Source organism: Arthrobacter sp. N1 (assembly GCF_048288285.1).
Classification (GTDB): Bacteria; Actinomycetota; Actinomycetes; order Actinomycetales; family Micrococcaceae; genus Arthrobacter_D.
On the sequence record NZ_CP102608.1, the window covers coordinates 2,334,426 to 2,386,144 of the forward strand.

Here is a 51,719-nt window from a genome sequence, read left to right on the forward strand (position 1 = left end):
CGAAATCCACGACGGCGGCACCGCGTTCCGGGTCCTCGCGGTCCCTGCCGACCTGCAGCCGACGGAGGATGGCCCTCATCTAGGGCGAGACCTGATCGATCGCCTGGTTGAAGAGGCCCTCGAGTGCCGGGCCCGCGATGGCGAGCAGTGCCGCGACCAGGACGGCGGACATGAGCGTGATCATGACCCACCCGGGCACGTCACCACGTTCACGTTCCTCGGTCGGATGCAGCAGGGCGGCTCCCGTCGCCAACAGGAGCAGGGTGAGGCGCTGTGCAGTTGTCATGATTCTCATGGGATTGCCCCTTGCAGTGGTGATTCGCGGAGTGATGGCCCGTGCAGTGATGGATGCGGCATGCGGATCGTGAAGCCCACGGTAGACGGCGGAGGCGTGTCCGGACCTGGAGCGCTCGTCGTCATCACAGGCCGATGTTGATCAGCGCGATGCCGGGATAGACGGCGAAGAGGACTGTCAGCGGCAGCACACCGAATACCAGCGGAACCATCATGGCAATTTCCTTCTTGCCGGCTGATTCCATGAGTCCACGCTTCGCGAGGTCGCGTACGTCCTGCGCCTGAGCCCTCAGCACATCGGCGAGAGGTGTACCCCGCTGCACGGCCACGGTGATCCCGTCGACGAAGCGGGCGAGTGGAGCCAGCCGCGTCCGGTTCGAGAAGTCCTGGAGTGCCTCCACCAGGGGCTTTCCCGCTCTGGTCGCCGCGAGCACGAGGGCGAACTCGCGGGCGAGCTCGCCCTGTGCCGTGCGGCAGATGCGCTCCAGGGCGCCGGTGGTGCTCTCCCCCGCCGATACGGCGAGAGCCATCAGCTCGGCGAGGCTCGGGAACTCGGCGAGCATGCGGGCCTCGCGCCGCTTGATGTCGGAGGAAAGGACGTAGTCCCTGCCGACGAACCCCATGACGGCACAGCCGAGGACGATCAGCACGGCCAGCGGCAGGTTGGCGGATCCCGAGGCGGCGAGCAGAGCGATCACCATCGTGGAGCCGGCGAGTCCGCCCGCCGACCAGAGAAGTTGCTGTGCACGGAAGTCCGCCGGTGTCTGGCCCCTGCCGGCCTGATCGAGCCGCCGCGACAACGTCGCCGTCGCCGGGTTGAAGCGGTGCGACCAGCGGACGGCGTCCGCGAGAAGGGGACGCACGATCCTTTCCAGCGGGCCGAAGGGGGTGACGTTCGATGTCCCGTCGAGAAGAAGTCGTGACTGGACGTCGACGGCCCGCAGCTGAGGGGCGATACGTTCGGTGAGGGTGGCGGGACGCATCCAGGGAAGGCGGACGAGTGTCAGCCACAGTCCCGCTCCGAGAACCAGGCCGCACAGCGCAGCGAGGGCCAGTGGTGACGTCATCGCAGAACCCTCTCGTCCTCGGGCAGCGCTCCGACGCGCAGCATCACGCGATAGCAGACGACGGACACCACCAGGCCACCGAGCAGGACCGCGGCACCGGCTGTCGAGTTGTAGGCGCGCACGGCTTCAGGTCGGGTCGAGAGGAGCAGGAGCACCAGCCACGGTGCGGCAACCGCCAGCCGCGCGGCATTCACGGTCCAGGACTGCCGTGCCTCGAGTTCACTGCGTGTCCTTGCTGCGTCGCGCAGGAATTCCGACAGCGTGCCGAGCAGCCGGCCGAGATCGGATCCGCCTACTTCTCGTGTCATCCGGAGGGCTTCGACGATGCGGTCCGCCACGGGATCCGCCAACCGCTCCTTAAGTCGATCGAGGGCGTCCTCGAAGCGGCCACCTGCGCGGTAGTCGTCAGCGAAAGCTCGGAAAGCGGGGCGTAGTTCGACGGGCCCCTTCTCGCCGAGTTGCACCAGAGCCTCCGGCAGCGAAAGCCCGGCGCGGATGGCGGACCGCAGGTGGTCGACCGCGTCCGGCCAGAGTTCGCGCAGCGACGCCGTGCGCTTCGCCGCGCGCCATCGAACGACCGCGAAGGGAAGGGAACCCCCGAACAGGGCGAAACAGACCGCAATGGGCCAAGATCCGGTCAGCACGAAGCCGAGGAGAAGCACGAAGAAGCCGACCGCGGCACACGAGGCCAGGAGCCCGTTCGTGGAAACACGCTCCACCCCTGCCCTCAGGAGCAGATCGTCGAGCGACCTCCGACGGGTACGCCTGGCACGCGGCGCGACCGGGCGCTCCCAGAAGGACCACCAGACAAGGAAGAGCCCGGCGCCCAGGCCGACTCCGAGGGTCGTGTTCACGATCGAACCCCGAGCACGGATGCGATGTCGACGCCTGCCGCCCTGAACTTGTCCTCCGCCGGCATGCCGGTGGCCGTGAGCTCCAGGGTTCCGTCAACGCGGTGGAAGATCGACGAGGATTCGATGACCCCGTTCTCGACCCTCCGCCCGAGTGCCATGATCTCCATGACGCGGCGCTGCCCGCCGGGAAGCCGCGCGCAGTGGACGACGAGATCGATGCAGGAGGCGACGGTCGGAACCACGAAGCTGCTCGAGATGTTCTCTCCGGCGAGCAACGGCAGGGTGCAGATCTTCGTGATGGCGTCGGGAACGCTTTCCCAAAGACGTGTACCGCCAAGCGGTGCGATGTCAGCTTGCAGTCCACTTGTTCTCTATCGTGTACCCATGCAGAAACAGGCAGTCATCTACACACGGATCTCGAAGGATCTGGAGGGTCTGGGCCTCGGGGTAGCCCGCCAGCTCAACGACTGCCGCGACTACGCGAGCAAGAACGGCTACCAGGTAGTGGAAGAGCTCGAGGATAACGACATCTCGGCCTCTGGTCTAGCGAAGCGACCTTCCTACCTCAAGCTCCGCGAGCTGTTGGCGACCAGAGCGATAGATGTCGTCCTCGTGTACGCGTTGGACCGCCTGCATCGTAATGTGCGGGAGCTCGTTGAGTACATGGAGCTCTCGCAAGAGACGAATACTGCTATCGAATCGGTCGTCGCGGGGAAGGTCGATCTCGCCTCAGCTGATGGCCGCATGGTCGCAACGATTCTTGGAGCCTTTGGTGCGGCCGAGCGAGAGAAGACCTCGGAGCGGCTGCTCAGGAAGGCAAGGGCCAATGCGGAAGAGGGGCGCTGGCCCGGCCGCCGAGTGTACGGCTATAGAGCGGACGCAACCATCGTCCCTGAGGAAGCTGGGGTGATCAGAGAGATAGCTCAACGAATACTTGGAGGAGAGGGACTTAACGCGGTTGCCAGCTCGCTCAACGCTCGTGGAGTTCCTACATTGAATGGCGCCGCCTGGAGGGCGGCGACGATCGTGGGCATCGCTCGCTCCGCCCGAATTGCAGGTCACCGCGAGCATCACGGCGTAATCACCAAGCGGGACGCCTGGGACAGGATAGTTGATGACGAGGACTCCATCCTGCTACGCGACATGCTCGCAAAGGGCCGTTCCAAAGGTCGTCCGGTAGGCGGGCCTCGGAAACACCTCCTCACCGGCTTGCTCGTTTGCGGGAACTGCGGTGCTCCGATGCAGCGAGGGCTTGCCGGGGCGCAACGCGTCCCGAACTATCGATGCGCGAAGAATGAAGGAAGCCAAAGCTGCGGCAGAATCTCCATCAGCCTGAGGTCGACGGAAGAGTTCGTTGCTGCGGCCCTATTCGCGGCATTCGATCGTCCAAGTCAGGATGAGGACGATCCGGGCGAAGCTGAGCGCACCCATTACGTTGCGGAAAGCAAGCGCCTAGAGGAGCGGAAGATTAAGTTAGCAATCATGTACGGGGAGGGGACGATCGACGTTGAGGAATGGATGGCGGCGTCGAAGTCAATCAAGGAACAGCTTCAAGCACTCCCGTCACCGAGAGCTAAAGCTAAGAGACGGCGAGCGACCGGATCAGAGCTTGCTGCCGCCTGGCCGACAATGGAGACATCCACCCGGCGAGCTCTGCTCGATCAAGTTTTCGTCAAAATCACTGTGATGCCCCGACGTATCGTGACAGGCGCGAAGGTGTGGGATTCAGGACGGCTTGTACCTGAATGGAGAGTCTAGGCAGCTGCGTCTGCTGAATCCCTATTTGATCGATCTATCGCAGCAAGGGTGCTCAAGTGTGATTGTGCGTTGGTGATCACAGGCGGAAGTCCCTGCGAGACCCTGCTCGAGAGGACCCAAGCGGAAGTGGCATCAGTAGTCATACGGACCTCTATGCGGCTCGACGCTCGAGAGCGGTCGATTCTGCTGAAGGCGGCAAGACACTTGGGCAGCAGCGACATGCCGCCACTTCGGGCTGGGTGATGGTTTAGCCCGCCGATTGGCCAATATAGGTAGAACCATCGCGGTCGATCCGGGGCGCGAGGCGGCGTACTCGTCGTAGGCCTGCATGTCGAGGGACACGGCCGTGGACTTGGCGCGGACCTTCGCAGTGAGCTGGGTGGCCCACTGAAGGGTGCACGTCTCGGAGGCGAGCTCAAGGACGCGGGCGTGCTCTCGGGCCAGGGTCGTCGGACTCAGGAAGTCGTAGACCTCGACGGACCGGGTTTGCGGGCGCGCGGAATCAGGAGCAGGCGCTGTTTGGGGCATAGTCATTTAGTCGACGATCGGGCACGCACGGTAAGGGCGGAGACACATGATCCTCATGTGTGCGGCGTGAACGGGAAGCCTATCCGCGGCACGGGAAGGCCCCGCACCGAAGTCGATGCGGGGCCCGGGATGTTGCTACCCCTCCGTGGTGTCCACGTCGTGCAGGGAACCGTTGATCTGCCACTCCCCTGACTCGGCAGATTTCACGACGGCGAAGGCCATCGTGCCCTTTGAGGTCTGCATGCCCCGTAGCCCTTGCCATCGGTGCGCACGACTGGCATGGCCCAATTCACGTCGGCTTTGACCCCCAATCGACACTGGAGCAGACAGCCATACATCCGTAACGGTCAGCGTCCGCGAAGACACTTGCTGAGGGTCCGGGCTGTAAACGTAGGCGTAGCCCCCGCGGTATTTGTGCTGCCACGTCTCCGGTGCGAGGAAGTTGGCGGTGTCGTCTTTTAGCATGCTGCCAGAGAACTCCTCACGGTACTCAGGCAGCACGATTGAAGCGTGCTCCGTCATCCATTTCTCGGGAGTCTGGCCGCCTCCGTTCACGCCGGAATCGATGCCCTCCTCCGCCATGAGCTTTACGATGAACTGCTGGGCTGACGCAATGTCCTCAGGGGTGAACGCAACGTAGAGCTCCTGTTCGACGAGAACAGGGTCGACCTCAAGAGCAGGGTCATCATCAGCGACAGTGGTCTGGAGGTATTAACCCTTATCCCTGGTGATGACCTCGCCGGCGGGCAGAGAGTTCACCGGGGCGGCCGTGGTCGTCTCTGGGCTTGCTGTCGAACTCGGCGCTTCGGAGGCGACCGCGGAGTTGCTGGGCGGGGACGATTCGGCCGCAGCTGCGGTATCAGGAGTGTTGCCTGCTGCGCAGCCGGTCATTTAGAGTCCCGCGAGGACGGCGGTTGTGAGCAGCGTCCGGCGCAGGCCGGATCGGGCGGTGACGTTCTGGTTCACGGGCGTCCTTATAAAAGGGGCAGGGCGGCACACTTCGCGCGTTGATTCGGGCAGGGATTATGTGTATGGTGATGCTGCTTCCGCTCCTCACCCTAATTTCGCGCCCCCTTACTTCCCGTGGTCCGTTTCAGCGTGCCCCTCCGGCTAGGATCGTGAAATTGCCGGCGCCAAGAGGTTCCGGATGTCACGACCTCGGGGGACTCATGAATCGGCCGCACTCAGCTCTGCTCCTTTCTGCTCTGCTGATGACTGGTTGCAGTGCCGGGGGCACTGCCCCGGCGAGCCAAGCGGATCCGAGCCAGCCGGAAGCGACTCCAGTGGTTGAGGTCGATTCGACAGAGGAGACCTGCGCCGCCCTCTTCAATCAGGACGGATCAGGCCTGTACAACAACGTGACAGGGTGGCTCGTAGATGTTGAGAGCCTAGATCAGACGACCGCGGCGGAAGCAGAGAGACTGTCGAACCGGCTTCAGTACGTCGAGGAGCGAGCGGATACTGGCTTCGCATCTTCGATCGCAGGCTTGCGCGGGCCCCTGAAGAGATTCGTTGAGGCTTGGAATACGAGAGGAAGTTTCAAGCAAGGCTCGGACTACCAGCAGCACGCCCCGCAGGTGATCGAGCGCTGCTCAACGTACCTGCCCAATCCGACCGTGCAGGCCCTGCAGCAGTTGAACAAGCCGAGCATTACGGGGGATTTCACAGCTGACCTTGCCGCAACCGGCTTTGTCACCGAGGACCCTGAGTTCTTTAGGGAGGCTATGGTGGACTCGATCTGTGTGCCCAAGGAGACCTTGCCGCAATACCAACTCGAGAGCAATGTGGGAATGTCCACCAATGCCCCCTATTCGGTGGAGGCGCTACGGCTCGTCGTCGCGTACGACTGCCCGGAGCGGAGCGCAGCCTTCGAGGAGGCTCTGGCGGCCGTTGAACTGGAGAAGGCGGGCGGCTAGTGACCGGCCTCGGCCACGGTCCTGGCTTCAGGCTTCGACTCCTCGGCGTACTCGGCTGAGACTTCGGGGATGAGGCCTTTACTGCGTCACACTCGTCGAACTGCACCAAGACGTTAACGCGCCGGTTGGCCTTCATGTCCTCGGGCGGTGCTGTCGATGACGAGCCGGTTGCCGGCGTAGTCTCGGGCTGAGATGAGCTTGCCGTCGTTGCCGCCCTTCTCAGTCATCTGGCGTACCACGTTCACGGCGCGGTCGGCGGACAGCTCCCAGTCCCGGAGTTGCTGGGTACCGACCTGCTTGGCGGTGCGGCCGTCGACGTCGACCGGGCGGCCGCTGCGTCGAATAGGTGATGCAACGGCGTCGAGCTACCTTGCGACGTAGAAGTGCAGGTCGTCACATCGATCCTCGTCGCGACTTAGGCATTTAGAGCCTAGTAAGCGGTAATCGAGGCCGCGCCAGCCGCTGACTTTTGAATGGAGCTAGACACCCACGCGCTTCCTCTTATATCGACCGCTGCGGTCGAAGACCCGGTAGCTCGTCCACCTCCTGTGACGAGGAGGCCTGCTCCTCGGAGCTACGGTGCGATGACCTCGACGGTCGCCCAGCGGCGTGATTCGTAGTACTTGGTGGTGGCCATCGGTGCTTCATCCGGGGTGTTGGTCACCACGGCGTACGTGCCGGGCTCGAGGTCACCAGCGAGGGTAATCGTGTGCGAGTAGTTGCCCACCTCGTCGGCGTACACGGCCTCACACTCGATCACGAAGACGTCGGTCTGGGCGACCCCGAGGCCGATGTTGATCCGCTGCCCGGGTTCGTATCCGCTACCCGTGATCGTGATGGATGAGCCGGGCTTCGTGATCGTGCTCGCGACGCCCCACTCCGCGTCAGGGATTACGATGTTCGCGACCGGTCCAGTCACTCCCGACTCGGCAGTTGGCGTCGCTGCCGCAAGCTCTGGCTGCGATGTCGGCTCCAGCGTCGGATCGATCACAGTTGGCTCAGGAACGGCGGTCGGTGCAGGCTCCGGGGTCGCGGAGGGGCCCGCGAACGCCGGAGGCGCAGTTGCAGTCGTACTGGGAGTCGGATCCGGAGTTGGGGTGACCGACTCGACTGCCGGACCAGGCTGGGCTTCTGGTATACCGGCAGGCAGCGCGCACCCTGCGAGGAGCGCAGCTGTCGCAGCGAGAGTGGCCAAAGTGAGCGTCTTGTTCACGGGGGACGTCCTGTAGGAGAAGGCGAGTGCAACGAGGGGTTCGGTGGCAGAAGTCACTTCCAGCTACATCTCCTATTGGCGACGCTACAGGCAAACACGGGCCCCCGATGGCGGTGTGCGAAGCTGCCGTCCGCCACTTCCAAAGCCAACTTGCGACCAATGCGGTGCGTGTCGCTGACCGCTATATAACCACCTCACCGGAGACCTGAGGCATGGCTCTCATGGGGATCGCAGAGCGTTGGCCGCCTTCCACAGATTTGCTCGAGCTGCCGTTGGCAGAGGTGGTGGTCCTCAGTAGGATCAAGGGTCACCTAGTCTTTCACTTGTGGATCGAGCGCAGGGTTGCCGAGCACGAGGTCCTAGTTCATTGAACTCTCTAACTCACCCTATGCGGGCGAGCACGCCACGGGTGCTGACTGACGGCTTTAAGGAGCCGACGTGCCCTTCGCCAATACAGCGGGGACCGCCTCGACGCTCTGCATACTCACCTAGGGCCCCCCTGAACGCCTGACCGCTCTGACCCGCGCCGGAACTCCCGTCACCGAGGCAGCGAAGTTTGCCAAGGAGGACGACCTCTCGGCCCCCGGTGCGCCCTTGCCCGAGGCCGTCAGGCCCACCGTGAACGACAGCTGAAGCTCGGCTTCACGCGACGCACTGAGGTCGAACCCTTGTCCTTCACGGAGACCGACTACGCCAGCTGATCGAGGCTCTGAGGGGTGGTTGGGCGCCAACTGCTACTGCTGCCCCTCACGACGCGCTCGGGCTGCTCGGACGACCTCCTCGGCCACGATGAGGTAGTCCGCTCGATCGCCATTCAGGGGTATCGACTCCTCGCCGTACTTCTCGTAGGCGATCTCCAGCAGTCTCTCCGGTTCGTCGATGTTGAGCGCCAGCGCCAGAGGCACCAGATCCTCTACATCTTTCTCGCGCTGGGCCGCAAGCTTCATCGCCGCCATGGATTCCAGGTCCGCGAGTCGGATCGCGGACGACATCCCAGGCGGGGCCATCCACTGTGCGTCGTTCGGGAGGAAGGCGGCGGCCCTTGAGTTCAGCCACTGCTTGGGCAGGCCATAGTCGAGTGCCATTTCGTCGACGACGGCGTCGACTACCTCCGCACTCTGGTACCGAGCATCGATGTCCTCGGTAGCTCTGTCCAGGAGATTGTGCAGCAGCAGTGCGGCGCCGCCGACGATCTGAATGTCCATCTGGACACCGCGGTCGTTCAGCCGGGCCTCAAGCTCTTCGAGGAGCAGCACGACGTCCTCCCGCCGAAAGCCCCTGTCGCTAAATCGTGGTGAGATCGCGCTCACGGATCCAGACGTTGAGTTCGGCGAGCTCCGCTGGAGTATCCCTTCGGATCAGAGCCTTCATGCTGTCACCGACCGGCCGCACCCCTTCGGCCGGGAAGAACGGCTCTGCCGATGGCGTGGCTTGAAGGGCCCAACTGGGCGGAGCCGTTGATGTCCTCTTCGAGATCCACCTGCTGATACCCGCCAAAGCCGTCAGATAGCCAGGGTCGTCGATTGCCGGCGCCTGCTCCATTTCCGCGTGGCCTGCATCGATGGACGAGGAGGCGTACTCACCGAGGAGCCGGATCGCGAACGGATAGTCGCGGGCGGCGAGGGTGGCGGCGAACTTCTCGCCGATGTCCGACTTTCGCCGATCCTCGGTCCGGGTACCCAGGTCGATGTCGAGATGGTTTACGGCTCTCAGCGCCAGCCCGAGGGATGCGCTCTCCTTGCCGCCCTCCAGGTCCCCGACGAATTTCCGCGACACCTTGAGTTCGCGCGCGAGGTCCTGCTGGGAAAGCCCCCGGCCCTTCCGGGCCTTGCGAATGCGTTCGCCCAGGTTCGCGGAAGTCAGCTGGGAAGTAGCCATGCTTCGATTATGCCACCGATCGGTTACATTCGGGCATGGATATGTGTGCCTCCGCACACATGGGGTTCCATGAGCACCGACACCCTCGCCGACATCCACATGAACCGCCAGACCGATGCCATCTCGGCCGCAATCGAGCAGGTGGGCATCCTCGTGTCCGCCCTCGAGCACTGGCAGGACGTGTACCGCGCCTCGCTGAAAACGGCCGGACAGCCCGGAGGCTACGAGCAGTTCCGTGCCGTGTCCGCCATCCGCGCCGCCGTCGAACGTGCCGCGGGCCGCGCCATGGACGCCGCCTACATGCCGCACGAGGCGTTCGACATCCAGCCCTCCGAATCGATGACCGTGCACCACCCCGTCCTCAAGGACGCCCTCGCCTTGGTCAGCGGCGACTACCAGGCCGCACTGCCCGAGGTGAAGAACGGCGGCCTCTTCCAGGCGATGGGCCTGGACGCGACCCGCACCGCCCTTCAGTACGAGATCAGGGAAGCAGGACTGTAGACGCCGCGGCGGAGATGGCGTTGCGGCGCTTGATGGCCGCCTTGCCCTCGGCCCAGAGGACGATGTCCATGATGCGCAGGATCGACGGCTTGTAGTCGAGCTCGAGGATGCCGGAGTCCTGACGGATCTTCTCGAGGCGCTGCGGCAGACCGGAGCCGTCGTTCAGGGCTCGATGCCAGTCGTGCCAGTAGTGCCCGTAGCCGATCAGATCCTCGATGACCGAGTCGACGATGGGGATGAGGTTCGGGCGCTTCCGCGCCATGATCTTGCTCCCCTTCGTCCGGCCCACTTTCCATTTCTCGCCGTTCCGACGGGTGATGACGTCCCACAGCTCCTGCGCGGGGCTCTGCAAGCCCAGGTGCTTCTCGTAGCCGGCCTCGTCGAGCTCCCACATGTTGATGTCGGTCGGGATGAGCGACAGGAGACGATCGACGTTCGCCTTCTCGCGATCCATGAGGCCGATCGCCGCGGCTCGCGGCACCTCGACGGCCAGGAACGACACCGCGACGCAGTCGTCCCCGGTGATCTCGTTCGCGATGTCTGGCCGGTCCCCGCCGCCCTTCCACTGATCGAAGCTCGCGCCGGTCCTGGGCATCCCCCGGTCGATGTCCTGCCGGTAGTACTCGCGGACGTGCTCCGTTGCCGTCTCGACGTCGTTCAGGATCTCGTGCAGCATGACTCCCCCATCGTTCACCGGCGCCCGGTGCGCCATCCGCCACCATAGCGGGCCGCCCGAATTGCGCCACAGCCTGTGGCGCGATTGATCAGCCGTCTGCGCATGTTCCTCCTCGGGGCCGCCGCCCCCGCTGATTCGAAGGACACATGCCGCTCCGTCTGCCCCACCCCGCACCGTCGCTCGATTCCGTCGACGGGCTCTTCGCGCTGCAGCCGCTCGTGCACCGGAACCGCGAGCAACGGGCGTTGGCGTCCGTTCCGTCGGCCCCCTACCGGGTCGAGTTCGAGGTTATCTACCTGGCGCCGGCGGGACGGCGATTCCCCGCCGGCACCGTAGCCGTGAGTGTGCCGGCAGACGAACTGGTTCCGACGGTTGAGTCTGCGGCGCTGATTACCGAGGTCTGGGGCTCGAAAGCCCGCCGGTCGCTCGACACGACCCTGCTGAGCTGGCTCTTCTGCCACGGCGCCGAGGCGGCCACCGCCGACGGGCACGAGAGGTGGTCGGAGGACTGGATGTGGGAGCTGGAGAGCGAGCTCGCAGCCCTCCGGTCGGTCGCCTGGGCGGTGAAGGACAAGCCCCGCTCCGCACACATCAGGACCATGGAACCCCGGTCTCTCACCCTCGCCCCCAGCCCTGCCTTCCCGACTCATCCCGTCGTCGCTGAAGCCCTCTCCGAGGAAGCCCGAGCGCTGCGCCGGGCGGACGTGACCTGGCGGGCGATCGCGCAGAAGTTCGGCATCACCCGGCTCGAGGCGCTGCGTCTGGCCCACGACCTCGACGGCGTGCTCGACGGCATGGGTGCCGCCCGCGCGGCCTGAGCGACCGGCCGCACACAGAGGGGTAGACCACCCCGATCGAAGGAACCCCTCATGATGACCAACCGCAGCCGTGTAGCCCCCGGCATCCCGACCGGCGGCCAGTTCGCCCACGAGACACGCTCCGAGTCGGGCATCAGCCTGAGCTCACCGGCCCCGACGAAGAACTGGGGCGAGACCACCGTCTCCGAGGGCTCCCGGACGCCGTGGGGTCCTGCGGACCAGGTTGAGCACGTGGCTGACGGCATCGCCTTCGTCCACACCAGCAGCCACGGCGGCGTGAAGCTGTCCGCAGAGCGCAACCGCGAGATCCCCGCCGCCCTCCGCCAGCGCTCGGGTTGGTACGAAGAGGACGCAGAGCAATCCGTCGTCGGCATGTACTTCCCGGAGGAGATGCGGCCCCAGGTCTCCCGCGGGTTCGGCGCCGACCGCGGAGTCGACGAGTGGCGGGAACTCAGCACGGTCAGCGTCAGGGACAACTTCCCGGACGCCTACGAGAAGGCCACCGGCCTCGAGGTCCAGCCCGGCGAATCAACCGTCCGCGACGCGGCACTCTGGCGGAAGGCCCACGAGGACGACTGGGTGCTGCGCAGCGCCATGGGCAAGGGCGACGAGGTCGAGGTGACGGCTCACCGCCGCGGCGAGACGAAGAACTTCATGATCACCAGGGCCGAGTACGAGGCCCGCCTGTCAGCGTCCGACAAGGGGCCCTACGGCATCTTCGCCCTCGACCTGGCCAACGCCCGCGAGCTGCCCAAGGAGCCCGAGGCGCCGAAGACGCCGGCGACCCAGTACAAGGGCGTCGACACGTCCGGCCTCACCGAGCTGCAGCGTGCGCGCACCACCGAGGAGCTGGCCAAGCGCTGGAGGGACGAGGACAACCGCGTCCGCACGATGGCCCAGATCATCGCTGAGGACGGCATCACCGAGAAGAAGGTCTACGTCACGAACGGCAAGCGGGAGTACTTCCTGACCCGCCGCGACAACGTCGAGGACCGCGCAAGCTCCGCCTTCCCGGTGAGCAAGGCCCTCTGGGAAGCCGTGGAGGCTCCCGACACCCGCACCCCTGTCCAGCTCGCCAGCGAGAAGACCTCCGTCGCGTACCACCGCTTCGAGCACGCGTACGGGTCCGAGCGCCGCGCGGCCCAGACGGCGTACAACGCAGCCCGTACCGAGGAGAACCAGCTCCGCGACGCCGAGAAGTCCGTACAGGCCTGACGAACACCACCAGAAGGATCACCATGAAGACCAACCCAGCCCGCGTCGCCCCCGGCATCCCGACCGGCGGCCAGTTCGCCCACCAGCAGCGCTCAGAGGCCGGTGTGGCCCTCGCAAACCGCAAGGGCGCCTCCCTGGACGCGCTGATCGAGCGCGCATCCAATCTGCGAAGCGAGGAGCATGCGCAGTCCCTGCGCGACGAGCTGGCGGCCATCCAGACCGACGGCGGCGTCGAGCTCTTCCGCCGGAACCTCGACGCCGAGCACAACCCTCACAGCCCGTGGACGTGGTCCGAGCACGCCAGCTTCGACAACGACGAGTGGGACCGACTCGCTGAGCTGTCGGTCGAGGACGCAGGCCAGTACGCGGACGACTCGGTCAAGATGTTCCGCTCCGGCCGCAGCGCTTTCCTCGAGAACATCCCCGCCGAGCGACTCCGTCTGCTGGCGGAGCTGCATGTTCCGAAGTCGGATCAGTGGAGCCCGGTCGAGCGTCTCGCCTACCTCTCGGCTGACCTCGATGCCCTGCGCGAGCTGGCGAACATCCCTGCGAAGAGCACCGGGAGGTACCGCGCCGCCGTCGCCCTCGTCCGCCCGGCGCTGGCTGAGCGGTACGACCAGTCCGTCAAAGAGCAGGTCTTCTCGAAGGCATTCATCGAGAGCGGGCGGCCCATCGGAGTGCTGGCCGACCTGAAGAAGCACCTGCGGAATGCGACCGACGAGGAGATCATCGACTTCGCCGCCCGCAGCATCCGGCCAGCCCAGATCGACCTCTACGGACAGCAGGCGTGCTCGAACCACAGCCGCAGGGACCTCGAAGCCAGCGGCCTCGACCCCGCCTCCGTGAAGCAGCTGACGATGGCGAAGCAGGACGCCTCCATTCAGGAGATGAAGGCGCTGTCCGGCAGCGGCATCACGACGTTCAAGCACTACCAGAACGTGCGCCACGCGATGCAGTCCAGCGACGCCGGCGCCTATGCGGCCGCCGCACGGCACGCTGCCCCGCCCACCCTGCACGCCTACCGGGTGGTGAACGGCGCGAAGCTGTCGGCGCGCGAGGCCGAGATGGTCGGCGCCCTGGTCAAGCACGGCCACGACGATCCTGCCTCCATCGCCGGGTTCTCCCGCGCGGAGCCTCTGGCGGACCGCGGCGTGCGTGTCTCCATCATCCAGCGGGCCCACGATGCCGTGCAGGCGAAGGTCCCCATGAAGGAAGCCGTCGCCTTCAGCCGCGCCGGGGTTCCCTCCGAAGCGATCGCCCGCTGCGCGGGCCTGGACCCATGGGTGGCAGGCGAGATGTACCGGCGCGAGTACGAGCGGGAGCAGCAGGACGCCTTCAAGCGCGGCTGGGTCACCAAGCCGGCGAAGTGGCCGCACACCGCGGAGTCCGTCCGAGGAGAGTCGATTCGACCTGTGGGTCGCACACCACAGGTAGCGCCGCCCCGGTAGGTCCCAGACAACTGAACCAAAGGGCCCCGGTGGAATCGTCCCACCGGGGCCCTATGGGCGATCGAGCTAACTCATTCCCGCTCAGGTGAATGGTCGGACACCAGGCGATGTCGTCAGGTCAAATCGGAATCGACACCCCGACTCCACCGCTGCCTCCACCCACTGGCAGTGCCAGCAGCAAGGAAACGATATTTGCCACGAGTACCGCCACGACGAGCCATCGAAGACCGGAATATCTCCTATCTCGAAGGCGCGGCCCCCAAGCCCATACTGCGGCTATCGCGGAAATGAATATTCCGGCGATCGGCAGAAGAAAGATTGCGACGACGGAGAGCAGAATTGCGATTGATATGACCAGCGGGCCCAGCCTGGATGTCGACGGAGCGGCTTGCCGAGGAGACAACATTTGCGTCATGGCGTCCGCTTTCTAGTAGAGACTGCAGGCAAAGTCCTGATAGGCCCTTGCATCGAAGTAGCCTCGCAGTCGCAGGCAAATGTCAGAGGTCTGCACGACCCAACCATTGGATCCGTACACGAAGCGATGCTGCACCCACATGCGAGCCTGGTTCGTGACGATACCAGTCTGCGAGTTGATGAGCCCCTGATGGCTCCAACCGACCCAGCTCGTGTCGCCGACAGAGTTGGTGCGCTTCGCACTCGTCACGGTCAGTCCATTCGAGCACCAAGTGCCGTCCACCCGCATACCGTAGAGACGGCCACCGAAGGCATTCGTCACCTCTCGGTAGGCGTAGTTGCCCCAGCACCCAACCGCCATGGTCGAGAACTCCCCGTCCGGAACGACGCCAGCCTTCTTCGAAGCTAGAGCGTCGGCGTCAAGGGGAGCGATTTCCACCTCGGTCTTGGTGTCTGCAGGCATCGAGTACGCGGTGAACAGTGCCTTATCCGTCTCCTTGAGACCGGCGAAGTATGCTCCCGGGTCCACTGACCCGAGTAGGCCCTCCGAGATCTGAATTGCTTTCTTCTTGTTGGCCGGCGTGTCCTTCACCCCGGCGATGTCGACGGACTTCACCTGTGCTTGAAGGTTCTCCGCTGGAGCTGCTTGAGCTGCATTCGGCGCCGAAGCAACACAAATCGCAACGGCCATAGCAGCAAAGAGACGCCTTGTTGAATGTTTCACAAATCCCCCGATTCGATAATCTGGGCGACTACTTTGTCTGCCCGAACCTGAGGCTATACGGTAGCTCGGGGGGAATCTATAGTTTCTTTGGCCCAAATTCCGCAGCTGAATATCGCCGCTGGTCACAGCGGGGTCCGGGCCGATTTCCTGACGAAGCCGGACAGCTCGATTGACGTTCCCGCAGCTTCAGCTTCGATGCTCACGGCGCCTAGAAGAGGGCCAGCTGACCCTCGGCGACCTCGCCCCAGTGCGCCGGCCGGTTTCTGGCAATCCAGGCGCACTCGATGCTGCAGAACTTCCGGTGCCGGGAGCCCTTGTGGTCGGGCAGTGTGAAGACGCGGTTGCAGCGCATGTTCAGGCACGTCAGATCGATCGTCGTTCCGGCGCGCGCGGCCGTCCGGCACTCGACGGAGCAGTACTTCTTCACTTCGGCGTCGCACGCCCGCACTTTCGACGTCTTGTGGCAGTGCTGGCAGGTCCAGTCGACGCGGGGCCGGCGGGGCGTGACGAGCTCGATCGCGCTTCCGAAGCGCGGCCTCGGGTGCCTGAAGCGCGCCTGCAGTGCCTCGCGAGGCAGCGGCCACCGCCCGCCCTTGCTGGCGTTGCAGGGCGAGCAAATGGGCCGTAGGTTTGCCAGGCAGTGCGCCCCACCCTTGGACACGGGCTTCACATGGTCCGTCTGGTCTGCGTCGGCGATGCCGCACATCCAGCAGCGGCCGCCCCACAGGGCGAATCGGGCGTCGCGTTGGTCCGGGGTGAAGGGCACCACCAGATGCGGGCCGACCGCCTGGTAGCGGTAGCGCCGAAGCTGGTACTGGTCCTTGTTCCCCTGGTAGTAATCGCTTGCGCACTGCTTGCACCGGTTCGAAAGCCCGTTCCGGCTGGTCTTGTCCCGGGTGAAGCAGTGTCCCGGAAGCACCCGCCTGCACCGGCCGCAGGGCGCATGGAGCTCACCGGTGATGGCAAATTCCGCTTCGAGGGCCAAGATGAGGTCGCAGCGGTCGGAACAGACGAGCGTGCCCTGGGCACGGCGTTCCTCGGGCCCGAGGCGGCCACACACCGGGCAGCGCAAGGCGGCGAACATGCACTTCCGGCTGCAGTACCTCTGGTTTGCCGCGCGGTTGGCCTTCAAACTGACGGTCCTGCCGCAGTGCTCGCAGGTGACATCGCGGCGGCCGGCGGCGGACCTGCACTCCACGGAGCAGAAGCGGGACTTCAGCTGCGCAGCAAGGGACTGGCTGCCCTTGAGGGTGAAGGACGTGCCGCAGTGCTCACACGGCTTGTAGATGAGTGTGCGCGGCATGTCGTCCCCCTGACGTCAGGGGAAAGCTACCACCGCCCGAGGACAGCCAGCGGGATTGGCCTACGAGTCGCGGACACCCCGCTCGACGGAGCCGGTGTAGATCCTCGCGATCCCGTTCATCGCGGCCAGCGCATCCTCGAGCGCTTCGGCGTGGATGCGAGTCTCTGCCAACTCGGCGAGGTCGGGGTCCGCGGACTGGGGTGTGAGCATGCTGGCTGTCTGGACCGCCTTGCCAGCCGCGATCTCCTCGGCCAGGTCGCCCAGCCGATGCAGCAGCGTGAGGGCGCTGCGCAGGTGGTCCCGGGTGCCGGCGTGGAACCCGGAGAGCATCTCGGTCATCTCAGGGTCCGCATGCGCCGCCTGCGTGCGGCCGCCGGCGGACAACCAGAGCACCGGCTCGTCGCCCTCCCCGTCCTGCCAGTAGGCCTGCAGCTTCACGGCCTTCCCGGTTGCCGTGTCGAGTGTCGAGGCGCGCACGTTGAGGTCCTGGCCGTACAAGCTCTCCTCCAGGACGACGCCGACGAAGACCCGTTGCCAACAGACGTGGATGAAGTGCTCGAGCTCGCCGTGCCATTCCTCGCCGAAGCCCTCCGATGGCTCCTTGGCCCCGAGGATGTCATCGAGCGGGATCCTGCCGAGACCGCGGATTGATGCGGTGGCCATCGTCGACAGCGAGATCAGGAGGTCCTCGCGTAGTTCGATGCTCCTGGTGAGGAGCCTCGTGGCGTGCAGAGCTTCAGCGTGCAGATGCAGCAGGTTCAGAATTTCGAGGACGTTCTGGACCTGCGTTCGTGCGCGCCCCGAGCAGACGGCGGGGATCGAACCCCCTGCCTCCTGGTTGGAAGCCAGGCGCCCTACCCTCAGGGCTTCGTCTGCAGATGCCCTCTCGGGCGGATCGCCTACTCCGCCGGCACGAGCACCGGCGAGTAGGCGGCGCGGCCGCACGTCAGGCACCGGTAGATGTTCCGGGGAGGCGACACGCAGTTCATGGCGCCGTGCTCGACGCAGTCCGGCTTGTTCCACACCGGATTCACGACGACCGTTCGGGCGCTGACGTCCCTGGTGGACCAATCCGCCCGGTCCTTCTGGGTGTCCCAGTTGAAGTCGGGCATGTCGGCGAGATCGAAGATCGGGCGCGGTTCCATCGGGTCCTGCTTCCTGCTCGGGATCCTCGCCGCCCTGGCTGGGCGGTGGTCCTCGATGCGTGCCACCTCCCGGGTTCGAACCGGGGACCTCACGATTTTCAGTCGTGCGCTCTACCAACTGAGCTAAAGCGGCGCGGTGCCCATCACAGCCGGGCACTCGTCGGGGTGACAGGAGTTGAACCTGCGACTTCCTGCTCCCAAAGCAGGCGCTCTACCAAGCTGAGCTACACCCCGTGGTCGATGACGCCGAGTTCCACGGCTCCCGCTGGTCTTACGGGCATTCCACCTCTACCGCTCCGTACGGTCGAGCCGCACCAGTCATCGTGGCTCACCGGACCGCAACCGATCCGGTGCCCGAGCCCCCTGCTGGATTCGAACCAGCGACCCCCTCACTACGACTGAGGTGCTCTAGCCAGCTGAGCTAAAGGGGCAGTGGAGGGTCCGGGCGACTGCAGTCCCCTGGACCCTCCCGCCGTCACGTGGCGTTACTCGTCCGCGCTGTCTGTAGCGGGTTTGCGGAATCCCGTGCCTGTCAGAGGTTCGACCCTCTCCTGCCGGAGCAGGTGCCCACCCGGGTGGGCCCACAGGCTCGCTGCAGCTTCATCGAAGCCCCAGCACCCTGATCTCTTCGAGGAGCTCTTCCCGCTCCTCAAGCAACGCCTTGAGGTCGGAGTCGCCCGGCGGCCCGCTGGCATCCTGCTCCTCCTGAAGTGGGTCCAGCCGCTCTCGCCATCTCCCGGGTCGTACCCTGATGGACGACCGTCATCGTCCAGGCAGAAGTAGTCCGGCACGTTGCCGGCCGCCGAGAGCTTCAAGGTCCGGCCGCAGACTCGGCAGACCGGCACCGGGTCGACGACGGTCCGCTCCTCGAGGCGCGCAAGCCGATCCGGGGTCAGTGCCATCAGGCGATCTCCTTGCGGGGTCGCTCGAAGTTCACGTCGATCACAGGGTTCTCCAGCCAAATGTCACCGCGGTCCTCGACGTCAAGCCAGTCCTCGCCGTTCGGCAGCGACAGGTAGGCCATCGTGCCGTCGGCGCGCGCCACCTCGGCGGGCGTTCCGCTGATCGTCCAGACCTGCACGCCATCGGGCACCTCCACCGGTGGCTTCCAGCCGAGCGCGACCAGCGCATCCACGATGGCCACCCACGGAGCCGGCGGATTGACCGCGACACCGTAAAGCTTCTCGTCGTACGGGCGCCCTGCGAAAGCCCCGTGTGCGGCTTGGTTGTCGGCGTAGACGTCCTTCGCCGCAGCGTAGGCATCGACGAGGGTTTCCGGCGCCTTCGGCGCTGTCCCGTTGTCCTTGGCCATGGATCTCCTTGCTCGGTGTATGGTTCCTGCTGCCCATGTGTGCGGAGGTCCGTCCATCCGTGCCCACCTCCGGATTCGAACCGGAACCTTCCGCATTTTGAGTGCGGCACCTCTAGCCAGTTGGGTCAGGCAGGCGTGGCCCCCGCGGGATTCGAACCCACAACCGCCTGATCCGTAATCAGGTGCTCTATTCGTTGAGCTAGGGAGCCCGATGGCGGTGCAGCTCGCCCTGCACCGCCGGGTGGTTCAGCCCTTCACGCAGAGGATCGTGCGCAGGTGCTGCACGACGTCGACCAGGTCGGACTGCGCCGCAATGACCTTGCTGAGGTCCTTGTAGGCGCCGGGGATCTCGTCCACGATGCCGGAGTCCTTGCGGGACTCGACACCGTGGGTCTGCTCGATGAGGTCCTCGACCGTGTACGTCGCCTTGGCCTTGGTCCGGCTCATCCTCCGGCCGGCGCCGTGAGACGCCGACTGGAACGAGGCCGGGTTGCCGAGCCCCCGCACGATGTACGAGCCCGTGCCCATCGATCCAGGGATGAGGCCCATCTCTCCGGAACCGGCCCGGATGGCACCCTTGCGGGTGACCAGCATCTGACGGCCGTCGATCTCCTCCTCGGCCACGTAGTTGTGGTGGCACGAGATCTCGTTGTCGAAGGTGATGTCTGCCGTCGGCAGCGAGGACCGGAGCGTGCCCTTGAATAGCTCCATCATGATCTTGCGTGAGCGCATCGCGAACTCCTGCGCCCAGTCGAGATCGCGACGGTAGGCAGCCATCTCGGGCGACCCCTTGAGGAACACCGCCAGGTCCCGGTCCGGCAGGTCCTGGTTCTGCGGCAGGGTCTTCGCAATCGAGATGTGCCGCTCAGCCAGCTCCTTGCCGATGTTCCGTGACCCGGAGTGCAGGGTGAGCCACACGCGGTCCTCGGAGTCGAGAGTGATCTCGAGGAAATGGTTTCCTCCGCCGAGGGAGCCTAGCTGCGAGTGGGCCCGCGATTCGAGCTTCTGCACGCCACCGTGCAGGTCCTTGAACCGGCCCCAGAAGGCATCCAGACCCGCGGTTACGCCGAGGCGCTTGAGGTTCAGTCGCTCGTCGTGGCCGCGGAAGCCGACCGGGATGGTGGCCTCCACTGCCAGTCGTAGGGGCTTGAGGTCCTCGGGCAGGTCGGCGGCCGTGAGCGAAGTGCGGACGGCGGAGACGCCGCAGCCGATGTCGACTCCGACGGCGCTCGGGGAGATGGCCGACTCCATCGCGATGACGGATCCGACGGTGGCGCCCTTGCCGAGGTGGACATCGGGCATGACGCGGAGCCCGTGAACGTACTCGAGGGCCGCGATATTGCACAGCTGCTGGAGGGCGGCCGGCTCGACTTCGTGCTCGGGTGCCCACATGAGGGTTGATGCTTTGGCGCCGCTGAGCGCTACGGGGAATTCCATGGTGCGGCCTCCTTCAAGGCTTGATCGTCGTCCCCGCGGTGTAGGGGGCGAAGTTATGCCGCGAATGCGGCGGTGTGCTGCCCAACCAGGGCTCGAACCTGGAAACTCCGGGTCCAAAGCCCGGCGGCTCTGCCAGTTCGCCCACAGGGCAAGGGGCATGTGTGCGGCGGAGGCGGTGGTCTTCCCCGCGCTCATCGCGCTACTCCACCTGGATTCGAACCAGGAATCTCCGAGTCCAGAGCTCGGCGGGATGCCAGTTACCCCATGGAGTACGGTCCGGGCTTCCACCGGGCACAACGGGACGATTGCGGCCCGATTGCTGTGCGCCTTGCTCCCCCGACAGGATTTGAACCTGTAACCCTCGCATTAACAGTGCGATGCTCTGCCAGTTGAGCTACGGGGGGAATGACGGTTGCCCGCCGCCCCAGGTTCGCCCCGGGGAAGTATGGGTCCGGCTGGAGGTGCATCCGCGACGCGGGCAACTCCGCGCCTGGGCAAGGTCGACCTGCCTGCGGCTCCAGCCGGACGATGGCCTGTTTCGGCTGCATGCACTACAGCCAGGGAAGGCTCCCTGTTCGGCATACGTCGACCCCGGTGTCCGCCGGCATTCATGTGGCTGCGTCCTGCCGCGCGCGGTGTCGTCGTACTGCGTGCCCCCACCGGGGATCGAACCCGGGTCTTCTGATTAAGAGTCAGATGCTAAACCATCTCAGCTACAGAGGCAGGTGCCGTCTTTCCGGCCGTCATGATGCTCACTCGGAGCCGATTAGGATTCGAGAGTCTCTGTGTCAGATCACCTTGGGGGAATCCGTGAATCGTCGTCCTGCTGTCTTCGCACTTGCCGCACTCGTGATGGTGCCCCTGAGCGCCTGCGGATCCTCCAACAGTGCCGACGCCTGCGAAGCGGTCGAGTCATCGGCGACATATCTGGATGCCGTCATCGACGATCCGGACTCCACTCCGGACGAGGCGAAGGGCGCTTTCTCGAGCCACGTCGACGATCTCGGTCGGGCGGCTGACATCGCCGAGGGCGAGGTGCGGCTGACAATTCAGGAGGCACACGACTACGCCGCTGAGTACGAGTCCAGCTTCAGTGAGGACAGCGGCGTGGCGTACTTCATGCAGCGGAATCGGGTTGTCGATGCCTGCGCGGAGAACCACTCGTCGATCAACCTCGACTAACGGCCGCCAAACGCCCGCATCAAGGCCATGTCGGCCCGGGTGATGCCGCGGCCTGTCTTGGGGATCACGATGAGCGGCTTGACCGCCAGAGAGTCGATCCACTCCAGGGCGCTGGGGTGGGATCCGATGTCGTCGTCGATCCAGATGAAGGGTTCGGCGGGCTGATCCCCGAGGAAGTGACGCAAAACTGCCAGCTTCCACCAGTCCCACGACGCGTCGTTCTCCAGTCCCTCGAGTACCACCCAATCGGTGCCGTTCAACCCGATCGACGGAGCGTACTCGGTGACGGCTGACCGCTCCCAGTTCGTCAGCCACACGTTGACCAGGTCCGGATGTGCGGTGAAGTCGTTGAGCTGGCTGACGAGCTCGAGCGAGATGTGGCCGGGGTAGGCGCCGGCCACCGTCATGGGCACCCAGTCCCTCAGCCATCCGGTGGCCTCCCTGGTGAGGGTGGTTGTCGCAGGCGTGGGACGCGCCGTCGATGTCGTGGAAGACGTGCATGGCCCCTCCCTTCAGGTGGGTCGGTGAATGTCGGTGGTCTGGAACATCCGGACTTACAGAGTCCGGAACATCCGTGGAGGCAACAGGGGTCGAACCTGCGACGTCCTGACTGCAAATCAGGTGCTCTACCAGCTGAGCTATGCCCCCGTGCGCCGTCTTTCCGGCTGTCATGTGCCCAACCGGGGACTCGAACCCCGGTGCCTTGCGGCGCTGAGTCCTGAACCCAGTGCGTCTGCCAAATTTCGCCAGTCGGGCGTGGCCCCGGAGGGTCCGTGGCGGATGAGGGATTCGAACCCCCGTAGACGTGCGTCAGCTGATTTACAGTCAGCCCCCTTTGGCCTCTCGGGTAATCCGCCAATGCCGGTTCCCGCCCCGCAAACAATGCGCCTGCGGAGCGGTCACCGACTGTTTTTGCGCATGACGGAATTGCAGCTGCTGAATATGGCCTTCAACAACTTCCGCACGCGCTTGAAATCACGTTCACTATGGAATTCTCAATACTCGATTGCATCGCCCGAGGGCGTGCGGGTACTGCGCAGGGATGACAGGGTTCGAACCTGCGGCCTACGGATTTGGAGTCCGTTGCTCTACCAGCTGAGCTACATCCCTAGGTCCGCGGTGCGGATCCTGGTCGGAGGTGACCGGCCCGTTTCCGGGCAAAAAGGAAGGCCACCTCTGGGCTGGACTTACCCGAAGCGGCCTTGATCCTGCTGCTATGCAGCTAGGGTCGAGTACTCCGGTGCCGTGAATGTGCCCACTGCTGGCCATAGGCCGGCTTCAGCCCTTGGCGGGCTGGCGTGAGGTTCAATCCGTTTGCGGGCAGGAGGAAGCGGCGATTCGCTGCGGCGGTAAACGTCGTGGCGCTCATGGCTTCCTCTCACACTCGGATTGCTCGTGGTCCACTCGGACCAACATGTAGAACTCTAGGGCACGCATTCCACAAAAGTAAAGCCGTGTGGGCACTTTTCCGGAAATTGCTTCCGGAGTCCCGCTAAATGCCCGGAATGACGCGGAAATTACCTATTGGCGTACAGAATCAATGCCGGTTGGAATTGTCGATCTGCCAAGCGCCGGCATCTCCGGTTCCGCATCGGGGCAGGGCCAGGGCAGGCCGTCCTCCCAGCAGACGCTCGATTCGATCAGGTCGGGGTCCGACTCGGGCCCGTTGCCGTCGCTGTTCAGCCCAATGGATGCGTGGACTGGCAGATCGAACATCGGTGAGCTCACAGCTGCTGCCTCCTCGGGTGGACGGGGCTCGTCGTGGGAGCCATGTGCGCGACGCCGGTCGCCGGAGTACCCGTGCCGGCGCTCAGAGCAGGAACCTGCTGGCGCGTGACCTGAGGATGCGCAGCTTCCCGGCTGGTGACGCCGACCGGAACTTTGTGGCTCGCAATACCCGGGCCCGGCGGCCGTCGTTCTCGTCGCCCTGCGAGGGGATGAGGCTGAGCGTCTCATCGTCCACGTTCGGGTGTTCGAGGACGGGCGTGATCAGGGACTTCGCAGGATCCCGCGAGTACCGAAGCCCCTGGCCGTGCTCGGGATCGTGAAACGCGACAGACCAGTGCAGCACATCCCCCGGCGTGTTCGGGTTGCGCACCAGCGCCTGGCGCACATCGTCGAACTCCTCCCTGGCGGCCAAGGACAGCGGTGTCGGCCCCTGCTCCTCCTGGGCGAGGATTTCCCGAGCCCGCTGCGGCGTCAGGTCCGGCCACGTAGCCTCGATCGCCAGCGCACGGAAGTGGAGGACATCGGAGTCGGCGGGCTGCCAGCGACCGAGGCCGACCCGGCCCTCCTTGCGGGCATCAGAGGCGAATCGACCTCCGGACGGAACTCCGGCGGCGATCCTGTTGCGGACGAAGCTCACCAGGTTCCCTCCACGATCGGCTCCAGCGACCGGGTGGTCGAGAAGATGACGGCCTCGGCGTCCGGCTTCTCGCCTGCGGCCTCGGCTGCGTCCTCGAGGACAGCCTTCGACATGTGTGGGCTGAGTTCGTTGTCCTCGTAGTCGAAGACGCGGGCCTCGGTGGCGCCGCGCGGCACGACCATCCGGTAGTTGTGGAGCTCATGGTCGACACCGGGGAGGCTGAACTCCATCTCGGCGTCTCCGTCGTCGTTGATACGGGGCAGCTCGAAGGTGACATTCTCGTTGCTGCGGACGGTGGACCAGGCATTCCAGGTGTCGGCTACGACGGCGGCCGTGCGGGACTTCGCGAAGCCGTCCTTCACCTCGTCCGAGGTGAGGCCGACTGTGGGGTCGCCGGCCTGGTAGTACTCGTCGCTTACACCGTGGTGGTCGTCGCCGAAGCGGGTGTCCCGCCAAATGTCGAGGCCCTGTCCGCCGTGCGAGAAGCCGAACTCACGGCCGTCCTCGGTGGTCAGCTTGGCGCGGTACACGCCGCCGTCCATCTCGATGTCGGAGATGCGGCCCGCGATCTCGGCACGCTCGAAGAGGCGCTCAGCCAGGGCGCCCTCGATCTCGAGCGCACCGCGAACCTCGGGCTCGGCGGTGACGAGTGACAGGGATGGCTCGGCGTGGACACTGGTCGCGAACTGACCGCCAGTGGGGACTCCAGCGGCGACGCGGGATACAGGAAAGGTACTCATGCCCATGTGTGTGCGGCTACTGCCAGTACGTGGCGACGACCGGCCGCAGCGACGTCCAGCAGTGCCTGTAGGCGGGCGTGAAGAGGTCCCCGAACTCGGTCAGCCGTCGCGCGTTCGATCAAACGAAGAGGACGTCGTCGTCTTCGGGAGGGTGCTCAAGCCCGACTGTGTGCGGCACCTCACCACTCGAATGTCCCGCTCCAAAGACAGGTAGTCACCACTCTATTCGGGTGGTGCCAGAGGTATCAGAGTGAGTAGTGGGGACTACTGGGATGAAAGGCAGCAGTGACATGAGCAATGTAATTGGTCCGGTCGTGACCGTGGCAGAGGTAGCAGAGCAGATGCGGGTCTCGAAGATGACGGTGTACCGCCTGGTGAACTCCGGTGCCCTCCCGAGCGTTCGGTTCGGCCGTTCGTTCCGCGTTCCGGAGTCGGCCCTGCAGGAGTACCTGGCAGCGCAGCACTCCTAGATCTACGGCTCGTCGACCGGCAGCACCATGATTTCTCGCGTCTGGTGCGGCCCGTCGAACCCGCGCACAGCTTTCAGCGCTGCATCCTCGCGTGAGGACCAGCGCTCCACCTTCGCGGGCTCGAACGGGTAGGTTCCGGCTTCGACCCTGGCGATGTCGCGCAGTGCCTTCTTGGCGGTCCGCTCCTCCTTGGCCCGCTCACGCTTCAGCTGTGCGAGTAGTGCATCGCGCGCCGACTGCAGGGCCAAGGAATCGTAGCTGCCGTCGTCCCGGCGCACGCCCTGCGTGGTGCCCGAGGAGTCGCAATTGACCGCGGCCAGCGGATGAACCTGCGTGCCGTCCGGGTGCTCGATGACGGCACGGCAGGAGCTGTAGTGTTTCGCCCGTGGGGATCGGTGCCGCCCTCCCAGCCCCGGGAGACGAGCTCGTAGCGCATCTTGATGTCGGGGTTCGCGATGACCCGGTCGATGTCCTCGATCCGGGCGACGCTCTCGCTGACTCGAAGCGACCGCTCCCTGATGACCAGCTCGGGCTTCTCCGCACTGGCTGCGACGACATGGCTGTAGGTGCTGGCCTGGCTTGCCCGGGTGGCCACGGTGCCGTCCGGCAGGGTCACGGTGAAGTGGGTGCCGCGCCGATCCCGCTTGCGCGCCGGCCCCGTAAGGGTGACGCCGGACACCTGGCGGGAGGTGGTGCTGAACTGGCCGCCGGTGGGTATTCCCCGGCTGACGCGCTGCTGGTTGCTCATGCCTATCTGTGTGCGGCCGGGCGGCGCCGGAGCGGATGTGCCCGCGCCGGCGCAGGTGGCCTACGGCTCGTCGATCGCCTGGACGGTGATCTCCCTGGTCTGGCCGGTGTAGGTGAACTCGCCGGACGCGGCCTTCTGGGCGAGGTCCGGCCGACTCGACCAGCGCAGGACGCCCGGGCCGCGGAGGGGGTACGTGCCCGCCTTGACCGCTTCGATGTCCTTGAGGTTGGCCGCGATGTACTCGTCGTTGGCCTTGCGCTTCTTCGCCAGCGACTCGAGCATGTAGGTCCTGGCATTCGACGGCTTGTGCACGTTGAACTCGCCGTCCTCCTCGTAGCCGCCCCGGCAGATGCCCTTCGAGTTGGCCCAGGTGTGCTCGAGGATCTCGCCCGTCTGCGGGTCGCGGATGGTGGCGACGTGGGAGTGGTAAGACGGCTCGCCGCGGTAGTCCTTGTCAGGATCGCCATCGGGCGAGGTGGGCGTGAAGCCGCGGCTCTTGATCTTGGCGACCGGGTTGGCCAGCGCGCGGTCGATTGCTTCGCTCTGCAGGCGGATCTCCTCGTTGCGGCGCAGCCGGTTCGCGATGACCAGCTCGGGCCGTTCCTCACTGGCGACGACGACGTGCGAGTAGGCGCGGGCACTGGTGCGCTTCGCTGTCGTGCCGTCGGGCAGCGTGACGACGTACTCGGTCCCCTTGGAGGTGACCTTCCGCTTCCGCGGCTCAAGGCTGATACCGGATTCGGCGTGTGCGGTTGCAGCGAACTGGCCGCCGGTGGGGCGCCCCTTGGACTCTCGGCTCTGTGTGGTGGTCATACCCCCATGTGTGCGGCGCCTCAAGCAGCCGGCGCCGGTACGGCGAACGGCCGAGGCCTACTGCCGCTCCCAGCCGTGCACGCGGTCGGTCGCGCCGACGAAGATGAGCAGAAGGCCGAAGAGCACCGTCCCGATGCAGAAGCCGATGTAGTTCCTGATGCCGTACGCCGTGAAGACGCTCAGGGCCCTCCTGGGATTGGCGGGCTTCCTGAGCGTGGCACGGAACCGGTTGATCCGTGGGATCAGCAGGGCGCACAGGATCCCGACGCCGACGAAAGCTGCGCCGATGGCCGCGGTGATGATCCGTTCTTCCATCCACACAGCCTGTCACCGGAAGCCGCGATCGGCGTGCAGGGCGGCGCTATCCCCTACGACGTCCGTCCGCGCAGGGCGTCCTTGCGCATCTGCTCGATGTCGCGGCGGACCGCCTTCGGGTCGCCGGAGTAGGCCGAGCTGTCTCCGACGGTCCGGACATACTCCGCGTACTCATCGGGCGAGTACACGTGCTCGTTCCGGTACAGCTCCTCTGCGCCCCTGCGGACAGCCCGGGAGGTGAAGTCCCCGGACGCCGCGACGGCGCCCTGCAACTCGACCAGCTGGTCATCCGTCAGGTCGATGGTCGGCATCATTGGATCGAGGTTCGTCAGGGCACGGAGCTGGCCGGCAGGGATGACCGGACCACCGAGCGAAACTGTCGGCTCGGTACGGCGGCGTGCAGTGAACTGCCCGCCGGACGGGACGCCCGCATCGACACGGGCTAGGGGTGAGGGGCTCATGCCCCGTTGTGTGCGGCTCCACGACGGTCGCCCGCAAACGGAAGCGGAGGGCCCTGGTGGACCCTCCGCTTCGATGGTGCATCATGCCTGCCAGCGGTGTGGCTAGAGTCCGGTCGTGCTCACTCCGTACTCGGCCTGCTCCGGGGTGAATCCCTCGAAGACCAACTGGTCGAACAGGCTGGCCCGGGAGAACGCCGAGTACTCCAGGTAGTCGGCGGCCTTCAGCGCGGCCTGCTCATTCCAGTCGACGGTCACACGCTCGACGGCCCAGGCTGCGTCCTCGGGCGAGAACTCCTCGAAGATCAGCTGGTCGGTCAGACCGGACTGGGAGAAGGCGGAGTAGTCCAGGTAGTCGGCGGCCTTGCGCAGCGCGTTGGACTGGCTCGGCGTTCCGTTCTTGGCGACCTCCGCAGCCTTGGCGGCGGCCTCTTCCTCGGCCTTCTTCTTCTCCGCTTCTGCGGCGGCGGCCTCTTCGGCTGCCTTCGCGTCAGCCTCCTCCTGCGCCTTCTTCTCCGCTTCTGCGGCGTCCGCGGAAGCCTGGGCCTCAGCCTCTGCTGCCTCCTGCGCATCAGCGCTGGCCTGCGCTTCGGCGGACGCGCTGGCCTCGGCGGCCGACATGGTCTCCTCCGCCGCCGGCGTCGTCTCAACAGCGGCCTGAGTGGTCTCGGTGGATGCGGCCGCGACAGTCTCGTCCTCGCCGCCACCGCCGATAGCTCCGATGAAGATGAACAGTGCCAAGACCCCCGCAGGGACGATCACACGCTTCTTCTTGAACCACGGCCGGGACGGCTTCGCTTCAGGTGCTTGGTTCGGAAATGGCTGGTACTGGGTCACGATGGACTCCCCCTGGTGGAAAACGGAATGGCTCACCGAAGGACTGGTGCGTACAAAACCGCCCCGCATTCCAGACAGGAATACCGGCTCCCCCAAGTGATCAGAAACACAAACGGTAGCACCGGGCACCGACCGTGGGATCACACCTGTCAGGCCTCAGGGACGAACAGGTATTTCCGTCGCCGCGCACGCGGGCGGATCCACAGCGGGCAGGTAGGGATGACCACTTCAGCCGAGAACACGGTCCAGGAATCCGGGGTGTTTTGGGTCGCGGATGTCGTAGGCAAGGTTCGGCTCGACGTCGACTGGTGGCCGCGGCGAACTGCGCCACTGCGCCTGCATCTGGGCCGCTTCGTGCCGCTGGGCGTTCTCGATGAGGTCGCTCGCGAGGATCGATCCGAAGTCGCCCTGTTCCCCGTCCTCGAGGCTCCGGTTGTCGTGCAGGGCCTTCAGCAGCGCCCGGTCGTCGTCGACAAGGTGGTCGAGCAGGTCGATCTCACCGTCGTTGAAGGTCTCGGCGCCGGTGTCGCGGGCGTTGATGGCTTCGCGGATGGCCGCGGTCCGATCACCGATGCTCAGCGCGCCGGTCGCCGCGATGTACAGCTCGCGCTGCCGGTCCTCGGTCGACAGGGTGACTGCCGGTTCTGCGTGGAGTGCGGCCGAGAACTGTCCGCCCGCGGGAAGGCCGGCGGGGGTGCGGGGCTGGGTCAGCGAGGTCGTCATGCCCGATATGTGTGCGGCGCCATGAGATTCTGCCACCGACGACGAAGGCCAGCGCCCGTGATCGGGTCGCCGGCCTTCAGCATCACAGGACGGACGTCAGCACATCACGGCGTGATTCATATGGCCGCGGGTGTTCGCACTGGCAGTCTGCTTTCCGGCGACCTTGGCCGCCTCTTTCCCCGTGGACAGGTACGCGTTGAAGACCGACTGGAACCACGTGTCGACCTTCGTGCTGCGCACAGCCTTGCCGGTCACGTTGGTGGCGCGCTTCGCAGCATCGAAGGTTTTGGCAATGTTCGCGCTCAGAACGGTTGCCTTCGCCTGGCTCTTGACCGCTTCCAGCGTGTTCAGCCGGACGCAGCGCACCCGGTTTGTCCCGAAGGAGCTGGACTTCATGTTGTAGAGGATGTTCGCCACGGCGGCACGGAGCTGCGCGTCTTTCCCGACGTACGGGGCAGTAGCCATGAGCACTGCAGCCTGAACGCTGGCGCGGTCGTTTGTCGTCGTCCGCCCGTAGACGTTGCGGTACAGGCTCCGCATGTTGCAGTTCTTGATGACGAAGCCACTACAGGCGGGCTCGCCGGTGATCCCCTGCTTGTCGTAGGTGGCTGCGTTCGCGGGGGTGGCGGGGACGAGCACGAGGCAGAGGACGAGGGCGAGGGCGAGGGCGAGAATCAGAGCCTTCAACCGATTGATCACGATGGGTCCTTTCGAGAGCGAACGGCCCAAGCACTCGCCTGCCGTGTGCCTGGTCCCGGTACCTATCTGTGTGCGGCAACCGGCGCCGGCGGCTGAGGCCGGCGTCCCATGATTGGTACGCCGGCCTCAGCCGCCGGTGTGATGCCACAGGTGATCTTGCCGCAGGAGCGCGGTGAGGATCATGACGGCTTCCATCCCCGGCGGCAACGACCCGCGCGGTTTCTGCCCACCTAGATGGGTGGAGCGTCCCGCCGGGCCTTCACCCGGTCCCTGGCCAGTGCCTTGATGTTGGCGGTGCCGTAACCCTGGCCGCTGTCGGCAGCCATCTCTTTCGCGGCCCACTCGGTTGTGGCGTCCTCGCCGGCGACGATGCGGCGATCGATCTCCGACTCGAGGGCCGAGAGGGGGTGGGTCGTGAAGTGCTCATTCTCTTCGACCGGAACGGTGTTCCGTTCAGCCTTCACGATGCCGAGCAGCTCGTTGCGGGCGGCCAGCTGCTGGAGCTGCATCCGGTGCCAGCCTTCGGGCTGCTGGCGCTGGAAATCGAGCATCCTGTCGAAGTACCGTGCGTCCATGAAGGCCGAGCCCTTCACCTTGAGCCAGAGCTGGTGCTCAGGGAGGTAGAAGTCCGGAAGGTAGAAGAGCTCAGGGCCGATCTGGTAGTGGCTGGGCTCGTAGTCCCAGTTGACGTCGAGCAAGTCCAGGAAGATCAGCCATCGGGCCTCGAGGCGGGAGCGGAAGACCTTGCCCGAGTAGAGCGCTTCACGGCCGACGGGCTTGGGCGCCCGGGAGGTCCGCTTCTTGGTTGCCGGCGCAGCGGTCGATGCTGCTGTGGATCCGGTCTTCGCGGTCGCCTTATGCGCGGTCTTCGACGCAGCCTTCGAAGCGGCCGCGAGCTTGGATCGCGCTGCCGTGCGGCGGGTAGGCGTCCGGGTGGAGGTCCGCGCAGTGATCTTGCCTGCGGTGGTCCTCTCAGCGGCGGCGGACCTTCGGTGCGGTCCTGCGTGAAGCCGCCCGAGGCTGTGCGGGTTCAGCCTTCGCGGTTCGCTGGGTGGGCGCGGCCTTCTTAGCGCTGGCACGCCTTGGGTCGATCGCGTGGCTGCTGCAGGCATGTGATCCTTCTGCCCTAAATCATGCGTAGAGCGAGGCGTCACGGCCCTCGACGGCCACGACGAGGAGTCTGGCATGGGCGGGATCGGCCCCGGAGGCTTGTCCGACCACTGTCCATCCTGTCCGACCATTGTCCGACCATGTGGTCGGACAAGAAGTTCCGCTCAAACAAAGGGAAGGAGGGGCCATAGATAGATAGATATGACTTGTCCGACCACCTAATATCTATCTATGCGCACAGGCTTCCCTATATGTTTACCCTCCCTCCCCCAGGGAGATATATACCCTCTCCCTATACTGTGTCCTGTTTTCCGGGCGGACAGGTCGGACAAACTGATTGGGAACACCCAATGGCACTTTGACTAGCGACGATGCCTCAAAATCGTGTCCGACCAGTGGTCGGACAGCGGTCGGACACGCGTGGACAATGGTCGGACAGGCGAATCGAAAGAATGCGCGAACAATGGAGCGCATTTGCTTCTTCGTGGTACCCTGAGGACCGAACGGAACGTAGAGAGAGTGACGAGGGGTACCACGGCCACCTGACGGGTGGCCTTTCTCATGCCCTGATGTGGGCTACTGGGTCTGGGCGCGCTGACGGCAGGCAAACGAAGGGCCCATCACCTCTTCATCGGGTGACGGGCCCTTCCTCCGACCTGAGAGCTGTCAGTCGATCCAGCACGCTGCCGGTGCCCACCGCCGGTATGCACCCTTGTTGAGCCGGCGGACCGCGTCCCAGGAGTAGCCGGAGGTGTCCGAGTCGAGGTAAACGCGGGCGGTGTCGGCCGCCTCGTCCCCCTCCTCCGGCCGGCTTAGGGTGCAGGTGATCGACGCAGGGATCGCCGTCTCGTGTCCGGGCCCGTTCCACGGGTCGATGAGCAGCACCTGCGGCGTGGCAAAGGTGAGTACCTTCCTGCCGGCGGACTCCTCGTCTGAGAGGGGCCGACACACGGCATCGGCGACCGGCGCGTGGAAGATAGAATTGAGCTTCACGTCCTTGTGCCAGTCGTAGGGCCCTCGGTTCGTGCAAAGTCGATCAGCTCCGGGGTGGTCAGTCCGTTCTCGGCAGCCTGTTCGAGCACCCCTCGTCCGAATTCACCGATGCCCTGGCCGACGCTGATCGCGGAGAGGTCCATGGCACCGTAGAAGCCCAGCTGCTCAAGGCTGAGCCCGTGGAGGAGGGCGCCCTCCTTCGCCAGCTCCAGCTCGGCCTCGGTGAAGTCCCTGACGGTTTTGCTCTGGCGCATGGGCGTCCTTCGGTCGGTTTGCCGCAACGCTATCGAGCCGGGGCGGATCTGTCTGCTGCACTAGCGGCGCAGCCGAGCAGTCCGGGCGGCTGTCCACGTCAGCTCGGCGCTGGAGACAACAGCGGCCGTACCGTGACCGCTGGTTCACCTGACCGTCACCTGCCGCTGGTAGCTTCGCCGGATGGACGCCACCCTGCCAGCACCCCAGGCCGTGCTCACCGCCACGACCGCCAGCCTCGCCGACCGTGAGGGCTTCGACGAGCAGTTCCTCGGCGTCCCGGTGCCCGTGCCGTCACTGGCCGGCGTCGACACAGTGCTGCTGCCCTACACGCACTTCTCGGTCCTGATGCGCCCGGACAAGCGCCTTGCCGCCATCACAGCACTCGGGATCGACGGTGCGAAGCTGATGGACCTCGACCGCTCCGGGATCGACTGGCGCTTGGATCCGCGGCTGCCGGAGGACCAGCAGACCGGTGAGCGGGTCTACGCGCGCAACGACATCGACCGCGGGCACCTGGTGCGCCGCGCCTCCGCCGTCTGGGGCGACACCCGCGCCGAGGCCGCCACCGCCAACGAGGACACCTTCCACTACACGAACGCCGCCCCGCAGGCCGCGAAGTTCAACCAGGGCCTCGAGCTCTGGCTCGGTCTGGAGTCGTACCTGCTGGAGAACGCCGCCGACAACGGCCGGCGCCTGATCGTGTTCACGGGCCCGATGTTCAGCGACCTCGACCCGATGTACCGCGGCGTGGAGATCCCTCTGCGCTACTTGAAGGTCGCCGTGTTCCTGCAGGAGGGGACTCTGGCCGCCACCGGCTACGTCGTCGACCAGACGCCGCAGCTGGCCGACCTGCCGGACGTTCCCCGGCCGGGCGCCGTCGACGACGGGGACGCTCCTCCGCTGGGTCCGTTCCGGACCTTCCAGGTCCCGATCCGGGACATCGCCGCGCTGACCGGACTGGACCTCGGGCAGCTCGTCGCCGTCGACCGGATGCCGATCGCCGCCGCGCTTCCGAGCGCCCGGGTGACCTCGGCCTGGCGCGAGCTTTCCAGTCCGGAGTGCCTGGACCTGGACTTCGACCTCAGAGCCTCGTAGCCTCACCGCGACCAGGATTTGGTAGTTGGGTGGCAGCGACCTCTGTTGCGCGCTCCTGCGCCGATATGATCAGCCTGGAGAAGGGGGCCGTCATGGCGAGGAACACGGGCGAGGGCAAGCGAGTCGGTCTGATCAAGGATCGCTACCAGAAGCAGAACACGAAGAGTGGGCGCTGGGAGAAGTACGACAAGAAGGGCAACTATGTCGGGACGAAGAAGTCCGACGGACCCTTCAAGAGCATCGTGCGGCTCATCGGCCGCAATCCGAAGCGAATCAAGTGACAGCCCAGAGCATCTACGTGTCCAGTACAGGCCCGAAGAGCGCAACTGACTTGGCATTCCGAGCATGACGTGTTCGCTGTGTGGCTTCGAAGGGCACAACATGCGGAGTTGCTCGGGACCCCACTGGCCCTGCTCAACTTGTGGCAAGCCGACGGCCAACATGAATGATCCATTCGAGCGCCATGACGAAGCTTTCTGCTCTCCCATGACCACCCCGGCCTGCTGGGGCACTCCCACCCTGACCCAAGCCTGATAGTCAGCGGTGAGGGCGACAACGAGCCCGTCATCACATGGAGCCCTGCAGTCCCGCTAGTCGCGCCACCAGCGGTCGGTCTTCGTAGAGTCCGGATCGAAGTCCCACTCGGCGTCGATGGCGTCGGCGAAGCATTCCTTCTGCTCCGTCGTGAGCTGCGTCCAGGTGTGCCGGCCGACGTACCGCGCCAGGGCGGACAGCGTCTCGCGCTGCACGGTGGCAACGGTCCTGATTGGAGCGTTCGGCATGGGGAGGCTGTCGGTCGCGAAGACCTCGCGCACGAGTTCGTACAGCGCCGTGCGGGTCTCCTCCGAGGCGCCGGCTGCAGTCAGCTCATCGAGCTTGCCCTGGACGACGGCGGCAGCCGAGTGGATGCCGGAGTTGCGGGAGCGGGTGAGCAGGCCCGAGATCGGACCGACGATGTCCCTGTCGGTCGGCATGGAGGAACTGCTCAACGGGCAGTCTCCACGGGAGCAGCCTGCCGACCAAGGCGGGCAATGAGAAGGACGCCGCCGAGGAGCACGAAGGCGAGCATGGTCTGGCCGTTGTGGATCGGCGCGGTCGCACCGCTGACGAGTGCGGCGAGGAGCAGGATGATCTGAGCGAGCTTCAGGGAGGTCATACCACGTATGTGTGCGGGAGATCTGGAAAGACTCTCCGGGCGAGCACATGACGTTGGACACAGCCCCTGGCCGACCGCTGACGCAGGGCACGAAAAAGCCCGCCGGGCGGTCGGCGGGCTTGGGGGCCAGGGCGGTGAGGTGCGAGTTCATCAGCGGTCCTCCATCCGGAGGGCGGAGCGGACGCGGGCGGAGCGCGAACCGATGCGGTTCGTCTGGCCGGTGCGGTGCTTGCGGGCCTTCTGATCCGCGTGGACGCCGGCGGCGCCGGATGCTGCGAAGCGCACGCGCGAGGCGATGAGCTCGGCCGGCTGTGCGAAGCCGGTCTTGGGGGCCTTGGTGGCCATGGTCCTGCCTTCCTGTTGGTTGCACACGTCATGTGTGCGGCACGGACCATTCTGCACGACGGCGCTGACGACGGCGCGGGTCAGCGGCGTCGCCGGAACAGGTCCTGGTTCAGCGACAGGACGTAGAGCAACAAGGCGAGCAACCCGATCACCTCAGTCGTCATCCTCGGCTGCGTCGTAGACGGCGAGGCAGAGTTCGTCCTGGCGGTCCTTGAAGGCCGCCAGCCGGTGATCGCCCGCCCCGTCCCGGAGGAGGTCTGTGCTGGCCGGCGTCAGCGCGTCTGCGATCGCCTCGATGAGCGGTGTCCGGTCCGCGCGGAACGCGAGGCCAACGAGGCGGAAGATCTCCGATCTGATGGCGCCGCTCTGCTTGACCAGCCAAGTCAGGTAGACGTCCTGGGAGAGCCGGTCGGCGCGACGTTCGAGGCTCGGCGCCTCACCGACCAGGAGAGGACTCGCCGGCTGCCCGGCCAGTGCGAGCACAGCCGGAATGAAGTCGGGGCGCAGCCGCCAGATGCTCATCTCCTGCCCGAGACCAGTCTTCGGGACCGTCCGCAGCCAGGCATCCCGTCGCCCAGTCCACTGCGCCGCGGACACGCCCTTCGGTCGGTCCGAGTTGTTCCAGTAGGAGAGGGGCTCGACCTCGGGCAGCGCGGCGAAGGCGTCGCGGTACAGATCGTCTTCGACGGACAGGATGACGAGCTCGCGTCCGTTCCGCGGGTCGGTCCCGTGGTGGAGCTCGAAGCGCTGCGGGTCCTGCATCCGGTAGCTCGTGCTCATCTCGCGCTGCTCGGTGGCCCAGGCCTCGGCGAAGTGCTGGAGCGGCGCCTCGGGCCGGGCCCTGTCGCGGTAGTCGAGGTGGTCCAGTCCGAAGAGCGTCGTCTCAGCGAGAACGCGCGCGTCGAGCAGGTCGTGGATGGGGTCCATGATGGCCGGGAGCCGGGCGAGGAAGGCATCGACGTTCGTGCCGTCGGCGAGGCGGTAGCCGTGAGGGATCTTGGTGCTCATGGGACCTCATGTGTGCGGACGAGGTGATCGCCCGCACCGCGGCGGCTACTTCGTCTCGGGAGCGATGAGGGGCCTGTCGACGCCGGTCTGGAAGGACTCCTTGGCCTGGTCGGCGAGCACGAGGGTCTTCATGCGCTGGAGCGCGGCATCGCCGGTTACGACGTCGCCGCCGATGCGTGCCTCGAGGTTCTTGCTCGGGAAGCCGAGGGCATCCAGGGCGATGCTGCGGACGATGTCGTTCTCGGACCAGCCCTCGTAGACGCACGCCTCATCGAGCAGGGCGTCCTGCTTATTCCTGAATGTCGAGCCCGCTGGCGACCTGGTCCTGCACCTTGGCATAGCTCTCGGTGCTCGCGGTGAGGTCCGGGTAGGCCTCGGTGATCGCCGAGAGCCTGGCGCCGCCCGTACCGGGGTCCGTTGCGCCGTCGTAGCGACCCTGAACTGCCGCGGTGAGGACCTCCTCGAGCTGGGCGCTGCCCTTGTCTGCGATGTGGGTTGGCTTCGCCGACAAGGGCAGCATTAGTTTCAGCGGCGGGGAAAGTAGGAGAACCGTCTCGCTTAGACGCCGGAAGCCGTCGTCGCGGGGTGGAGGCTCAAAGGTGTCGAAGCGCCAAGTTGCTGCCGTCAGTCCCGCTGCAGCTCACCCACCGCATTTCCACACCGCCGAGAGTCTCGTATCCTTCATGCACAGGGGTCTGTCCACAGCGGAAGGCCATGAGGAACGGGGCGTCATGGTCGACCAGGACCTGGTAGATGCGATGGTCAAGCGATGGAAGTCCCAACTGGGTTCCGACGACTACAACGAGGATGACAGCGACGCGTTGCTCGACGCGATCCGGACGCTCTCTGAGGAGGCTTTCGAGCAGATCAAGGCCGACTTCGGCTTCGACGAGTACCTCAGGAAGCGCTACCCGTAGACCTGACAGCCTCGGTGAACGTAGCCTTCGAGCTTGAGCGGCTCACCTGGAGCCAAACGCCCAGTGGAAAGTGGACAGATGAGCGACGAGCAGGACTACACCGATCAGCTGATGTCGCAGTGGAAATCGAATATCGAGGCCGACGACCACGACTACGATGAGACGCTCAACGAGTCCCTTCTCGCCGAGATCCAGAGCGTATCGCCCGATGCGTACCAGCAGATCGTCGACGAGAACGACATCGAGCGGATTCTGGGCCCGAGCTAGGCAGCGCCCCGCGCCGTCTGTCCGTCAGGCCCCGAGCGGTTTCTCGCACAGACGGCACTCGCGACGCCCGCCGACACCGGAAGCCGCGATGACCAGAAGTCCGGCTGGGCTGGTGTCCCATTTGTCTGCGACCGCCGAGCACCAGGCCGGGTGGAACACCGCGCCGGTCCTCATGACGTAGACCTGCCCGCGCCCGATCTTAGGTGAGCCGTCGACGCCGCGGGCGACGGGCTCCTCTGGCTCAATCGGTCCGAGCTCGGCTGCATCGGCATGCGCCTTCTTGATGAACTTCCTGGCCCTGGCTTTCGGTGCCTTACCTCGTCCTGCGGATGTCACTGTCCCACCCCCGTGGTTCGTCCTTATACCCGGGGCGCAAGTTCCGTGGCACGAAGCCCGGGTTCGCCGATCTAGAGGTCTCGGCCCTCTTGCGTCGGGCCTCCTCCTGCTTACGCAGCCTGACCTGCTTCCAATCCGGCTCAGGTGCCCTGGCATGCGGCCTGTACAGGACGACCCCCTTGCCTCCCGGTCGCACCGCCCGGCACTGTCGGCCCCTGCTGGCTCCGCAGACCTTGCATTTCGCCGTGTTCAGCTGGACCCGACGCGGTCTCGTCCTGATCAAGCTTCCGCCCAGGGAGCCCCCTGTGGATCCTCTCAATGGCATGATCGCCCTCCTCGTCCAGAGGACAGTAGCGCCGGAAATCGGCTGAAGCACAGCCAGCTCGACACAATGCCGACATCTAATTTTCGTGTTCGAACGACCACATTCTGGAGACGGTTACGGCCAGCGCCTCCCCCGCACACATGGAGCGCATGACCCGCCTTCGTTTCGCCTCCTCGGTCGGCCTCCGGACCCTGCTCGCCACCTTGTCGCTGGCCCTTTTCGTGCTCGCGATCTGCCTCGTCGTCGTGATTCTCCGCACAGGTCCGGGACCCTATGACACGGCGGGGCTGAGCTGCATCACGGCGATCTTCCTCGGCGGTGCCGCTGTCCTGGCGCACCACGCGGTGGCTCGCCGCCGGCCGGTCCGGTAGCTGCGGGGCAGGGTTTCCGCGCGGAGGCCGCCGCCGCCGCCGATGGGGCGTCGGGAGGTCCTGATCTACGCATGTACTCTGTTGCGACTCCCCCACCACAGAAGGACTGAGAACCCCATGGCAACCGACTACGACGAGCCACGCGTCAAGCCCGAGGACATGCCCGTCAACGAGTCGCTCGAGGCGATCCAGGCGCAGCGCAGCAGCACCACCCAGACCTCCTCCATCGACGCCGAGGAGGGCGACACCGCCGAGGGCTTCGACCTGCCGGGCGCCATCCTCGAGGACGAGCTCACGGTGAGCGTCGTGCCTGTTCAGGAGGACGAGTTCACCTGCATGTCCTGCTTCCTGGTTCACCACCGGAGCCAGCTCGCGCGCGAGAAGAACGGCGACAAGTACTGCACCGAGTGCGAGGGCTGATACCGTCCGGCGCGGCCGGCAGGCACTGTGGGATACAAGAGAGGGGGTAGCGCAGGCATGACGACAGAGACAGCGCGCCGACCGGCGCGGAAACGCGAATCAGGTCGCGGATACCTCATCCTCGGATGCGCGATCGCGGCCGGGACCCTCGCTCTGGTCGTCCTCGGCGCAGTTCCCGCGACGATGCCTGCGTTCGCAGCCCTCGTTGCCGGCGCCGCACTCGGCCTCTGGCTCTTCCGGATAGGCTCGCGCCGGCCCTGGGTGTCGCTGCTGTGCCTGCTCGGCGCCCTGGCCGGCTGCTTCGCGCTGTACGCCCACACTGACGTCCCGGGCCCGGCCGCTGCTGCATGGATGGGCGGCTTCGTCGCGGGCACCCAGCTCGGCACCGCCTGGCGTATCTCGGCCAGGAACCGGCAGGTTACTTCTCCGGCTCGGTGAACCGGATCTGTAGTCCGCCTGCCAGCAGCTGCTGAAGGGTATCCCCGTCGGAGGCCGACGCAGCATCCCGATTGGCCTGGCTGACCGCCTCCACGACCTCTCCACGGTGGACCGAGACGCTCTTGGGCGCGGCGATGCCGAGCTTCACACCGGCGGCGGATGCCTCCAGGACGGTGATGGTGATGTTGTCGCCGATGACGACCGTCTCCCCTACCTTGCGGGTCAGCACGAGCATCAGATGGTCCCCTTGCTGGCGGGTACGCCGTCGATGAAGCCGATGGGTAGGCCGAGCTCGTTGACGCTGGCCGGTGAGAGGGTCCCCTCAATGTTCATTCAGGCCTCAAAAGACCTTGGTCAACGGTTCCGACCATCGCCAACGCGATCCGCACCAACGAGCTATCCAGCATCGCGGGCCAACTCAACAACGCGGAGAGCGGCTTGATCCCCTTCGAGGTCAGCCTGGCGAAGCTGCACCTGGACGGGGTGCTCAACGAGTCCGTCGGCCGCCAGAACGAGATCCGCAAGGACTCCTTCATGCGCGCCGTGGCAGCCGGCCGCCGCCGGTAGTCGCCAGTGGCGCCTCCCCCGGCTCAGTCAGGCGAGGCGCACCTCGTACTCGTGCAGGGCGAGCTCGATAGGTCCGTTCGTGGTCGCGGCCGAGAGGTAGGACTCGATGCCTGCCACCCCGGCTCCCTGCAGCCCTGAGGACCGGTCCTTCGCGGTCATCTGCCACGCCCGCGGTTCCGGCTGTCCTGCCTTCCAGAGCTTGCCCGAGATCGTCGTCGGCGAGTTGCCCTTCACCTCAAGGCGCAGGTTCAGCCGATCCCCTGCCCGATAGCTGATGCCGCCGATCGCGCGGCCGGTGTAGCGAGTCTCGACGTTGCCGACCTTCTTCAGGAGGTCCAGGGCGACCGCGCCGCTTGGTGAGACGAATACCTTGGCCCGGTAGTCCGCCGTACCTGCCTTCCTCCCGATGACGAACAGGGTGAAGCCGCCGGCGTTGGGTACCTTGCTGACGGAGAACTCCGTCTTCACGGTGGCCGAGGGCACCGACTGTGTCGGAAGCGACATCCGGATACTGTGCCCGGCCTCGTTGCTGATCCGCCCGGCTCCGGCAGCTACGGACAACCTGGGCGCGTAGAAGTCGGGCTGGGTCCATCTGCCGGCGACGTCGGCCAGGCCCCAGGTGCCGCTCTCGGAGCGGTCGAAGGAATCCTGGGCGATCACCGGTGCACTCACCCTGGCGCGGAGCAGGCTGTAGGCCTCACGGGTCAGGCAGGAGGTGTCCACGGCGGGATTGGTGTCCTGCGCCTGGGCCCGGTCCGTTGCGACGAACGTGCGACCGGTCTTCGAGCCTGAGACCGCAACGAAGCACCCAGCGCCCTGCGGGACGCCTGCCGCGACCCGCCCCTCCCCCGAGACGTAGCCGCGGCCGGCGAGGTCCTCGGAGCTGAAGTACGTTCCATCCTTCGCGTGAGCGATCGATTGCGCTGACGCCAGCGCAGACAGGTCGGACCGCGCAGCATTGTCCTGGGTGTAGGGCACGACGCTGGTTGCGGCGATGACGATGCCGACACTCACGATGCCGAGCAGGATCGCGCCGACGACGAAGGAACCGACTTCCACCGCGCCGTCCTCGTTCCGTACGCCGGCCAGCCTACGCACTGCGATCATGCCGTCTCCTCCGTCTGGTATCCCAGAGGAAACATGCGTAGGCCGGACCGGCACGGGTGCGCTCAGCGCATCGTTTCCACGCCGATGTCGAAGCCGGTGATCCTCGGGCCGCTGACGACGATCTCGGCACCCGTATCTCCGAACGCATAGGCGAACCAGGATTCGTAGGGCTCGAGCCGGTGATTCCAGGACAGTGAGGTGTCGAGGTGGTGGGCCCCGGCTTCCATCGCACCTTCAAGCGTGTGGTGCGGCTCCCGATCCACGTCCGGGTCTCCTGGAACTACGTGATCGAGTTCGTTCATCGTGCCGATACTGAGCAAGAAGCCATTCATGGCTGCCACCTTTCGTGACCAGGCGGCCTCTCCGCCGGTCACCTCCACTGTCGTCACAGCTTCGCGGACAGGTGTGGGACGCAGCAGCGTGTCACTTTCTGGCGGGCAGCTTGCTCCTCGTCGCGTACTGCGACCGGCCGCGGCCGTGGACGACCTCACCCTTCTTGGGCTCCACGTCGGGGCCGAACTGCTTCAGGTACCGGTAGGCGGTGGCCCGGCTCCAGCCGACGGCCTCGGCTGCCTCCCTCATGGTGTTGTTCTCGCTGAGCAGCTGGCGCAGCACGCGGACCTTCCGCTCCACCGACTCGGGCTTCGGCGCCGGCTTGCCGAACTGGACGCCGCGGGCCTTGGCCGCCATGACGCCCGCGCGAACGCGCTCGTTGATCAGCTCACGCTCGAATTCTGCCAGCGTCGCGAAGAGGTGGAGTTGGAGTCGGCCCTGAGCCGTGCTCGGATCTACACCGTCCATGATCGACTGCAGCTCGATGCCCTTCTCGAGGATCTCATTGACCGTGTTCACGACGTCGACGAGGCTTCTGCCCAGGCGGTCGATCCTCCAGACCAGGGTCCGGTCACCGGGTCGCGCGTAGTCCAGGAGGCGCTTCATCTCCGGTCGTTCGCGGGCTGCCTTCGCGCCGGACATCTCGTCGATGAAGATGCGCTTCCGGTCGACGCCGGCCTCGACCAGGGCCTCCACCTGCATGCTCGCGTTCTGGTCCGTCGTACTGATGCGCGCGTAGCCCAGCAGCATTCTGTGCACCCCCGTTATGTCTCATGTCTCCTTAAGGGCTTTCGAGCTCCTGCAGTGAGACGGTGTTGATGAGACATTTACCACCCCGGAATGACAGTCCTGGCGCGGAATCGGGAGTACCTCCCCAAGCTAGAGTCCGTGAGACGCGGGTGTTGATCACCGTGATGTCACCGACGGCGGTAGGACCGGCGGAGCGAGATTCGACCCATCCGCTGTAGCCTGCGTACATAAGCCGGCAGGGCGACCCGTCCGCCGGGAACCGGCGGCACCCTGTCGAGGTGGTCGACGAGGCTGATGGGAGGCACCTGCAGCCTGCTGCGCTCCTCCACCACCTGGCCGCTGTCGATGGCTGACGGGAACAGTGCGATCGTCCTGTTGCCGGGCAGGGCGGCGCTAGGCGCGAGGATTCCGTCCATGCCTGCGGCGCGGGCCGTCTCCGAGAGTTGCTGGCAGAGCTCGTAGTCGTCACCGGTCAGGTCTGCTTCAGTGATGCCGAGCGCGGCCTAGTTCGCGGCGCTGCACACGTCGAGCACGGTGAGCCCGGAGACCATGACCCGTCCGGCGCGACGCCTCACCTCGAAGGGATCCACCGCGGAGGCGCCGTCCAGGAAGTGCCGGAAGAGCTCGCACCAACTCGCGCGCATGGTGGAGCGGGCGTACCACGCACATGGTCCGCCGGCGCGGTGGTACCGGCCGGGGCCGCGGGAAGGATCAGGGCAAAACAGGAACGGTCGCTGCGTAGGACCCTGATGCCACCACTGACCGTTCAGCGTCGTGCCGCCGATCGAAGCGACGAGCGTCTCGAGTTGTCCCGGCGCCCAGCGGCTCAAACGTACGATCCGTCAACGAAGGACCGGGCGGCCTGCAGGACTGCCTCCTGTTTACCCTCACGCAGGGCATCTAGGGGCCGCTTGCTCTCCAGGAGCCTGCTCGGGGCATGGAGCCATTGGCCCACGCCCCGGGTCGACAGCGAGTCCGAGAGCACGCCCACGACTTCCCGCAGGCCGTCCAGGCGGGTGTAGGTTTTCACGCGGGGCCGCGAGATTCGCGCCTTCCAGGAGTAGACGGTCTTTGGGTCCACCTTCACAACCGTGGCGATGTCCGCCTGACTCACGCCGTACTCCTTGAGAGCCGCGACGAAATCGGAGGCCTCTACGGCGCTCCTCAGCTTCTTCGTCGCCGCAACATTCATTGTCATACCCCCGACTTCACACCTGGTAGAACACCCGGATAAACACCCGGTGTCGACCTTCGATCCGAAGTGCACCTGCATGTGGGCAGCAGAAAAGGCCGCCCGGATGTCCAGGCGGCCCTTCAAGATCACGCTCAGGATCAGGGGTTGTCGGTCTTCCACTTCGCAAGGGGCGGTCGTCTCCGTGGTGCCCGGGGCGGTGACCTCGCTAGGAGCGGACTTGGTGTTGGTCACGCCGAACCACTTGCCGTCTCCGCCCTTGGCGACGGCCCAGTACTTGGTCGAGCTCGCGCCCATCTCTAACTTGGTATCCGATGTCAGTCCGGGCGAGACGAGGTTCGCCGGTCTGGTCAACAGTTCGGTCAACGTGCTATCGGACTGCGCCGCCTGCTCGGCGGTGACGATGGCCACGAGGTCCTGCTTAGCGCCCCTCTCCTGGGCCCAGGCGATGATGCCCGGGGTAATGACGAAGATGCCGCCGACGAGGACGAGGACGCAGACCTTGATCGAGCCGATGTCGGTTGCGCCGTCTCCGTTGCCGACGACAGAACGAAGGCGGTAGGCCGCAGCAGCCCTCACTGTTTTATGCTGTCGTGGGTGGCGGGCTGCGCTCTTCCCCACGTCGTGCTGTCGTGCTCTCGCGGGTGGCGGGCTGCGCTCTTCCCCACGTCGTGCTGTCGTGCTCTCGCGGGTGGCGGGCTGCGCTCTTCCCCACGTCGTGCTGTCGTGCTCTCGCGGGTGGCTGTCGTGCTCTCGCGGGTGGCGGGCTGCGCTCTTCCCCACGTCGTGCTGTCGTGCTCTCGCGGGTGGCGGGCTGCGCTCTTCCCCACGTCGTGCTGTCGTGCTCTCGCGGGTGGCGGGCTGCGCTCTTCCCCACGTCGTGCCGTCCTGCCGGTAAGACCAGCTCCTTCAGCTGCTAACTAAATAAGCGGAGCCTGATTGGTTCGGGTTTCATCAAGCCGCATCTGTGAGAAGCGCTCAAAGGGCTTCCCGAAGCCCAATATGGACGGGATCTTATGCACGATTGCTCCACCCGTCAAATCGAGCGCACCTAGTGCTGCCAAAGCGTGCAAACAGCTTCCGCCGGCCCACTGAGCTTGTCCGACTACATGTCCGTCCTGTCCGACCACTGTCCGACCAGGTGGTCGGACAAGAAGTTCCGCTCAAACAAAGGGAAGGAGGGGCCATAGATAGATAGATATGACTTGTCCGACCACTTAATATCTATCTATACATATGGGGCCCCTATATGTTGCCCCTCCTCTCTCCAGGGGGATATATACCCTCTCCTTATACTGTGTCCTGTTTTTCGGGCGGACAGGTCGGACAAGCCGATTGGGAACACCCAATGGCGCTCTGACTAGGCACGATGCTTCGAAATCGTGTCCGACCAGTGGTCGGACAGCGGTCGGACACGCGTGGACAATGGTCGGACAGGCGAATTGCCCCGTTGGGCGCTTTTGCATTGAATTTGGAGATTCGTGGTACCCTGAGGATCGAACGGAACGTAGAGAGAGTGACGAGGGGTACCACGGCCACCGAGAGGGTGGCCTTTTTTGTGCCCTGAAGCAGGAATCGGGACTCCGGGCGCTTCCGCGGACGATATTCAGCTCCGGCGCAGCAATGCGCAGGTGCCGGTCGTCGAAAGCGCTGGTTGCGCTCCGACTTCGCCTCGACCTCCATCGACGAGTACTGCGCGATCACTCGGTGTCGGCTCCTTCCGGACGCCGACCAGGACCCCTCGGACCCCGCACACGACGAAGGCCGCCTCCGGAAGTGGAAGCGGCCTCTGTCGGAACCTGCTGTGGTGGAGGCGATGCGCCCTAAGCGTGTACCTCGGAGCCCTCGAGGAGGGGCATGACGACGTCCTTCCAGTTCGCCCAATCGGTGATCCGGTGAGGGGTGTCGATGTACCGGTTGTAGTCCTGGTCGCGCATGACGTGGACCCACGACGGGGTGTGCGCTCCGGTGATCAGAGGCTTGTCATCGATCAGGACATCTGCCCTCACGACGGTCTTGTCATGGGTCAGGATCAGGCGCTTGTCCCACCCCTCACCGAGGTGCTTTTCGAGGTCCTTCAGCTTGCCGGGAACGCATCCGGGATTGGTCCACGTCGGGGTCGAAACGACGAAGACATCCATGCCCATCGAGTGCATCTCCCGGACCGCTTCGATGGCACCTGGAATCGGAGTCAGGTCGTCGTAGAGACGGGGGTGATTGAGGGCCGCCATGATGGTGTTTCGGTCCGCACCGTCGACCCAGAAGTAGTCGAAGTGGGTCCGCAGGCCCTCGGCGACGACGGGGAAATTGGGGTCCAGATCCAGGAGGATGTCGGCGAAGCGCGTGCTCCAGTCGAAGAGGTTGCCGTCCTGGTCCTGGGCGATGGTCGGGGCTGTGCCGTTTACGAATGCCATAGCGCACATGTGTACGGCATGCCCCGGACATTTCACCGGGCGCTGTATCGACGCTGAGCTTCCGATCAGCGGACCACCTCGATGTCGGGATGGTTCGTCTCGACCCAGTCGGCCATCCGGGCGCCCCTGCGCTCGATGAAGTCCAGTGTCGCCTCCCGGTAGGTGACGTACTCGTCGACCGTGGTTGGCAGGCTTGACCGGGCGAAATCGTTGAAGGGCAGGAGGAACCGCACACCGTCGTAGCCGGGCAGCACGAGGTCCTGGAAATGGAAGAAGTCGACGAACCCGCGGAACCCGTCGAAGAGCTCGAAGAAGTCCGCGTAGTTCGTGATGACGTCGTCGAGAGGGCTGAGCGGGCTCTCCTCACGGTGGCCACCAGGCTCCTTCGCGTAGTGCCGGCGGATGCACTCGAGGGTCAGATCCATCCTGTCCGCGATCAAGGTGCCGGAGGGTCCGAAGCCTCGGGCCGTGTTCATGGCTGGCAGGTGGATCGTCCTGAGCGGCCAGATCATGGCGCTGCCGATCGTGTACGGAGGGTCCAGGTAACGGGTCCTCTGAGCATCGCTCAGGCCCTCGAAGAGCGGCTTGAGCTTCGTCCATGTGGTGTAGGAGTTCGTGATGGCGTCGCTGCCGACCGTGAAGCTTTTGCCGTCGCTCTGGTCGAGCATCAGGTAGTTGCTACGACGCTCTTTCGCCGTTTCCGGGACATGCAGTTCGAACGGACTGCCGTCGGGCAGTTCCTTGGTCCAGAGCAACTGGTGATCGGCCTTGAGCCGCGCGCTGCTCGAGTCCGGGTCCTTCCCGGCTGAGTCGGCGTGGTAGTCGAAGGAGAGGTTGAGACCGGTCATGTCCGTAGCGTAGGCGCACCCCGGCGCAGATCCGCGGACCTCGGCGCCGGGTCAGTCGCAGCGGTCGCAGATGCCGGTGGCCGGCAGTTGCTCATGGCAGGTCGGGCAGTTTGGGCGATCCCGCGGCTCGGGCTTGTTCCGACGGATCACGTGGTCCTTGTACTGTCGCGTGAGCGTGGGCTCGGCGTCCTCCGGCAGGTCCGGGCAGAACCGCCGGTAGCACTCCAGGCGCTCTTCGGCGGCGACGACCTCGAGCTGGTGCGGATCGTCGAGGTTGTCCCGACCGGATCCCCGCACCGCGCCCCTGAAGCCGTCTCCGACGCCGCCGTCCGACGACCGGACTACCAGCGATGTCAGGCGCGGGTGGCCGTCAGCCTCGCACATCCGGATCGTCCGGTTCAGCACCCGGTTGGCCCACGTGTTGGCGACCTGGTCCGAAGGCTGGTGCGTGATTGCGGCGACCTTCTCCTTCAGCTCCCCGTAGGTGATCGTCCTGTTGTACGTGCTGGCGACGTCCTGCAGGACGTGCACAGCCGCGCGCGCCTCGCGGTCGGTGATCGTGCTGGCGACCGTGGGGTCGGCTTGCGGGGCAGCTGCATCGGACAACGTCGTCTCCACTCGGTCGGGGTCTCCCTGATCATAGAGCGAGTCCCGGCCTGGCCTCTCCGGGTACGAGAAAGGGGCCGCCCGGATGGACGGCCCCTTCGACGCACTGGTGGTCAGGCGGCTTCGCGGAGGCGGTGGCCGGCGTGGATGTTCTCGTTGATGGCTGCCAGGCACGCGGTGTCGGCCAGGCGTTCCCACTGCTCGCGGTTCTCGTCCTGGCCGCGGTGGCAGAAGTCGTCCTCGTTGTCGTAGTCGGCCTTCTCGATGATGAGCTCGTAGTCGTTGTCCGGGCTCAGGACATGCTCGGTGTTCGAGTAGTGCTTGATCTCGTTGTGCACGGCGAAGCGGATCAGGCCGGCATAGTGCCTGCGGCGGTCCTCGTCCAGGTTCGGCAGCTCGCCCTCGAGCATCTCGAAGGCATCCTTGCGCTGGTGCAGCGCGGTGCCGTCAGCCATGTAGTCCGGGTGGGACTCGCGGATGTAGTCGGCCAGGCGGGAAGCGGCGCGGGTGTCCTTGAACGCCGGCTTCGGCATCTTCAGGAGTTGGTTGGTGAGGGCGGCGCCGTAGGCGGCCTCGAACTCGGGATCGAAGTCCGGGGCTTCCGGTGCCCGCTCGACGGCGGGAGCGAGGGAGAGCTGCGGCTCGGAGTGGGAGGTGGCAGCGAACTGGCCACCCGTGGGAACGCCGGCAGGGGTGCGGTTGATGATGTCCATGCCTTCATGTGTGCGGCGCTACCGATCCGGCGCTGCAAGACAGGTACCGGAGACTCTGTCGGACGAGTGCCCCGGATCAGTAGAGTCCAGTGGAGTCGCCCGGTCGGGCACTGTGCGGCGAGGTCCGCGGCATGATCGAGACGAAGAGGTGCGTAGTGGGGAGCATGGCGGACGGCATCCGGCAGCAGGTCAGGGACAAGGTGCAGACAGCGGCGACCGTGGCTGTAGCTGTGGCGTCGCCCGCTGTGGTCGGCGGAGTCGTCATCGGCAACCTCCTCGTCCATCCCCAAGTCGGCTCGTCGATCGAGAAGGCGGCCCTGCTTCTCCCGGAGCTCGTGGGAGGAAAGGCCGGAACGAAGACGCCCATCGCGGATCTGGTCGGCATCGCGAACGAGTATTCCTCCCGCGCCTGGTGGGGTGGCGGCCCTCTCAGCAACGGCGGCAGCGGGATGGCTGGCGGTGACGCCAATCGGGCTGCTGTGGCCAAGCTTGCTGTGGGCATCGGTGTCGCTGGAATCACAACCGCGGCCATTCTCCTCGAGCTGAAGGCGAAGAAGGACAAGGAAGCCCGGGAGCTTGCGGCCGCCAATGCCTGCCCTGTCTGTCGGGCGCCGATGTCAGCGCCCGTCGAAGGCGATGGGTTCACCCTCGGCGCCAGATGCCCGAAGGGCCACGAGCAGGACCATCGCGACCTGAAGTAGCCCTCCGACGAGAGAAGCCCCCGGCACCGCGCCGAGGGCTTCTTCATGTCCGTGTACCTCAGCCGAGACCGGTTGCGGTGGCCAGGGTCTGCAGGCCGCTGCGCCCCATGCTGGTGACCGCCCAGCCGACGCCGCCGATCGCGTAGGCGCTGATGGGCACGAGCAGGCACCACTCGCGGATCGATCCGGCGTTGCCGAGGACGGGGACGGCGAAGTAGCCGTTCTTCTTCCACATCCAGTTGATGACCGGGATCGCACCGATGGCCTTGGGCGGCCGGACGGTGAAGGGGTGGACCAGGTTGCAGCCGCCGGTGGTCATCATGTCGCCGATGCGGATATGGCTTGCTTGGCGTAAGTCGCCGGAGGGGGTTGCGGTCCCGGTTAGCAAGCCCAGGATCCATCCCATTGATTAGGTCACCGCGGCCGTCGTCAAAGCCGCCGACTGCGTCACCTGACGAGTCACCCGCGGCTACCCGCACACTCCGGGCCTGCATGACCCGAGGCTCGTGTCACGACGGAAGGAGACGCCATGAGCAACCCCTGGTGGTAGCGCTCGGACAAGCCTGACCGACGGAAGGATCTGTCCATGTGCACACCCGGCTGGTAGGACACCCACGAGGCCGCGTCCCCGACATCCCGGGGACGCGGCCTTCGCCGTCCGCACACATGGTCTCCATATCCCACCGATTCCTCAGGAGACCTCATGTCGGCCCGTTCAGTAGTGTCGTTGTCTATGTCCTACCGGACCGTTTCCTCGCGCAAGGATGCCGCTGACCTGGCAGCACTGTTGGTCGACCCTGCCCGGTACAACCCTGTCGTGGTGGTGTCGCCATCGCGCACCGGCCCCCTCGTCAATGCCGACGACCTGTCGATCGCGCTGGGTCCCGAAGCGGACGTGTACCTGCTCGCGTCCTCGTCGGTCACCTTCGACTTCGACGACGTCATGCCCCCGGAGACCTCCGTCTATGGAGGCGCGATCCGCTCCTACCCACCGGGCAGCCAGTGGACCGCCAACCCCCGGAAAGCTCCCTTCCACCACGCCTACTCGGACGCCGAGCAGCGGAACCTGATCGACCTCATCTCCGCCGACATCAGTGAGATGGTCGCCCCCGCTCCGCCGACCGCACGCCTGACAACCACCCCCGCCAAGCCCATCCTGAAGCAGGTCGTAGAGGGCAGGGTCGCCATGATCATGGAGCCTGACGGCGCCCTGGTAAAGCTCGTCGCCGGTGAGATGACCCGCATCGACACGTCCCTTCTCGCGCCCGGTATCCGCTGCAGCCGCCTCCTCAAGGCCGGCCAGAGCGTACAGGGTGTCATCGACGACAACGTCATGGACATCCGCGCGATCCTCCACACGGCCGCGGACGCCGTCGACCACGTGACAGCCGGCAGCACCTACCCCTGCCTCATCCTCACGGACAAGAAGGCCGCCCTCTTCCCGGGCCTCGAAGTCCGCTCCGCCTCCGCCTACGAACCCGACTCCGTCGTTCCGGTCACAGTGGAGCAGGTCGGTCGCGTCGACGGCAAGGAGTGGAGGATCGTCGAGGCTGCCCCCGATGCCGAGGTCTCCCCCGCACTGAGCTTCGTCCCTGGAGCGGAACCGTGGGTCACCGCCCCGCTCGATGCCCCTGCCGAGGCCGAGGAACCCATAGCGCCCCCGGCAGCATCGGCCGCAGCCACCACCCTGACCCTCGACTCGGCCCTGGCCTTCATCAGGGAGACGTTCGCCTACATCCAGGAGGACAACGACCGTCTGAGCGAGGAGCTCGACGAGGTGTCCGCCCGTCCCCCGACCGCTCCGGTTCCCACACCACAGGCCGGCGGAGCAGAGCTCGAAAGCCTGCGCGCCAAACTCGCCCTCGTGGACCGGGCCCGCATCGACGCCCTCGCCTCCGCGGGGCGGGCCAACCGTGACTTCGACGAGCAGTCAGCCCAGATGGCGGCCATGACGCGGGAGAATGAGCGGCTGAGGGAGCAGATCCGCGTCGAGCGTGAACGCGCGAACACCTCCCGGCAGATCAGCCGGGCCATCGACGAGCCGGACAGCGGCCCGGCGTTCGTGGACCCGGAGTCGCAATTCCGGCACGAGGTGTACCTCGAGTGGGTCAACCGCATCCCAGCAGCCTCGAAGGCATCCATGCCGCTGCCGGCCTTCGACCTCGCCGACGGGTTCCTCGACTGCGTGGACACCATTCAAGGCGTCGATCGATCAAAGATCGTGGCGGTCGCAGTCGAGGTCCTCACCGGGCTCGCGGACTCCATGCCCGGCCGGGAGATGCACCGCCTGCGCACCGGCGCCAAGGGCAATACCGCCAACTGGGAGCACCCCGAGCACGGCAGCGCCTGGCGCGTGTCCCTGCAGGTGAGGAGCGCCTCGGCCCGACGCCTGCACTTCTGGCGGGGCACCGATGACAGGATCACCCTGGCGCGCGTCGGCGTCCACGACGACATGGGCATCTGAGCCCTGAGACCTCCGGCCCGCACGCGCATACGACCGATAGCCTGATGCGGCATGTTCCGACCCAAAAGGACGCTTTGAAGACCACGCACGCCCTGGGCCTGACCGCCCTGCTCATCATGACCCTGACCTCCTGCTCCTCCGGCGCCACCGAATCTGCTCCGTCAGCCAGCGCCGCATCGTCATCCGCGCCGGCCACGGCGACGCCTCCGCCGAGCGTGCCGCGGTACGTCGCACCGACCACGCTCCGGGAGGCGCTGACTGCGGCCATGGGCCCGTTCGACCAGCGGAACGCTCTCGGCGCGATGGAGGACCTCCGGCGCATCGCTGTCTCCGAGGTGAAGCCGTCGATCAGCGCTGAGCACTGGGGTGAGATCGAGCTGGTGAGGATCAACGCCAGTATCGACCTACTCAACGAGAGGATCACCGAACGCCAGATGGAGCTGGAGAGCATCCGATACGCGACACTCATCGCGGGCAGAGCGACCAACGCTGGTGTTTTGAGCTGGTAGTTGTTTGCCGCGGAGGCGGCCGTCGTCGTCCGCACACATGGGTCGTATGGACTCCCGCAAGGTCACCGTCTCCAATGACATCGCCGCCATCACCGACCGCGTCATGCACCGTCAGCTCACCCCCGTGGACCGCTCCCACGCCGAGGCACTCGTGCGCATGGTGCTCGAATCCGCGCAGTAGGAGCTCGTCGAAGCCGCGCTCCTTGGCATCGACGGCTTCACCACGTCGATCACCCGCGACGCGAACGCCGCTGGCAGGGCGACTATTCACCTGAAGAAAAACTCCGGCAGAAAGAGCTTCATCGCCGACCTTAGCCTCAATATCAACAGCCTCGGATGGGACCACCACGCAGCTCCCTGGGTGAAGGACGATCCGCATGGCCAATCTGTGGTCGTGCAGTTCTACGACCTCGGCAAGGCCAACGACTTCTCATGAGCACTGCCCTCACCTCGTGGTCGAATCGACCAGGTTCGGCACCTCGGTCGAGCGTCGCTGAAAGCTCGACGGCGCCCCTGAGGTGCAGTCCTATCTCCAGGGCGGCGAGCTCTTCCAGCCCTGCGAGCTTCTGCCCGAAGACCTCGCGAAAATGGACTACCGCTTCATCGACATCTCTTCGCTCGGCGAGCT

The 51,719-nt window shown here is 65.7% G+C and carries 69 protein-coding genes, 13 tRNA genes and 1 pseudogene (2 of these 83 cut by a window edge); 21 read left to right on the forward strand and 62 right to left on the reverse strand.

What is annotated here, in order from left to right:
- The 5 genes and pseudogenes from NVV32_RS10650 to NVV32_RS10670 form a co-directional block, all read right to left on the reverse strand.
- Positions 1-79: the 5' end (the start) of a TadE/TadG family type IV pilus assembly protein gene (locus NVV32_RS10650; RefSeq protein WP_422390122.1), read on the reverse strand. Its footprint begins 335 nt before the window's first position; the window shows 79 of its 414 coding nt (coding positions 1-79); its start codon is at positions 77-79; its stop codon lies off the left edge, out of view.
- Complete coding sequence (locus NVV32_RS10655) at positions 80-286, reverse strand: hypothetical protein (RefSeq protein ID WP_422390123.1); 207 nt, start codon at positions 284-286, stop codon at positions 80-82.
- Positions 287-419: 133 nt separating this feature from the next.
- Positions 420-1,361, reverse strand: coding sequence for a type II secretion system F family protein (locus NVV32_RS10660; RefSeq protein WP_422390124.1), 942 nt, complete (start codon positions 1,359-1,361; stop codon positions 420-422).
- Positions 1,358-2,215, reverse strand: coding sequence for a type II secretion system F family protein (locus NVV32_RS10665; protein WP_422390125.1), 858 nt, complete (start codon positions 2,213-2,215; stop codon positions 1,358-1,360). Before NVV32_RS10665 ends, NVV32_RS10660 begins: the two co-directional genes overlap by 4 nt.
- Positions 2,212-2,529, reverse strand: a pseudogene (locus NVV32_RS10670) (CpaF family protein); the annotation flags it as partial. The pseudogene NVV32_RS10670 and the gene NVV32_RS10665, both read right to left, overlap by 4 nt.
- 70 nt (positions 2,530-2,599) lie before the next feature.
- On the opposite strand from NVV32_RS10670, the gene NVV32_RS10675 reads away from it, so the two are divergent.
- Positions 2,600-3,973 carry a recombinase family protein gene (locus NVV32_RS10675; protein WP_422390126.1) on the forward strand — a complete coding sequence of 458 codons (1,374 nt, stop codon included), beginning with the start codon at positions 2,600-2,602 and terminating at the stop codon, positions 3,971-3,973.
- 1,811 nt (positions 3,974-5,784) lie between these two features.
- Entirely contained in the window at positions 5,785-6,417 is a 633-nt protein-coding gene (locus NVV32_RS10680; protein ID WP_422390127.1) for a hypothetical protein, read from the forward strand.
- 113 nt (positions 6,418-6,530) lie between these two features.
- Here the strand turns inward: NVV32_RS10680 and NVV32_RS10685 are convergent, their stop codons facing one another.
- From NVV32_RS10685 to NVV32_RS10700, 4 genes are all read right to left on the reverse strand, one after another.
- Positions 6,531-6,761, reverse strand: a complete 231-nt coding sequence (locus tag NVV32_RS10685; protein WP_422392034.1) for a hypothetical protein — start codon at positions 6,759-6,761, stop codon at positions 6,531-6,533.
- Positions 6,762-6,991: 230 nt separating this feature from the next.
- Positions 6,992-7,336: a hypothetical protein gene (locus NVV32_RS10690; protein WP_422390128.1), complete on the reverse strand. Its 345-nt coding sequence runs from the start codon at positions 7,334-7,336 to the stop codon at positions 6,992-6,994.
- A gap of 1,028 nt (positions 7,337-8,364) precedes the next feature.
- Positions 8,365-8,886 carry a DUF6036 family nucleotidyltransferase gene (locus NVV32_RS10695; protein ID WP_422390129.1) on the reverse strand — a complete coding sequence of 174 codons (522 nt, stop codon included), beginning with the start codon at positions 8,884-8,886 and terminating at the stop codon, positions 8,365-8,367.
- Between the two features lie 28 nt (positions 8,887-8,914).
- Positions 8,915-9,508 carry a helix-turn-helix transcriptional regulator gene (locus NVV32_RS10700; protein WP_422390130.1) on the reverse strand — a complete coding sequence of 198 codons (594 nt, stop codon included), beginning with the start codon at positions 9,506-9,508 and terminating at the stop codon, positions 8,915-8,917.
- 69 nt (positions 9,509-9,577) lie between these two features.
- On the opposite strand from NVV32_RS10700, the gene NVV32_RS10705 reads away from it, so the two are divergent.
- The gene (locus NVV32_RS10705) at positions 9,578-10,009 is read left to right on the forward strand and encodes a hypothetical protein (RefSeq protein WP_422390131.1); all 432 of its coding nucleotides are present in this window, start codon (positions 9,578-9,580) and stop codon (positions 10,007-10,009) included.
- On the opposite strand, the gene NVV32_RS10710 is transcribed toward NVV32_RS10705, so the two are convergent.
- Positions 9,990-10,685 carry a DUF6308 family protein gene (locus NVV32_RS10710; protein ID WP_422390132.1) on the reverse strand — a complete coding sequence of 232 codons (696 nt, stop codon included), beginning with the start codon at positions 10,683-10,685 and terminating at the stop codon, positions 9,990-9,992. The genes NVV32_RS10705 and NVV32_RS10710 overlap by 20 nt on opposite strands.
- A gap of 146 nt (positions 10,686-10,831) precedes the next feature.
- On the opposite strand from NVV32_RS10710, the gene NVV32_RS10715 reads away from it, so the two are divergent.
- The 3 genes from NVV32_RS10715 to NVV32_RS10725 are packed head-to-tail and all read left to right on the forward strand — an operon-like array spanning position 10,832 to position 14,166.
- Positions 10,832-11,503, forward strand: a complete 672-nt coding sequence (locus NVV32_RS10715; protein ID WP_422390133.1) for a hypothetical protein — start codon at positions 10,832-10,834, stop codon at positions 11,501-11,503.
- 51 nt (positions 11,504-11,554) lie between these two features.
- Positions 11,555-12,718, forward strand: coding sequence for a DUF7007 domain-containing protein (locus NVV32_RS10720; protein ID WP_422390134.1), 1,164 nt, complete (start codon positions 11,555-11,557; stop codon positions 12,716-12,718).
- A 23-nt stretch (positions 12,719-12,741) separates the two neighbouring features.
- Positions 12,742-14,166, forward strand: a complete 1,425-nt coding sequence (locus NVV32_RS10725; RefSeq protein WP_422390135.1) for a hypothetical protein — start codon at positions 12,742-12,744, stop codon at positions 14,164-14,166.
- 427 nt (positions 14,167-14,593) lie between these two features.
- Here the strand turns inward: NVV32_RS10725 and NVV32_RS10730 are convergent, their stop codons facing one another.
- The 16 genes from NVV32_RS10730 to NVV32_RS10805 form a co-directional block, all read right to left on the reverse strand.
- Positions 14,594-15,271 (reverse strand): hypothetical protein, encoded by a 678-nt coding sequence (locus tag NVV32_RS10730; protein WP_422390136.1) that lies wholly within the window; start codon positions 15,269-15,271, stop codon positions 14,594-14,596.
- Between the two features lie 241 nt (positions 15,272-15,512).
- On the reverse strand, positions 15,513-16,607 hold the full coding sequence (locus NVV32_RS10735) for an HNH endonuclease (protein WP_422390137.1): 1,095 nt from the start codon (positions 16,605-16,607) through the stop codon (positions 15,513-15,515).
- Between the two features lie 60 nt (positions 16,608-16,667).
- On the reverse strand, positions 16,668-17,270 hold the full coding sequence (locus NVV32_RS10740) for a hypothetical protein (protein ID WP_422390138.1): 603 nt from the start codon (positions 17,268-17,270) through the stop codon (positions 16,668-16,670).
- A gap of 140 nt (positions 17,271-17,410) precedes the next feature.
- Positions 17,411-17,483 (reverse strand) — tRNA-Gly (locus tag NVV32_RS10745).
- A 23-nt stretch (positions 17,484-17,506) separates the two neighbouring features.
- Complete coding sequence (locus NVV32_RS10750; protein ID WP_422390139.1) at positions 17,507-17,752, reverse strand: hypothetical protein; 246 nt, start codon at positions 17,750-17,752, stop codon at positions 17,507-17,509.
- A 60-nt stretch (positions 17,753-17,812) separates the two neighbouring features.
- Positions 17,813-17,885 (reverse strand) — tRNA-Phe (locus NVV32_RS10755).
- A 27-nt stretch (positions 17,886-17,912) separates the two neighbouring features.
- A tRNA-Pro gene (locus tag NVV32_RS10760) sits at positions 17,913-17,986 on the reverse strand.
- A 123-nt stretch (positions 17,987-18,109) separates the two neighbouring features.
- Positions 18,110-18,183 (reverse strand) — tRNA-Thr (locus tag NVV32_RS10765).
- 54 nt (positions 18,184-18,237) lie between these two features.
- Positions 18,238-18,654 carry a hypothetical protein gene (locus NVV32_RS10770; protein WP_422390140.1) on the reverse strand — a complete coding sequence of 139 codons (417 nt, stop codon included), beginning with the start codon at positions 18,652-18,654 and terminating at the stop codon, positions 18,238-18,240.
- A complete protein-coding gene (locus NVV32_RS10775) occupies positions 18,654-19,064 on the reverse strand; it encodes a hypothetical protein (protein WP_422390141.1) in 411 nt (136 codons plus the stop codon). Before NVV32_RS10775 ends, NVV32_RS10770 begins: the two co-directional genes overlap by 1 nt.
- A 60-nt stretch (positions 19,065-19,124) precedes the next feature.
- Positions 19,125-19,199, reverse strand: a tRNA-Leu gene (locus tag NVV32_RS10780).
- 1 nt (position 19,200) lies between these two features.
- Positions 19,201-19,273, reverse strand: a tRNA-Arg gene (locus NVV32_RS10785).
- A 37-nt stretch (positions 19,274-19,310) separates the two neighbouring features.
- Complete coding sequence (locus NVV32_RS10790) at positions 19,311-20,501, reverse strand: RtcB family protein (protein WP_422390142.1); 1,191 nt, start codon at positions 20,499-20,501, stop codon at positions 19,311-19,313.
- 77 nt (positions 20,502-20,578) lie between these two features.
- Positions 20,579-20,652 (reverse strand) — tRNA-Gln (locus NVV32_RS10795).
- A 180-nt stretch (positions 20,653-20,832) separates the two neighbouring features.
- Positions 20,833-20,905 (reverse strand) — tRNA-Asn (locus NVV32_RS10800).
- Positions 20,906-21,152: 247 nt separating this feature from the next.
- A tRNA-Lys gene (locus NVV32_RS10805) sits at positions 21,153-21,224 on the reverse strand.
- An 87-nt stretch (positions 21,225-21,311) separates the two neighbouring features.
- Here NVV32_RS10805 and NVV32_RS10810 point away from each other — a divergent pair.
- Entirely contained in the window at positions 21,312-21,683 is a 372-nt protein-coding gene (locus NVV32_RS10810) for a hypothetical protein (protein ID WP_422390143.1), read from the forward strand.
- On the opposite strand, the gene NVV32_RS10815 is transcribed toward NVV32_RS10810, so the two are convergent.
- The 7 genes from NVV32_RS10815 to NVV32_RS10845 form a co-directional block, all read right to left on the reverse strand.
- Positions 21,680-22,090: a hypothetical protein gene (locus NVV32_RS10815; protein WP_422390144.1), complete on the reverse strand. Its 411-nt coding sequence runs from the start codon at positions 22,088-22,090 to the stop codon at positions 21,680-21,682. The genes NVV32_RS10810 and NVV32_RS10815 overlap by 4 nt on opposite strands.
- A gap of 168 nt (positions 22,091-22,258) precedes the next feature.
- Positions 22,259-22,331, reverse strand: a tRNA-Ala gene (locus NVV32_RS10820).
- 25 nt (positions 22,332-22,356) lie between these two features.
- A tRNA-Leu gene (locus NVV32_RS10825) sits at positions 22,357-22,439 on the reverse strand.
- An 18-nt stretch (positions 22,440-22,457) separates the two neighbouring features.
- A tRNA-Tyr gene (locus NVV32_RS10830) sits at positions 22,458-22,540 on the reverse strand.
- Positions 22,541-22,720: 180 nt separating this feature from the next.
- Positions 22,721-22,793, reverse strand: a tRNA-Trp gene (locus NVV32_RS10835).
- A 700-nt stretch (positions 22,794-23,493) separates the two neighbouring features.
- The gene (locus NVV32_RS10840) at positions 23,494-24,048 is read right to left on the reverse strand and encodes a hypothetical protein (RefSeq protein ID WP_422390145.1); all 555 of its coding nucleotides are present in this window, start codon (positions 24,046-24,048) and stop codon (positions 23,494-23,496) included.
- The gene (locus NVV32_RS10845) at positions 24,045-24,788 is read right to left on the reverse strand and encodes a hypothetical protein (protein WP_422390146.1); all 744 of its coding nucleotides are present in this window, start codon (positions 24,786-24,788) and stop codon (positions 24,045-24,047) included. The genes NVV32_RS10840 and NVV32_RS10845 overlap by 4 nt, the downstream gene beginning before the upstream one ends.
- A 272-nt stretch (positions 24,789-25,060) precedes the next feature.
- Here NVV32_RS10845 and NVV32_RS10850 point away from each other — a divergent pair, with 272 nt between their 5' ends.
- A complete protein-coding gene (locus tag NVV32_RS10850) occupies positions 25,061-25,258 on the forward strand; it encodes a helix-turn-helix domain-containing protein (RefSeq protein WP_422390147.1) in 198 nt (65 codons plus the stop codon).
- 2 nt (positions 25,259-25,260) lie between these two features.
- Here NVV32_RS10850 and NVV32_RS10855 read toward each other — a convergent pair whose 3' ends face one another.
- From NVV32_RS10855 to NVV32_RS10905, 11 genes are all read right to left on the reverse strand, one after another.
- Positions 25,261-25,506: a hypothetical protein gene (locus NVV32_RS10855; protein WP_422390148.1), complete on the reverse strand. Its 246-nt coding sequence runs from the start codon at positions 25,504-25,506 to the stop codon at positions 25,261-25,263.
- Positions 25,464-26,006 carry a hypothetical protein gene (locus tag NVV32_RS10860; RefSeq protein WP_422390149.1) on the reverse strand — a complete coding sequence of 181 codons (543 nt, stop codon included), beginning with the start codon at positions 26,004-26,006 and terminating at the stop codon, positions 25,464-25,466. The genes NVV32_RS10855 and NVV32_RS10860 overlap by 43 nt, the downstream gene beginning before the upstream one ends.
- Positions 26,007-26,066: 60 nt before the next feature.
- On the reverse strand, positions 26,067-26,819 hold the full coding sequence (locus tag NVV32_RS10865; protein WP_422390150.1) for a hypothetical protein: 753 nt from the start codon (positions 26,817-26,819) through the stop codon (positions 26,067-26,069).
- A gap of 57 nt (positions 26,820-26,876) precedes the next feature.
- Positions 26,877-27,134, reverse strand: coding sequence for a hypothetical protein (locus NVV32_RS10870; protein WP_422390151.1), 258 nt, complete (start codon positions 27,132-27,134; stop codon positions 26,877-26,879).
- A 53-nt stretch (positions 27,135-27,187) separates the two neighbouring features.
- Positions 27,188-27,595, reverse strand: a complete 408-nt coding sequence (locus NVV32_RS10875) for a hypothetical protein (protein ID WP_422390152.1) — start codon at positions 27,593-27,595, stop codon at positions 27,188-27,190.
- Positions 27,596-27,697: 102 nt separating this feature from the next.
- Positions 27,698-28,465 (reverse strand): Ltp family lipoprotein, encoded by a 768-nt coding sequence (locus NVV32_RS10880; protein ID WP_422390153.1) that lies wholly within the window; start codon positions 28,463-28,465, stop codon positions 27,698-27,700.
- A 192-nt stretch (positions 28,466-28,657) separates the two neighbouring features.
- Entirely contained in the window at positions 28,658-29,152 is a 495-nt protein-coding gene (locus NVV32_RS10885) for a hypothetical protein (RefSeq protein ID WP_422390154.1), read from the reverse strand.
- A gap of 96 nt (positions 29,153-29,248) precedes the next feature.
- Complete coding sequence (locus NVV32_RS10890) at positions 29,249-29,851, reverse strand: hypothetical protein (protein WP_422390155.1); 603 nt, start codon at positions 29,849-29,851, stop codon at positions 29,249-29,251.
- A 230-nt stretch (positions 29,852-30,081) separates the two neighbouring features.
- Entirely contained in the window at positions 30,082-30,963 is an 882-nt protein-coding gene (locus NVV32_RS10895; RefSeq protein ID WP_422390156.1) for a hypothetical protein, read from the reverse strand.
- Positions 30,964-31,627: 664 nt separating this feature from the next.
- Complete coding sequence (locus NVV32_RS10900) at positions 31,628-31,954, reverse strand: hypothetical protein (RefSeq protein WP_422390157.1); 327 nt, start codon at positions 31,952-31,954, stop codon at positions 31,628-31,630.
- Positions 31,951-32,208, reverse strand: a complete 258-nt coding sequence (locus NVV32_RS10905) for a hypothetical protein (RefSeq protein ID WP_422390158.1) — start codon at positions 32,206-32,208, stop codon at positions 31,951-31,953. The genes NVV32_RS10900 and NVV32_RS10905 overlap by 4 nt, the downstream gene beginning before the upstream one ends.
- Before the next feature lie 181 nt (positions 32,209-32,389).
- Between NVV32_RS10905 and NVV32_RS10910 the strand changes: the two genes are divergently transcribed.
- Together NVV32_RS10910 and NVV32_RS10915 are read left to right on the forward strand one after the other, a co-directional pair.
- Positions 32,390-33,304 carry a DNA/RNA non-specific endonuclease gene (locus NVV32_RS10910; protein ID WP_422390159.1) on the forward strand — a complete coding sequence of 305 codons (915 nt, stop codon included), beginning with the start codon at positions 32,390-32,392 and terminating at the stop codon, positions 33,302-33,304.
- A gap of 92 nt (positions 33,305-33,396) precedes the next feature.
- Entirely contained in the window at positions 33,397-33,585 is a 189-nt protein-coding gene (locus NVV32_RS10915; protein ID WP_422390160.1) for a hypothetical protein, read from the forward strand.
- A 309-nt stretch (positions 33,586-33,894) separates the two neighbouring features.
- Here the strand turns inward: NVV32_RS10915 and NVV32_RS10920 are convergent, their stop codons facing one another.
- From NVV32_RS10920 to NVV32_RS10945, 6 genes are all read right to left on the reverse strand, one after another.
- The gene (locus NVV32_RS10920) at positions 33,895-34,278 is read right to left on the reverse strand and encodes a hypothetical protein (RefSeq protein ID WP_422390161.1); all 384 of its coding nucleotides are present in this window, start codon (positions 34,276-34,278) and stop codon (positions 33,895-33,897) included.
- Positions 34,279-34,289: 11 nt separating this feature from the next.
- Positions 34,290-34,460, reverse strand: coding sequence for a hypothetical protein (locus NVV32_RS10925; RefSeq protein WP_422390162.1), 171 nt, complete (start codon positions 34,458-34,460; stop codon positions 34,290-34,292).
- Between the two features lie 150 nt (positions 34,461-34,610).
- The gene (locus NVV32_RS10930) at positions 34,611-34,805 is read right to left on the reverse strand and encodes a hypothetical protein (RefSeq protein WP_422390163.1); all 195 of its coding nucleotides are present in this window, start codon (positions 34,803-34,805) and stop codon (positions 34,611-34,613) included.
- Between the two features lie 153 nt (positions 34,806-34,958).
- Complete coding sequence (locus tag NVV32_RS10935) at positions 34,959-35,813, reverse strand: hypothetical protein (protein ID WP_422390164.1); 855 nt, start codon at positions 35,811-35,813, stop codon at positions 34,959-34,961.
- A 45-nt stretch (positions 35,814-35,858) separates the two neighbouring features.
- Positions 35,859-36,152, reverse strand: a complete 294-nt coding sequence (locus NVV32_RS10940; protein WP_422390165.1) for a hypothetical protein — start codon at positions 36,150-36,152, stop codon at positions 35,859-35,861.
- Positions 36,103-36,324, reverse strand: a complete 222-nt coding sequence (locus NVV32_RS10945; RefSeq protein WP_422390166.1) for a hypothetical protein — start codon at positions 36,322-36,324, stop codon at positions 36,103-36,105. The genes NVV32_RS10940 and NVV32_RS10945 overlap by 50 nt, the downstream gene beginning before the upstream one ends.
- A 220-nt stretch (positions 36,325-36,544) precedes the next feature.
- Between NVV32_RS10945 and NVV32_RS10950 the strand changes: the two genes are divergently transcribed.
- From NVV32_RS10950 to NVV32_RS10970, 5 genes are all read left to right on the forward strand, one after another.
- Entirely contained in the window at positions 36,545-36,730 is a 186-nt protein-coding gene (locus NVV32_RS10950) for a hypothetical protein (protein WP_422390167.1), read from the forward strand.
- A 78-nt stretch (positions 36,731-36,808) separates the two neighbouring features.
- Positions 36,809-36,997 carry a hypothetical protein gene (locus NVV32_RS10955; protein ID WP_422390168.1) on the forward strand — a complete coding sequence of 63 codons (189 nt, stop codon included), beginning with the start codon at positions 36,809-36,811 and terminating at the stop codon, positions 36,995-36,997.
- An 810-nt stretch (positions 36,998-37,807) separates the two neighbouring features.
- On the forward strand, positions 37,808-38,029 hold the full coding sequence (locus tag NVV32_RS10960; protein WP_422390169.1) for a hypothetical protein: 222 nt from the start codon (positions 37,808-37,810) through the stop codon (positions 38,027-38,029).
- Positions 38,030-38,146: 117 nt separating this feature from the next.
- Entirely contained in the window at positions 38,147-38,449 is a 303-nt protein-coding gene (locus NVV32_RS10965; protein ID WP_422390170.1) for a DUF4193 domain-containing protein, read from the forward strand.
- 57 nt (positions 38,450-38,506) lie between these two features.
- Positions 38,507-38,887 carry a hypothetical protein gene (locus NVV32_RS10970; protein ID WP_422390171.1) on the forward strand — a complete coding sequence of 127 codons (381 nt, stop codon included), beginning with the start codon at positions 38,507-38,509 and terminating at the stop codon, positions 38,885-38,887.
- On the opposite strand, the gene csrA is transcribed toward NVV32_RS10970, so the two are convergent.
- On the reverse strand, positions 38,868-39,122 hold the full coding sequence (gene csrA / locus NVV32_RS10975) for a carbon storage regulator CsrA (protein WP_422390172.1): 255 nt from the start codon (positions 39,120-39,122) through the stop codon (positions 38,868-38,870). The two genes, NVV32_RS10970 and csrA, sit on opposite strands and share 20 nt — an antisense overlap.
- A gap of 203 nt (positions 39,123-39,325) precedes the next feature.
- On the opposite strand from csrA, the gene NVV32_RS10980 reads away from it, so the two are divergent.
- Complete coding sequence (locus NVV32_RS10980) at positions 39,326-39,454, forward strand: hypothetical protein (protein ID WP_422390173.1); 129 nt, start codon at positions 39,326-39,328, stop codon at positions 39,452-39,454.
- Between the two features lie 27 nt (positions 39,455-39,481).
- Here NVV32_RS10980 and NVV32_RS10985 read toward each other — a convergent pair whose 3' ends face one another.
- The 10 genes from NVV32_RS10985 to NVV32_RS11030 form a co-directional block, all read right to left on the reverse strand.
- Positions 39,482-40,561, reverse strand: a complete 1,080-nt coding sequence (locus tag NVV32_RS10985; RefSeq protein ID WP_422390174.1) for a hypothetical protein — start codon at positions 40,559-40,561, stop codon at positions 39,482-39,484.
- A 62-nt stretch (positions 40,562-40,623) separates the two neighbouring features.
- Positions 40,624-40,950 (reverse strand): hypothetical protein, encoded by a 327-nt coding sequence (locus NVV32_RS10990; RefSeq protein WP_422390175.1) that lies wholly within the window; start codon positions 40,948-40,950, stop codon positions 40,624-40,626.
- Between the two features lie 34 nt (positions 40,951-40,984).
- Positions 40,985-41,644 carry a recombinase family protein gene (locus tag NVV32_RS10995; RefSeq protein ID WP_422392035.1) on the reverse strand — a complete coding sequence of 220 codons (660 nt, stop codon included), beginning with the start codon at positions 41,642-41,644 and terminating at the stop codon, positions 40,985-40,987.
- 167 nt (positions 41,645-41,811) lie between these two features.
- Positions 41,812-42,060, reverse strand: coding sequence for a hypothetical protein (locus NVV32_RS11000; RefSeq protein ID WP_422390176.1), 249 nt, complete (start codon positions 42,058-42,060; stop codon positions 41,812-41,814).
- Between the two features lie 87 nt (positions 42,061-42,147).
- Positions 42,148-42,288 (reverse strand): hypothetical protein, encoded by a 141-nt coding sequence (locus NVV32_RS11005; RefSeq protein WP_422390177.1) that lies wholly within the window; start codon positions 42,286-42,288, stop codon positions 42,148-42,150.
- A gap of 182 nt (positions 42,289-42,470) precedes the next feature.
- A complete protein-coding gene (locus NVV32_RS11010; RefSeq protein ID WP_422390178.1) occupies positions 42,471-43,415 on the reverse strand; it encodes a hypothetical protein in 945 nt (314 codons plus the stop codon).
- A gap of 1,244 nt (positions 43,416-44,659) precedes the next feature.
- Entirely contained in the window at positions 44,660-45,250 is a 591-nt protein-coding gene (locus NVV32_RS11015; protein WP_422390179.1) for a 5' nucleotidase, NT5C type, read from the reverse strand.
- 65 nt (positions 45,251-45,315) lie between these two features.
- Positions 45,316-46,098: a DUF6994 family protein gene (locus tag NVV32_RS11020; RefSeq protein WP_422390180.1), complete on the reverse strand. Its 783-nt coding sequence runs from the start codon at positions 46,096-46,098 to the stop codon at positions 45,316-45,318.
- 51 nt (positions 46,099-46,149) lie between these two features.
- Positions 46,150-46,704 carry a hypothetical protein gene (locus NVV32_RS11025; protein ID WP_422390181.1) on the reverse strand — a complete coding sequence of 185 codons (555 nt, stop codon included), beginning with the start codon at positions 46,702-46,704 and terminating at the stop codon, positions 46,150-46,152.
- 113 nt (positions 46,705-46,817) lie between these two features.
- On the reverse strand, positions 46,818-47,417 hold the full coding sequence (locus tag NVV32_RS11030; RefSeq protein WP_422390182.1) for a hypothetical protein: 600 nt from the start codon (positions 47,415-47,417) through the stop codon (positions 46,818-46,820).
- Positions 47,418-47,548: 131 nt separating this feature from the next.
- On the opposite strand from NVV32_RS11030, the gene NVV32_RS11035 reads away from it, so the two are divergent.
- A complete protein-coding gene (locus NVV32_RS11035) occupies positions 47,549-48,118 on the forward strand; it encodes a hypothetical protein (RefSeq protein WP_422390183.1) in 570 nt (189 codons plus the stop codon).
- A gap of 58 nt (positions 48,119-48,176) precedes the next feature.
- On the opposite strand, the gene NVV32_RS11040 is transcribed toward NVV32_RS11035, so the two are convergent.
- On the reverse strand, positions 48,177-48,440 hold the full coding sequence (locus tag NVV32_RS11040; RefSeq protein WP_422390184.1) for a hypothetical protein: 264 nt from the start codon (positions 48,438-48,440) through the stop codon (positions 48,177-48,179).
- Positions 48,441-48,851: 411 nt separating this feature from the next.
- On the opposite strand from NVV32_RS11040, the gene NVV32_RS11045 reads away from it, so the two are divergent.
- The 4 genes from NVV32_RS11045 to NVV32_RS11060 form a co-directional block, all read left to right on the forward strand.
- On the forward strand, positions 48,852-50,582 hold the full coding sequence (locus NVV32_RS11045) for a hypothetical protein (protein ID WP_422390185.1): 1,731 nt from the start codon (positions 48,852-48,854) through the stop codon (positions 50,580-50,582).
- Between the two features lie 74 nt (positions 50,583-50,656).
- Positions 50,657-51,091 carry a hypothetical protein gene (locus NVV32_RS11050; RefSeq protein ID WP_422390186.1) on the forward strand — a complete coding sequence of 145 codons (435 nt, stop codon included), beginning with the start codon at positions 50,657-50,659 and terminating at the stop codon, positions 51,089-51,091.
- 46 nt (positions 51,092-51,137) lie between these two features.
- Positions 51,138-51,272 carry a hypothetical protein gene (locus NVV32_RS11055; RefSeq protein WP_422390187.1) on the forward strand — a complete coding sequence of 45 codons (135 nt, stop codon included), beginning with the start codon at positions 51,138-51,140 and terminating at the stop codon, positions 51,270-51,272.
- Positions 51,273-51,609: 337 nt separating this feature from the next.
- Positions 51,610-51,719 carry the 5' portion of a hypothetical protein gene (locus NVV32_RS11060; RefSeq protein WP_422390188.1) on the forward strand. It continues 28 nt past the right edge of the window, so 110 of the gene's 138 nt are visible here — the first part of the coding sequence; its start codon is at positions 51,610-51,612; its stop codon lies beyond the right edge, outside the window.

What these genes read in the sequence shown, in the direction of transcription:
- NVV32_RS10955 (WP_422390168.1), top strand. Translation starts at nt 36,809, where the DNA reads ATGAGCGACGAGCAGGACTACACCGATCAGCTGATGTCGCAGTGGAAA.
- NVV32_RS10925 (WP_422390162.1), bottom strand. Translation starts at nt 34,460, where the DNA reads ATGACCTCCCTGAAGCTCGCTCAGATCATCCTGCTCCTCGCCGCACTC.
- NVV32_RS11005 (WP_422390177.1), bottom strand. Translation starts at nt 42,288, where the DNA reads ATGCGCGCGAGTTGGTGCGAGCTCTTCCGGCACTTCCTGGACGGCGCC.
- NVV32_RS10915 (WP_422390160.1), top strand. Translation starts at nt 33,397, where the DNA reads ATGGCGAGGAACACGGGCGAGGGCAAGCGAGTCGGTCTGATCAAGGAT.
- NVV32_RS11055 (WP_422390187.1), top strand. Translation starts at nt 51,138, where the DNA reads ATGGACTCCCGCAAGGTCACCGTCTCCAATGACATCGCCGCCATCACC.
- NVV32_RS10960 (WP_422390169.1), top strand. Translation starts at nt 37,808, where the DNA reads ATGACCCGCCTTCGTTTCGCCTCCTCGGTCGGCCTCCGGACCCTGCTC.
- NVV32_RS11020 (WP_422390180.1), bottom strand. Translation starts at nt 46,098, where the DNA reads ATGACCGGTCTCAACCTCTCCTTCGACTACCACGCCGACTCAGCCGGG.
- NVV32_RS10720 (WP_422390134.1), top strand. Translation starts at nt 11,555, where the DNA reads ATGATGACCAACCGCAGCCGTGTAGCCCCCGGCATCCCGACCGGCGGC.
- NVV32_RS10705 (WP_422390131.1), top strand. Translation starts at nt 9,578, where the DNA reads ATGAGCACCGACACCCTCGCCGACATCCACATGAACCGCCAGACCGAT.
- NVV32_RS10865 (WP_422390150.1), bottom strand. Translation starts at nt 26,819, where the DNA reads ATGACCACCACACAGAGCCGAGAGTCCAAGGGGCGCCCCACCGGCGGC.
- NVV32_RS10970 (WP_422390171.1), top strand. Translation starts at nt 38,507, where the DNA reads ATGACGACAGAGACAGCGCGCCGACCGGCGCGGAAACGCGAATCAGGT.
- NVV32_RS10995 (WP_422392035.1), bottom strand. Translation starts at nt 41,644, where the DNA reads ATGCTGCTGGGCTACGCGCGCATCAGTACGACGGACCAGAACGCGAGC.
- csrA (WP_422390172.1), bottom strand. Translation starts at nt 39,122, where the DNA reads ATGCTCGTGCTGACCCGCAAGGTAGGGGAGACGGTCGTCATCGGCGAC.
- NVV32_RS10740 (WP_422390138.1), bottom strand. Translation starts at nt 17,270, where the DNA reads ATGGCCACCGCATCAATCCGCGGTCTCGGCAGGATCCCGCTCGATGAC.
- NVV32_RS11015 (WP_422390179.1), bottom strand. Translation starts at nt 45,250, where the DNA reads ATGGCATTCGTAAACGGCACAGCCCCGACCATCGCCCAGGACCAGGAC.
- NVV32_RS10815 (WP_422390144.1), bottom strand. Translation starts at nt 22,090, where the DNA reads ATGACGGTGGCCGGCGCCTACCCCGGCCACATCTCGCTCGAGCTCGTC.
- NVV32_RS11000 (WP_422390176.1), bottom strand. Translation starts at nt 42,060, where the DNA reads ATGGACGGAATCCTCGCGCCTAGCGCCGCCCTGCCCGGCAACAGGACG.
- NVV32_RS10725 (WP_422390135.1), top strand. Translation starts at nt 12,742, where the DNA reads ATGAAGACCAACCCAGCCCGCGTCGCCCCCGGCATCCCGACCGGCGGC.
- NVV32_RS10875 (WP_422390152.1), bottom strand. Translation starts at nt 27,595, where the DNA reads ATGAGCCCCTCACCCCTAGCCCGTGTCGATGCGGGCGTCCCGTCCGGC.
- NVV32_RS10885 (WP_422390154.1), bottom strand. Translation starts at nt 29,152, where the DNA reads ATGACGACCTCGCTGACCCAGCCCCGCACCCCCGCCGGCCTTCCCGCG.
- NVV32_RS10710 (WP_422390132.1), bottom strand. Translation starts at nt 10,685, where the DNA reads ATGCTGCACGAGATCCTGAACGACGTCGAGACGGCAACGGAGCACGTC.
- NVV32_RS10860 (WP_422390149.1), bottom strand. Translation starts at nt 26,006, where the DNA reads ATGAGCAACCAGCAGCGCGTCAGCCGGGGAATACCCACCGGCGGCCAG.
- NVV32_RS10790 (WP_422390142.1), bottom strand. Translation starts at nt 20,501, where the DNA reads ATGGAATTCCCCGTAGCGCTCAGCGGCGCCAAAGCATCAACCCTCATG.
- NVV32_RS10700 (WP_422390130.1), bottom strand. Translation starts at nt 9,508, where the DNA reads ATGGCTACTTCCCAGCTGACTTCCGCGAACCTGGGCGAACGCATTCGC.
- NVV32_RS10735 (WP_422390137.1), bottom strand. Translation starts at nt 16,607, where the DNA reads ATGCCGCGCACACTCATCTACAAGCCGTGTGAGCACTGCGGCACGTCC.
- NVV32_RS10870 (WP_422390151.1), bottom strand. Translation starts at nt 27,134, where the DNA reads ATGGAAGAACGGATCATCACCGCGGCCATCGGCGCAGCTTTCGTCGGC.
- NVV32_RS10750 (WP_422390139.1), bottom strand. Translation starts at nt 17,752, where the DNA reads ATGGAACCGCGCCCGATCTTCGATCTCGCCGACATGCCCGACTTCAAC.
- NVV32_RS10770 (WP_422390140.1), bottom strand. Translation starts at nt 18,654, where the DNA reads ATGGCACTGACCCCGGATCGGCTTGCGCGCCTCGAGGAGCGGACCGTC.
- NVV32_RS11030 (WP_422390182.1), bottom strand. Translation starts at nt 47,417, where the DNA reads ATGGACATCATCAACCGCACCCCTGCCGGCGTTCCCACGGGTGGCCAG.
- NVV32_RS10920 (WP_422390161.1), bottom strand. Translation starts at nt 34,278, where the DNA reads ATGCCGACCGACAGGGACATCGTCGGTCCGATCTCGGGCCTGCTCACC.
- NVV32_RS10775 (WP_422390141.1), bottom strand. Translation starts at nt 19,064, where the DNA reads ATGGCCAAGGACAACGGGACAGCGCCGAAGGCGCCGGAAACCCTCGTC.
- NVV32_RS10935 (WP_422390164.1), bottom strand. Translation starts at nt 35,813, where the DNA reads ATGAGCACCAAGATCCCTCACGGCTACCGCCTCGCCGACGGCACGAAC.
- NVV32_RS11045 (WP_422390185.1), top strand. Translation starts at nt 48,852, where the DNA reads ATGTCCTACCGGACCGTTTCCTCGCGCAAGGATGCCGCTGACCTGGCA.
- NVV32_RS10845 (WP_422390146.1), bottom strand. Translation starts at nt 24,788, where the DNA reads ATGAGTACCTTTCCTGTATCCCGCGTCGCCGCTGGAGTCCCCACTGGC.
- NVV32_RS11035 (WP_422390183.1), top strand. Translation starts at nt 47,549, where the DNA reads ATGATCGAGACGAAGAGGTGCGTAGTGGGGAGCATGGCGGACGGCATC.
- NVV32_RS10895 (WP_422390156.1), bottom strand. Translation starts at nt 30,963, where the DNA reads ATGCCTGCAGCAGCCACGCGATCGACCCAAGGCGTGCCAGCGCTAAGA.
- NVV32_RS10730 (WP_422390136.1), bottom strand. Translation starts at nt 15,271, where the DNA reads ATGGCCGTTGCGATTTGTGTTGCTTCGGCGCCGAATGCAGCTCAAGCA.
- NVV32_RS10965 (WP_422390170.1), top strand. Translation starts at nt 38,147, where the DNA reads ATGGCAACCGACTACGACGAGCCACGCGTCAAGCCCGAGGACATGCCC.
- NVV32_RS10930 (WP_422390163.1), bottom strand. Translation starts at nt 34,805, where the DNA reads ATGGCCACCAAGGCCCCCAAGACCGGCTTCGCACAGCCGGCCGAGCTC.
- NVV32_RS11040 (WP_422390184.1), bottom strand. Translation starts at nt 48,440, where the DNA reads ATGATGACCACCGGCGGCTGCAACCTGGTCCACCCCTTCACCGTCCGG.
- NVV32_RS10950 (WP_422390167.1), top strand. Translation starts at nt 36,545, where the DNA reads ATGGTCGACCAGGACCTGGTAGATGCGATGGTCAAGCGATGGAAGTCC.
- NVV32_RS10940 (WP_422390165.1), bottom strand. Translation starts at nt 36,152, where the DNA reads ATGCCAAGGTGCAGGACCAGGTCGCCAGCGGGCTCGACATTCAGGAAT.
- NVV32_RS10910 (WP_422390159.1), top strand. Translation starts at nt 32,390, where the DNA reads ATGGACGCCACCCTGCCAGCACCCCAGGCCGTGCTCACCGCCACGACC.
- NVV32_RS10905 (WP_422390158.1), bottom strand. Translation starts at nt 32,208, where the DNA reads ATGCGCCAGAGCAAAACCGTCAGGGACTTCACCGAGGCCGAGCTGGAG.
- NVV32_RS10675 (WP_422390126.1), top strand. Translation starts at nt 2,600, where the DNA reads ATGCAGAAACAGGCAGTCATCTACACACGGATCTCGAAGGATCTGGAG.
- NVV32_RS10850 (WP_422390147.1), top strand. Translation starts at nt 25,061, where the DNA reads ATGAAAGGCAGCAGTGACATGAGCAATGTAATTGGTCCGGTCGTGACC.
- NVV32_RS10660 (WP_422390124.1), bottom strand. Translation starts at nt 1,361, where the DNA reads ATGACGTCACCACTGGCCCTCGCTGCGCTGTGCGGCCTGGTTCTCGGA.
- NVV32_RS10985 (WP_422390174.1), bottom strand. Translation starts at nt 40,561, where the DNA reads ATGATCGCAGTGCGTAGGCTGGCCGGCGTACGGAACGAGGACGGCGCG.
- NVV32_RS10655 (WP_422390123.1), bottom strand. Translation starts at nt 286, where the DNA reads ATGACAACTGCACAGCGCCTCACCCTGCTCCTGTTGGCGACGGGAGCC.
- NVV32_RS10715 (WP_422390133.1), top strand. Translation starts at nt 10,832, where the DNA reads ATGCCGCTCCGTCTGCCCCACCCCGCACCGTCGCTCGATTCCGTCGAC.